Raw genomic sequence first — 57,671 nt, 5'->3', positions numbered from 1 at the left:
AGATAAATATGGATAGTATTGATTTGTGTCGCGCAGTGGGAATTTTATTGGATAACGCGATTGAGGCGGTCATGGACACTAAAGATCCGACGATTCGTGTTGCAATTATTCAGAAAAAAGATGCTATTGTACTTATTTTTGCTAATAATTTACCAGAGAATTCTCCGCCTGTCCATCAATTCTTTGATGAAGGTTTTTCGACGAAGGGTGAGAATCGCGGACTTGGTTTGTCAACTTTGAAAAAGACGTTGAAGAAATATCCGAATGTATCTCTAGACACGAAAGTAACGCAACACGGGTTCGTGCAGGAACTTGAAATCGGCTAACTTGGAGAGGGTGAGGAGATGATTGAGGTTTTTATCTGTGAGGATGAAGATAACCAAAGAGCAGAAATTGTGAAATATGTCGAAAGCTACATTATGATTGAAGAATTTGACATGCAACTTGCTTTGGCCACAGGTGATCCTGAAGAACTATTATCTTACGTGCAATTGAGTGGCGAGGGTATGGGACTTTACTTTTTAGATGTAGACTTGAAACATGCGCATTTGGATGGTTTATCTTTAGCGCAACAAATTCGAGAATACGATCCTAGAGGGTTTATCGTTTTTATCACAACACACGCGGAACTGAGTTACCTCACTTTTACATACAAAGTAGAAGCGATGGATTATATTATCAAGGACGATTTCGACAAAGTGCGTAATCGAATTTTTGATTGTTTAAAAAGCGTTGAAGAAAGAGTGAGCCGGGAACGCAAAGATGTCGGGAAGTTTTTTACGTTTCGTTCTGGTGAAAAAGTGGTGCATGAGTTGTATGACGACATTTTATTTTTGGAAACAACGGGAAATGCGCGTCGTGTTACGTTGCACGGGAAGGAACGGCAACTCGAATTTTATGGTAGCTTGAAAGAATTGGATGAGCAGTTTGATGAGGATTATTTTTTCAGAACGCATAAGTCGTTTATTGTGAATCTGGATAGAATAAAAGTAGTTGATTTTAAAACGCGGACTATTACGATGGTAAATGGTGCGGAATGTCTGGTTTCTATGCGTAAAGTGAAGGAATTGAAAGAACGGATTAGCCAGCGTAAGGAAAGTGAACATAAATAAAACTCCCGTATTGTCTCTTAAGTGCAGAGATGGTACGGGAGTTTGTCGCTTATTTCAAGCCAGCTTTATTTACTACGATATCATCAATTAGGCCGTATTCTTTTGCTTCAGCAGCCGTCATGAAGTTGTCACGATCTGTGTCACGAGCGATGACTTCAATTGGTTGGCCAGTGCGTTCTGCCATAATCGTGTTCATACGTTCTTTAATTTTTAGAATGTGGCGAGCAGCGATTTCGATTTCAGTCGCTTGACCTTGCGCACCGCCAAGTGGTTGGTGAATCATGATTTCTGCGTTTGGAAGCGCGAAACGTTTGCCTTCCGCACCAGCTGTTAATAAGAAAGATCCCATAGAAGCAGCCATACCCATTGCAATCGTTTGAACGTCCGCTTTCACAAAGTTCATTGTGTCATAAATCGCCATACCCGCGGAAATACTTCCACCTGGTGAATTGATGTAAAGGAAAATATCTTTCTCTGGATCTTGCGCATCAAGGAATAGCAATTGCGACACGATAGAATTCGCTACGTTATCGTCGATTGCACTACCTAACATAATGATGCGGTCCTTAAGTAAGCGGGAATAGATGTCATAAGCACGTTCCCCACGACTTGTTTGCTCGATTACTGTTGGAATTAAATTCATAATTAAAACGCCTCCTGTTTACCTAATTTCATTGAAAAAAGCCTAACTCTTTAGCTTTTTGTTGCCTACTTGATGCTTCTATATTACACGAATGGTCAAACAAGGTCAAACGAAAGGCTCGCACAAAAATTGCCTGTAAGATAAAGCTTGTATAATTGGGCTTTTTCCGCTATAATTATTGTTTGTGAGTGTCAATTAACTCGCCCTCGTGGTGCAAAGGATAGCACGTGAGATTCCGGTTCTTAAAATGGGGGTTCGATTCCCTCCGAGGGCATAAATGAGTAAATGAAGAAGTCGTTAAACTGTGGGTAACTTGTTGGTATGGCAAGGGTTACGAGTATTTTAACGACTTTTTGTTTTGCGTAGTATTGCGAGGATTTTTCAATCTTTTGTGGCAGATATTTTTCTTGAGAAGTAGATTTTTTTATATTCAATTCTAGTCTATTCGCTCCAATGCTATCGAATGTCCCTTGTTGCACATGCGAAAAATTATGAGCTTATATTTAGTAGTAATAGGATTGAGCCTAAAAATTATTGATTGGAAATTTATCAATTAGAGTTAGCAAATTATGACTATGTCAATTTAAGAAAATTGAATCTACTAAGCGAAAATAAAGGAAATGATCTTAATTGATGAAATAACTCAAATGAACACTGAAGAAGAGAAGATGTTGTCGGAGTATTGGGTGGCTTTTCCTAAATGCACCAATATGGATTAATATTTCTTTTATTGAGCTAGAACAAGTAGCAGTTTTTAACCTAGACACTAGTTTAAGATTTAGAAAACCAATATTGTTGAGAAATAGCAAGGGTGGAGATATACCGTTTAAAGTGATTTGTTAATTTTGTTTGAGCTTATCAATAGTTTGATAGATTTAGAGAAGTCGCTTAATTTTCCTATCATTATAAGTGAATAACATCTTTTTTTGAGAAAACGGTTATACATTTTTGAAAGCTATTTTCTTGGTGATATAAAAATGTAATGATTGGAGGTGGAAAGATGAACAAGAAAATGTTGCTATTGGGGATAGTAGTTATGATTACAATATTTGGATATTTTATCTATAAAGTTAGTTTTAGTAATTCAAATTACAAATGGTCAGGTCATAATCATGAATGGGAGGCTAAATATGAGATATCAAGAAATTCTGCAAAAAATATGTACTCGGGCACATTAAACTGGATTGGCGATGTGGACAAAGAAAAAACTTTGTTCATATACCATATTGATACTTTTTTTGATGGGAAAAAGGTTGATTTATCCGAAATAAACAGTGATTATCATAAGGATCTTCCTTTTGCCGAATTTCACCAAAACGTAGAGAAAGATACTAAGATAAAGATAATTATTTTTGGGGAAATAGGCGAGAAGGGTTTCACTGAAGAGTTATCATTAAGTAGGGGGGAGTAAGAGACCATGAAAAAATTTTTGATAGGAATTATGCTCATGTTTGCACTAATGATGTTGATACCGATTAACACACATGCCAGTAACTCTAATACAGACATGGATATAACTATTAGAGAGATTGAAGAGAGTTTGTTGACATACTTTGATGACCGTGGGTTGGATTATGAGATTGGTTCCGCAGAAATGAGTGATTATTTATATAAACAGTTGAGTGAAGGGGCTGATAGAGAATTAATGGAGCTTGATAATTATGAGGATGTTTTAGCGTATGCAACAGAATATATATACCAAGAGACTTCTGGTGAATCAATAGAGGATATGCAAGAAACAACACTGCGTGATATTAAAGATGATGTGGATAAAGAATTACATACGCAGAGTGTGTATTTCGAAAAACTTTCTCCAATGTTACTAAAAGCATCTAGTTATAATAGGACTGCTGCTGTTAATTACGCCTTGAAATATGCGCTAAATAATAATAAGTCGTACAAATATTATGGTGGTAGCGGTGGAGATTGTACTAATTTTGTTTCTCAAGCAATCTATGCTGGTGGAATACGTGGCACAAGCACTGGATATCCCTTGTATAAAACTTGGTCTAGCACATTAACACAGAAAGGACGATCAGACAGTCCAGCATGGATTAATGCTAATGAGTTTAGATTATATTGGCAGATGAAAAAATCTAATGTAACGGCATATTCCACAAAAGCAGATTTATCAAAGAGAGCTAATTTGGGTGATGTCATTAATTATTCAAATAAAAAAAACTGGACGCTCTTGGCACAACTGCATAGTGACTGGTAAATCCGGTAGTACACTTTATATTTCGCAACATAGCATAGGTAGAAAAAATAATAATTGGAATAATATCTCTGTGGATACCAAGGTTAACAAATTAAGTTTGATTAAGTTCTGATAAATGTCATATTTCTTAAAAGCAACCATCCAAAACCACTTATCTGGCGTGATGATTGCTTTTTTGCTATGATAAATTGCGAAAGAGGTGAGGTCATGAAATTAGGCTATGCATGTATTAATATGTCGATGCCATCGAAATTCAAATCGTGTCGGCTGAAAACAGTGGAGGAACAGGGGCTTGAAAAGGTCAAGGAGATTGCTGTACATAATTTAGCGGAAGTCATTCGCGTCCTAGAGTGGAATATCGCACATGACATTTACTTTTTCCGGATGTCGAGTGATCTGATTCCTTTTGCGTCGCATCCGATTATGACGTGGGAGTGGCAACGGGATGCGGACATTTTGGCGTTAACTGCTGAAATTAGTCGGTTGCGGGAGCTTCACGATATGCGGTTGTCGATGCATCCAGGGCAATACACGATTATTAATTCGCCGCGCGAGGATGTTGTGGAGAAGGCGATTGCAGAGCTGACGTATCATCAGCAACTTCTGGATTTAGTCGGAGGCACAGACATGATTTTGCATATTGGTGGTGCTTACGGGGACAAAAAATCTGCAAGTGAGCGCTTTATTTATGCATATAACGGCTTATCAGAGGATATTAAGCGGCTTTTACGGCTTGAAAATGACGACAAGACATATACGGCGATGGATGTGTTGGGAATTGCCAAGGCAACAGGCGCAACCGTTTGCTTTGATATTCATCATCATAATTGTAATCATGAACCGAATGCGGACGTGACGCAAATTGTGACGGATGTCTTCAAAACGTGGGAAATGACACCAAAAATGCACATTAGTTCTGGAAAAACTGGGCCAACAGATCGGTCGCATCACGATTTGATTCACGAAGCTGATTTTCAGTATTTAATGGGCTTACTTGCTGGTCGGGATGCGGATATTATGTTTGAGGCAAAGCAAAAGGAGAAATCGGTTTTGATCTTGCGAGAGGCAATGAAATGATAGTTTACGTATGGAGAAAGTCGTGATAAAATAAGGTGAATTGAATATTGGAGGTGGTAGCGATGAAGAAAAGAACCCGTGCAGAGGAACTAGTTTTTACGCGTAATAAAATTTTGACAACAGCTCGAGATCTTTTCATGGAGAAGGGCTATCGTTCGGTTTCTACTCGTGACATTGCGGCCAAGTGCCAGATGACACAACCCGCTCTATATCACCATTTCAAAGATAAGGAAACGCTATATATTGAGGTTGTTCGGCAGTTGACAATTGAAATTCAAGCCGACATGATACCTATCGAAAAAACAGACAGTGCACCACAAGTACAGCTAAAAGCGATGCTAACAATGCTTATTGAAAAGCATCCTACTAACATTTTAATGATGATTCATGATATACTGAATGAATTGAGCCCGGAGAACCAATTTCTTATGTTTCAACTGTGGCAAACAAGTTATTTAGACCCGTTTAATCGTCTATTTAAAGCAATCTCTGACAAGGGAATGCTTCGAGAGGGTATTACAAGTGAAGCAGCAGCGCGCTATTGTTTGTCAACGATTAGTCCGATTTTTGCTTCGAGTAGCCCTTTTCGCAAAGGTTCTATGGCTAATCGGTTAGACGAGTTAATCGATTTTATGATGTTTGGTATTTGTAAAAAAGAGGTATAATTTAAGTGTCTCTTTTTTTAAATAAATATTTATCAAGTGATAAGTGAAAAAATAGGGGGAATTAAAATGAGTCACTCGGTTTTTAGTAAAATTGCCAATGCAGTTGGCGGAAAGAAAGGCCGGTTTATAACACTGGCTGTATGGATTTTGTTAGTCATTGCTTTACAATTATTTTTACCAAAAGCTGCGGATTATAAAGATGATGCGGCGCCTGATCTTGCGGCATCGGAGCCTTCTGTTGTAGCGCAAAAAGTGATGGATGAACAGTTTCCATCTGGTGAAGGCACGCCAGCTTTGATTACGTGGTATCGTAGCACTGGACTTACGAACGCTGATTTAGCACAGATTCAGCAATTTTCGAAGGAGTTAGAACAGAATCCGATAAAGCATCAAAAAACAGCAGTTCCTTATGATAAAATGCCGCTTCCAGTGTTGAAAAAACAAGTCTCTGAGGACGGAACAACCTTTATTCAGACAGTATTAATGGATTCATCGGCAACTTCCGATCAATTAAAAGACAGTTTTACGGAGCTGGAAAAAACGGCAAATATGACTTTTTCAGACAAGCCATTTAAACAAGATGTTGCAAGTAAAGACACACTGGTAGCGCGGACAACGGGGCCAGCAGGGATTAGTGTGGATGCTACTGAATTATTCAGTGACGCGGACGTATCGTTGCTCATTGGAACTGTATTACTTGTTTTGGTTTTCTTATTAGTTATTTATCGCTCGCCAATATTAGCACTTATCCCACTTATTGCAGTCGGTTTCGCGTATTTGGCAGTGACGCCGATTCTAGGATTACTCGGTCAAGAAGGCATTATCACATACGGGTCACAAGGACTCTCAATCATGACCGTACTTTTGTTTGGTGCCGGAACGGATTACTGCTTGTTCCTCATTGCGAGATTCCGAAGCCAACTTCACCATGACGAAAATCGCTATACTGCTTTCAAAAAAGCTTTTGGAAACACTGCTGGGGCAATCGCTTTGAGCGGCTTCACCGTGATGGCAGCACTTCTCATTCTACTTGTCGCCAAATACGGTTCGATTCATAATTTTGCGGTACCATTTAGTTTATCTATTTTAATCATGATGATTTCATCCTTAACACTAGTGCCAGCCTTACTTGGCATCTTCGGGCGCATTTCCTTCTGGCCGTTTGTACCAAGAACGGAAGCTATGGCCAAAGAGCATGCCGCTAAAAAAGGAAAAAAGGTCAAGATTCATCGCGAAAACCGATTTTGGCACCGTGTTGGTGAAATTTCAGCGAACCATCCAATTAAGACATTTGTCATCACGCTCCTTATTTTAGGTGGATGTGCCTTGTTCGCAACACAAGTCAAATACACGTATGACACACTATCCACTTTTCCAAAAGATATGCCGTCGCGTGAAGGTTTTACACTAATTAGCGACCACTTCGGCGCCGGGCAATTAGCGCCAATGAGCCTTATCGTCAAAACAAACGGTGAGAAAACAGCGATGCGCGAAAATCTGCAAAAAACAGATGGTATCGAAACTGTCTCGGTAGGTATTCCAAGCGCGAAAAATCCGGATTACACCATGTACACCATCCAGCTCGCAGATAATCCATATAGCAACGAAGCGATGGATCTTATTCCAGACATCCGAGACACTGCGCAAACGACTATGTCCGATGCAGGCTTGTCCAAAAATAATGTTTGGATTGCTGGACAAACAGCGACGCAATACGATTCGCGTGCTGTAACAAAAGAGGACGAAGCCTTAATTATCCCGCTTGTCATCGGTCTAATCGCCTTGCTACTGCTCGCGTACTTGCGTTCCGTTACAGCAATGATCTATCTCGTGGCAACCGTGCTACTGTCCTTCTTTAGCGCACTCGGGTTAGGCTGGATTATTATTCACTACATCATGGGTGCCGAAGCAATCGCAGGTCTGATTCCGATTTATGCATTCGTGTTCATCGTCGCACTCGGCGAAGACTACAACATTTTCATGATCTCAAGCATTTGGAAAAAAAGTCGCGAGCTTCCACTGCACGAAGCAATCGCAGAAGGAGTCGGACAAACTGGTGGCGTCATCACATCCGCAGGTCTTATCCTAGCAGGAACATTCGCCGTCCTAACGACACTGCCGATTCAGTTGCTTGTCCAATTTGGTCTTATCACAGCAATCGGCGTTCTACTCGACACGTTCATTGTCCGCCCATTCCTTGTTCCAGCCATTACTATGCTATGTGGCAAATGGGCGTTTTGGCCAGGAAAAGGGCATAATCAAGAGCATAAATAAAAAAAGGCTTGTATCCCCATAAAAAAAGTATATAATGGAGATATTGAAAAACGGAGGTGGGCATAATGATGAACATCGTGGATATGCACTGCGACGCACTTTACAAGCTACAAGCAGGCGTTGGAAAAGTTACATTTCAAGATTCTGAGGAGCTAGATGTGAACTTCGAAAAAATGATTGCTGGCGGTGTGAAAATGCAGGCCTTCGCTATTTTTTTAGATCCAACAACACCGGTAGAACAGAAATGGAAAAAAGCCATCGAGCAAGTCAATATTTATAAACAACATATTCTGCACCGCAATGGTGTAATCAAGCCACTTCGCCAATGGTCAGACGTTGCGCTCGTTCCAGAAGAGAAAATCGCGGCATTCCTAACATTGGAAAGTGTCGAGCCAATTGGTACAGACTTACGAAAACTAGACCAAATGCTCGATTACGGCGTACTATCTGTTGGCTTAACTTGGAATAATGCCAACTTAGCAGCAGATGGCATCGAAGAATCACGCGGAGCAGGATTGACCGACTTTGGAAAAGCAATCGTTGCAAAACTCAATGATCGTAAAGTTTTTACCGACGTATCGCATTTAAGTGAAAAAGCGTTTTGGGACGTAATGGAACTGGCGGATTATCCGATTGCAAGCCATTCTAATGCCAAAGCAGTTTGCCCGCATCATCGCAATTTATCGGACGAACAAATCAAGGCGCTACTTGAAAAAGACGCAATGATCCACCTTGTTTTTTATCCATTGTTTACGAAGGAGACGGCAGACACTGTTTATATAGAAGATTTAATCGATCATATCAAACACATTTGCGACCTTGGCGGTGTAAAAAACATCGGTTTCGGCTCTGATTTCGACGGCATTCCTTATCATATAGAAGGTTTGGAAGATTGTTCGAAATACCCAACCCTAATCACCGAATTACGAAAACACTTCACAGAACAAGAAATCAAAGGCTTTTGCTACGATAATTTTGTTAATCACTTACCTAAATAAAAATGGGCACTTCTCTGAATTTTGGAGAGGTGCTTTAATTTGGGTCTTTTGAACTTGGGGTGTCGTGTTATAATAGAAGGGACGAGTACGTAAAACTAGGAGGAGTAATCCATGAGATTAGAGTCTAATTTTGTCCAAAAGCAGCAGCAGACGCAATCGATGAAGCTCGCGATGACACAGCAATTATCGCAATCCATCGCAATGTTGCAGTTTAATATGGAAGATTTGACGGCTTTTTTAGAAGAGAAGGCGCTTGAGAATCCTCTTATTGAAATTGTTCCAGGCGTGGACATGGCTCCTGATTACACAACGATACGTAAAAATAATAACGCGACAGGGACGGACGCCACGGATTGGTTGGAGCAAATCGCGGATACAACAATGACGCTGGCCGACGCTTTGAAAGAGCAAATGCAGTTTTTAGATATGACCAGTCAGCAGAAGCTGATTTTATTGTTCTTAATTGAAAGCCTAGATGACAATGGCTATTTGCAGACTGATGTGGATGTCGTTGCTTCGGCGCTCCTTTCCTCAGAAGGCGATGTGCTGGAAATGCTAGAAGTATTGCAAGGCTTTGAACCAGCTGGTGTGGGCGCTAGAGACGCGAAGGAATGTATTTTATTACAAATAGAACGGAAAGAAGACGCCCCGCTTCATGCTTACGACGTGATTCGCGATTACTTCGAAGACTTTGCGAATAAACGCTGGAAAAGAATAGCGGACGATTTAAACATGAATGTGCTTGCGATTCAAGATATTGCTGATTTTGTCGTCACACTAAATCCAAAACCAGGCGCAGAATTCGAATCAGACCGCGTACAATATGTCGTGCCAGATTTGATTTTGCATCAGGTGGGCAATGAATTACAAGTATCGGTTGCCAAGCAATTTTTGCCTCGAATGCAATTTCAAGAAGCCTATTTTCAAATGATGCAGGCGACGCAAGAAAAAGATGTAGCCGCATTTTTGAAAGACAAAGCCGGCGAATTCGACTGGCTCAAAAAGGGCTTAGAACAGCGAGAAAGTACGATTGGGCGCGTTGGTGAAGCGATTGTACGCCATCAGAAGGATTTCTTCTTACACGAAGGCAAGCATTTGCAACCGCTGACGCTAAAAGAAATTGCCGAAGAAATCGACGTCCACGAATCCACAGTAAGCCGCGCGGTAAACGGCAAGTACATGGAAACGGCGCACGGCGTCTACGAACTGAAATATTTCTTCTCATCCAGTCTCACCAAGAAAGCAACCGAAGAATCGGACGCAGGCGATGTCTCCAGCCAAAGCATCAAGAACCTCATTCAGCAATTTGTCAGCAACGAAAATAAATTAAAACCACTTTCCGATCAAAAAATCGTAGAAATGCTAGACGAACAAGATATCCAAGTTTCTAGGCGCGCAATTGCGAAATATCGCGGGGAACTAAATATCCCATCATCATCAAAAAGGAAACGTTTCGCTTAACCTCTTGACTACAACGCAAGAGGTTAAGCTTGTGTTTTTATTGTTCATGTTTTAACGCACTCATTCCGTGGAACTAGTAGAGTGGCCTGTTTGATAGTGTTAAAAAATCATGAATTTTTCTTTAAATTACTGCTTAACACTTGAATTTCCAAGCAATCACTGGTAGAATACTTGTTGTAGGGTAATGAAATAACTGCTTGTGTTACGGCAAGTGCTTTACGGAAGAGACGGGTTAGTTTAGAAACGATAAGATGGCTGAATGGCCACAATAGTTACTAGCAAAGACTTAGATCTCTTGTTTTTTTAGTTTTATCGGGACATCTTATGACTAAGCGGGTCAAGAAGAGTCCAAGAAGGTTAGGAGACTTTGAAATGTCAGATATCATTAACATTCAAAAGAAATTGTTACCCGACATGCTTCTAGTTATGCAGAAGCGCTATCAAATTCTACGCTCTATCTATTTTGCGGAGCCAGTTGGCAGACGAACATTAGCTCAAATGCTTGGGATGAGTGAACGAGTGCTACGCGGTGAAGTGGAATTTTTGAAAGCGCAGGGGTTGATTGGCATTGCTCCTTCTGGAATGACAGTTACGAAGGACGGCCTGGTTGTATTTCGTGAATTGGAATCCGTAATGAATCAACTAACAGGAATACATACAATGGAAGACCGACTACGCGAGAAGCTGAAAATCAAAGCGTGTTTTGTCGTTCAAGGTGATAGCGATGTGACACCGTGGGTCCAAGAAGAAATGGGACGCGTGGCATTGGCACAACTCGATATATCATTAACGGAAAACAAGAATATTATTGCAGTAATGGGCGGTTCAACAATGGCAACGCTGGCCGAAATGATGACTCCCGATTTTGCAGCAGGGCGTGAATTGCTCTTTGTTCCAGGGCGAGGCGGACTTGGTGAGGACCTGAATAATCAGGCGAACACGATTTGCGATCGCATGGCAACAAAGACGAATAGTAAGCACCGCATGTTTTACGTACCAGAGCAGCTTGGTGAAGAAGCGTATCAATCACTTCTGAAAGAACCAGCTATTCAAGAAGGACTGCGACTCGTTCAATCGGCGAATGCCATTTTGCACGGGATTGGTGATGCGATGACAATGGCAGAACGCCGTCACACCAACGCCGAAACCATGCAGAAAATCACAGACAGACAAGCTGTAGGTGAAGCATTTGGCTACTATTTCAACGAACAAGGAGAAGTCGTCTATAAAGTCCCGACATTTGGTTTACAATTTGAAGACCTACCGAAGATTCCAAACATCATCGCGCTTGCAGGAGGCACTTCAAAAGCCAAAGCAATCAAATCGTATATGAAAACCGCTCCGGCACATACGATTTTAGTAACAGACGAGGGAGCCGCAACGATGCTTTTAAAAGGGGAAAACACCCTTTTGAAATAAAAAAATTTCATTATTTTCAAGGAGGAAATTGACTTATGACAGTTAAAGTTGGTATTAATGGTTTTGGACGTATCGGACGTCTAGCATTCCGTCGTATTCAAAATGTGGAAGGTATTGAAGTTGTTGCAATCAATGACTTAACAGACGCTAAAATGTTAGCTCACCTGTTGAAATATGATACTACTCAAGGTCGTTTCGATGGCGATGTTGAAGTACATGATGGTTATTTCAACGTGAACGGCAAAGAAGTTAAAGTTTTAGCTAACCGTAACCCTGAAGAATTACCATGGGGCGAACTAGGTGTAGATATCGTTCTTGAGTGTACTGGTTTCTTCACTGCGAAAGAAAAAGCAGAACTACACATCAAAGCTGGTGCTAAAAAAAGTTGTTATCTCAGCTCCTGCATCTGGCGACATGAAAACAATCGTATACAACGTAAACCATGATACTTTAGACGGAACTGAAACAGTTATTTCTGGTGCTTCATGTACTACTAACTGCTTAGCTCCAATGGCTAAAGTTTTAGAAGACAAATTTGGTATTGAACAAGGTCTTATGACTACAATCCACGCTTACACAGGTGACCAAATGACTCTTGACGGTCCTCACCCAGGTGGAGACTTCCGTCGTGCGCGCGCTGCTGCAGAAAACATCGTTCCTAACACTACTGGTGCTGCTAAAGCTATCGGTCTTGTATTGCCAACACTTGTTGGTAAATTAGACGGTGCTGCTCAACGTGTTCCAGTTGCAACTGGTTCATTAACTGAATTAGTAACTGTTCTTAAAAAAGACGTTACTGTTGAAGAAGTGAACGCTGCAATGGAAGCTGCAAGCGATAAAGATACTTTCGGTTACACAAATGATCCAATCGTTTCTTCTGATATCCAAGGAATCACTTTCGGTTCTTTATTCGACGAAACTCAAACAAAAGTTCTTTCTGTTGGTGGCAAACAATTAGTTAAAACTGTTGCTTGGTACGACAATGAAATGAGCTACACTGCACAATTAGTTCGTACACTTGAATATTTTGCTAAAATTGCTAAATAAGATTGCAAAGAACTAAATAATAAACAAATAAGCGGGGACAGGTTTTTTGTTTCCGCTTTTTATTTGAAAGCTATGGAGGAATTTTATTATGGCTAAAAAAGTTGTGACTGACTTAGACTTAAATGACAAAAAAGTTCTAGTACGCGTTGACTTTAACGTTCCGATGAAAGACGGTAAAATTACCAACGATAACCGCATCGTGGCGGCATTACCAACCATCCAATATATCCTTGAACAAAACGGTAAAGCAATTCTTTTCTCTCACTTAGGTAAAGTGAAGACAGAAGAAGACAAAGCAGACAAATCATTACGTCCAGTTGCTGAACGTTTGAGCGAATTATTAGGTAAAGAAGTAAAATTCGTACCTGTAACTCGTGGTCCAGAACTTGAAGGCGCGATTAACGAAATGAAAGACGGCGACGTTATTTTATTCGAAAACACGCGTTTTGAAGACATCGACGGCAAGAAAGAAAGCAAAAACGATCCTGAACTAGGTAAATACTGGGCTTCTTTAGGTGATGTTTTTGTAAATGATGCATTCGGAACAGCCCATCGTGCGCATGCTTCTAACGTTGGAATCGCTTCTAACCTAGAATCAGCAGCAGGCTTTCTAATGGAAAAAGAAATTAAATTCATCGGCGGCGTTGTCGATAACCCAGAACGTCCACTTGTTGCTATCCTTGGTGGAGCAAAAGTATCCGACAAAATCGGTGTTATCGAAAACCTAATCGAAAAAGCAGACAAATTACTAATCGGCGGCGGAATGGCATACACATTCTTCAAAGCACAAGGTAAAGAAGTCGGCATTTCTCTTTTAGAAAAAGACAAAATCGATCTTGCGAAGAGCTTACTTGAAAAAGCAGGCGACAAATTAGTACTTCCAATCGACAATGTTGTTTCTCATGAATTCAGTAATGATGCACCATTCCACACAGTTGATTCGAACCACATCCCAGCTGACGAAGAAGGCTTGGACATCGGACCTGCAACAGTGGAACTTTTCACAAAAGAATTGCAAGGCGCGAAAACGGTTGTTTGGAACGGTCCTATGGGCGTGTTCGAAATGAGCAACTTTGCAAAAGGCACTATCGGTGTTTGTGAAGCAATCGCAAACCTTGACGGCGCAACTACAATCATTGGCGGTGGCGATAGTGCTGCAGCAGCGATGGACCTTGGTTACGCTGACAAATTCACACACATCTCAACTGGTGGCGGAGCTTCATTAGAATACCTAGAAGGCAAGAAACTTCCAGGCGTTGAATCTATTAGCGACAAATAATCCATAGAGCGAAAATAGGAAGGGTGAAGAAAAAAATGCGTAAACCTATCATTGCAGGAAACTGGAAAATGAACAAAACAGCTGCAAAAGCTGCACAATTTGCTGAGGACGTAAAATCTAAGGTTCCAAGTAAAGACGCTGTTGATTCTGTAATCGCAGCACCAGCTTTATTTTTAAAAGAACTAGTTCACTTAACAGAAGGAACAAATCTTAAAATTGCAGCACAAAATACTTATTTCGAAGACGAAGGTGCTTTCACTGGTGAAATTAGCCCGTTCGCGGTTGCGGATTTAGGCGTTTCTTACGTTGTTATCGGTCACTCTGAACGTCGTGAGTATTTCCACGAAACAGATGAAGACATTAACAAAAAAGCACACGCAATTTTCAAACACGGCATGACACCAATCATTTGCTGTGGTGAAACGCTAGAACAACGCGAAGCTGGCCAAACAAACGAATGGGTTAGCGGCCAAATCCGTGCAGCACTTAAAGGCTTGACAGAAGAGCAAGTTTCTAAAGCAGTTATCGCTTATGAGCCAATCTGGGCTATCGGGACTGGTAAATCTTCTACAAGTAAAGATGCTAACGACACATGTGCTGTTGTTCGTCAAACCGTTGCAGAAGTTGTTTCTAAAGAAGCAGCAGACGCAGTTCGTATTCAATACGGCGGCAGTGTCAAACCTGAAAATATTGCTGAATACATGGCAGAATCCGACATTGATGGAGCTTTAGTTGGTGGCGCAAGCCTTGAGCCAGCGTCTTTCTTGGCCCTATTGGAGGCAGTGAAATAAATGACGAAATCACCTGTAGCTATTATCATTCTTGACGGCTTCGGTTTACGTAACGAAACGGTTGGGAATGCAGTAGCATTAGCTAATAAACCGAACTTTGATCGCTACTGGGCAGAGTTTCCGCATGGTCAACTGAAAGCAGCTGGTCTTGACGTAGGTCTTCCAGAAGGTCAAATGGGTAACTCAGAAGTTGGTCATACGAATATCGGCGCTGGACGCATTGTTTACCAAAGTTTAACGCGTATTGATAAAGCCATCAAAGAAGGCGAATTCGCAGAAAATGAAGCGCTAAACAACGCGTTCACGCACACAAAAACAAATAACTCCGATCTTCACCTGTTCGGTTTGCTATCAGACGGTGGCGTGCACAGTCACATCAACCATCTTGTCGCATTACTTGAAACAGCGAAGAACAAAGGTGTCAAAAACGTTTACATCCATGCTTTCCTTGATGGACGCGACGTGGCACCACAATCGGCTGTAGGCTATCTTGAGACGCTACAAAAAGCAATCGCTGACTTGAACTACGGCGCAATTGCAACTGTTTCAGGACGCTTCTACGCAATGGACCGCGACAAACGCTGGGAACGCGTAGAAAAAGCTTACAACGCAATCGTGAAAGGCGAAGGCGCACAGTTTGAAGATCCGATTAAATTGGTCGAAGCTTCTTACGCAGATGGCAAAAACGACGAGTTTGTTGTTCCAGCCATCATTGCTAAAGACGGCAAACCAGTAGCAACGGTAAAAGATAACGACGCTGTTATTTTCTTCAACTTCCGTCCTGACCGCGCGATTCAACTTTCAAATGCCTTCACGGATACAGAATGGGAACATTTTGACCGTGGTGACAAACATCCGAAAAATGTGAAATTCGTTACGATGACGCTTTATAACCCAAGCATTATTGCTGAAGTTGCTTTCGCGCCAATCGAAATGAAAAACGTTATCGGAGAAGTTTTATCAAACGAAGGATTATCTCAATTGCGTATTGCTGAAACCGAGAAGTATCCGCACGTTACCTTCTTTATGAACGGTGGGCGTAACGAAGAATTCCCTGGTGAAAGCCGCATTTTAATCAATTCCCCGAAAGTCGAAACATATGACTTGCAACCTGAAATGAGTGCTTATGAAGTAACAGACGCGCTAGTTGAAGATATCAAAAACGATAAACACGATGCGATTATCTTAAACTTTGCAAATCCTGATATGGTAGGTCACTCTGGTATGGTTGAACCAACAATCAAAGCGATTGAAGCTGTAGACGAAAACCTTGGACGCGTTGTTGATCTTATTTTAGAAAAAGGCGGTTCTGCGATTATTTTCGCTGATCACGGTAACTCGGAAACGATGACAACACCAGAAGGCAAACCACACACAGCGCATACAACCGTACCAGTTCCAGTCATTGTTACGAAAAAAGGCGTTACATTACGCGAAGGCGGTCGCTTAGCCGATGTAGCCCCAACAATGCTTGATCTTTTAGGTGTGAAACAGCCAGCCGAAATGACAGGCGAAAGTTTAATTCAAAAATAACATGGTCCTGCTTTGCGTTTTTGCGAAAACAAGGCTAAAATAAGAAGGTAAGCAACCGGTAATTCGGTCACTTCCTTACAAAAATTCATTTTTAGAGGAGAGTTATAATTATGTCAATTATTACTGAAGTATATGCACGCGAAGTTCTTGATTCCCGTGGTAACCCAACAATCGAAGTGGAAGTTTACACAGAAACAGGCGCATTTGGTCGCGCATTAGTTCCAAGTGGCGCATCTACTGGTGAATACGAAGCAGTAGAATTACGCGATGGCGATTCAAGCCGTTACCTAGGTAAAGGTGTTTTGAAAGCTGTTGAAAATGTAAATGACATTATTGCAGACAAAATTATCGGCTTTGACGTAACAGACCAAATCGGTTTAGATCAAGCAATGATCGAGCTTGACGGAACTGAAAACAAAGGTAAATTAGGCGCTAACGCAATTCTAGGTGTATCTTTGGCAGCGGCACGTGCAGCAGCAGAAGAATTAGGCTTAGAGTTATACGAATACATTGGCGGAGTTAACGCTAAAGTATTGCCAGTACCAATGATGAACATCGTTAACGGCGGCGAACATGCTGACAATAACGTAGACATTCAAGAATTCATGGTTATGCCAGTAGGAGCTAAAACTTTCTCTGAAGCATTACGTATGGGTGCTGAAATTCTACACAACCTTAAATCAGTTCTTAAAGGCAAAGGTCTAAATACTGGTGTTGGTGATGAAGGTGGATTCGCTCCTGACCTTAAATCTAACGAAGAAGCGTTAGAAACAATCATCGAAGCAATCAAAAAAGCTGGTTACACTCCAGGCGAACAAGTTAAGTTGGCAATGGATGCTGCATCTTCTGAGTTCTATAACCGCGAAACTGGTAATTATGAACTTAAAGGTGAAGGCGTAACTCGTACTTCTGAAGAAATGGTTGCTTGGTACGAAGAGCTAGTAAACAAATACCCAATCATCTCTATTGAAGATGGTTTAGACGAAAACGACTGGAAAGGTCACAAACTATTGACAGAACGCATTGGCGACCGCGTACAATTAGTTGGTGATGACTTGTTCGTTACAAACACGAAGAAACTTAAAGAAGGAATTGACAATGGCATCGCTAACTCAATCCTAATCAAAGTTAACCAAATCGGTACGCTTACTGAAACATTAGACGCTATCGAAATGGCTAAACGCGCTGGTTACACAGCAGTTGTTTCCCACCGTTCTGGTGAAACAGAAGACAGCACAATCGCTGACATCGCTGTTGCAACAAACGCTGGCCAAATCAAAACAGGTGCTCCAACTCGTACAGACCGTGTTGCTAAATACAACCAATTGCTACGTATTGAAGATAACCTAGGTAACTTAGCTCAATACCACGGCGACGATACTTTCTACAACTTGAAAAAATAATTGTTGCTTGTAATGACACCCCGGAGTTTTCTGGGGTGTTTTTTTGCGTTCAGGAAGCCAACATCGTCATTTTCTGCTATAATGACTTTACGCAAAGGTCGGGTGGTAGCGATGAAAGTATATGTGAATGGAATAGAACTCTCGTATCATATTTATGGCAATGGTGAACCGCTTGTTTTGTTGCATGGCAATGGGCAGAGTCATGGTGCGCTGAAACGCCAAATCGACTTTTTTCGCAAAAGATACCAGGTGATTGCCGTAGATTCACGTGGTCATGGCAAGTCCGAGCTTGGGTTTCGACCGCTTGATTTTAAAGTGATGGCGCTAGACATTCTATGTTTATTAGATTTTTTTAAAAATTGATACGTATCGCATTATCGGGTATAGTGATGGTGGGATTATTGCGCTAGAAATGGCGATATATCAACCGAAGCGGCAGAAACAGATGGTCGTGATTGGAACGAACTATGATGCACGCCAAATTAAATGGTGGGCTAATGTTTTTAGTGTCGCTGGTTATTTCTTTGCTTCACTTTTGACACCGCTTAGTTTCTTTTTTAGGCGGATTAAGGCGCAGATGGGATTGATGATTTTTTATCCGCATATTAAAGAAGAGGAGCTGGCGAATATTTCGGCTCCAATGTTGGCGATTATTGGAGAATATGATGTGGTTTCCAAAGCCGACACGAAAAAAATGGTCGATTTGGTACAGCGCGGGGAGATGGCTGTGATTCATAATGGTACGCATTTTTTGATTCGGCAGAAACCGCGAGAATTGCACGATATTATTGCCTCCTTTTTTGACAAAGATGTGACATAAACATAGGGAGAAAGTAGTGAAAATGTGTTTTTCTTTGGATTGCGTGAAAATAACATTGACACCCAAACCGTTCCGCGTTATCATATGTCTATTGTATAAATTACTGACCCCAAAAACAGAGATTGTGAAACGTGCTGAAGCCTTTTATAGCAAGGGTTTTCAGTGGCTGAATCAAAAGCTGGTAATTTGTACGTTAATGGCGTACAATGAGGGCAAGTTAAGGAAGATGGAGGAGTGCAATTAATCATGAGTACGGATCGTAGCTTTCTTATAAAAGCAGGCAGTCGTGCTGTTCTATTACTGCATGGATTTGCAGGAACGACAGAGGATGTTAGAGAATTAGGGGAGTATCTAGCAGAGAACGGTTATACGGTATATGCGCCAAATTATCGCGGTCATGGCGAAGAACCAGCTATTTTTCTAAAAACCACACCAGATATGTGGTACGAAGATGCAACGGCTGGCTATAAGTATTTACAAGACCAAGGATATCATGAAATTGCAATCGTGGGTGCCGCAATGGGTGGCGTTTTTGCGCTGAAAATGGCAGAAACATTCGCGCCTAAGGCTATTGCTCCATTATGTGCGAACGTGAACCGTAAGATGCGATACATTCCAGTAGAGAATTATTTATTAAAGAGTATGAGAAAAGATGGCATTGCAGAGCAAGACGCTCAAGTAATGCTTACTAATTATGCGCCCGAAATCGATAAGATGGCAGATGCCCGCTCGGAATTCTACAAAACAGTAGCAAGTGAGATTGAGCGCATTGAAGTGCCGACGATGATTGGCCAAGGTTGTCGAGATGAAGAAATTGCAGCAGATGATGCGAATTATATTTTCAAAAATATTCATTCTGATGACAAACAGCTTTGCTTCTACGCTGGATCAGGACATGATATTACGAACGATTGTGAGAAAGACATTTTAGGTGAAGACTTAGTGTATTTCTTAGATGATTTGATGTGGCTAGAGCAAGAAGTAATGTAGAAATAATAGGGAGACGCCTGATGTAGGTGTTTCTCTTTTTTATTGTGATAAAGCAAAATCGCCCACATATTTACGTTGAGTAGGGCGATTTTGTTACTTTATGTTCCAGACTAGGCCTTTTTATCTTATTTTGCTAAGAGGTAATCATTGTTGCTGTACATTCGTTTTGCTACATATAAGAAAATCAGGGCGAATATAAGGTTAGAAGCAATTGTGGCCAATAAATGCGTCCAAATGAATTGGTCGTAAATCATTTCGCGTAGCAAGAAAGAGATGTTTGCCAGTGGAATGAAGAACATGGTTGTTGTTGTTTGGCTCAGGCTCACGAACATGGTCACGAAAGCTGGAACTATAGCCAACATCATGAGCGGGCTTTGATAGCTATTGGCTTCTTTCATCGATTTTGCAAAAATGGCTGTGATGGCTTGAAGACTGACGATGAGAGCTGCAAAGGAAGCCATTGCAAGGAGTGCCACGAAAAACAGTCCGAATGGGTTACTCATGGCGTCAAGTGCTTTCCGCAAATGCTCGGTTCCGAAAAAAATGACAAGTAATGTGGCGGCAAGAGCAACGGTTGCTGTGAATAGGCTGACGGTCATTGCGACAGACCATTTACCAAACAATAAAGTTGAGCGTTTCACTGGTGTAACAAGCAGAGCGTCGATGATTTTCTTATCTTTTTCGCCTGCAAAAAGTTCAGAAACGACTGGGTAAGCGCCAATTGTTACGCCGAGGCAAAGCAACATTGGCAGGACGATAGTTAACATCATTCGCGAAATGTCGGTTTCTTCTGTGCTACTAGATAAGGGCTTGATTTGGACTTGTATTGCGTTTAATGTTTGAATAGGAACGTTGGCTTTCTCTAAGCGGTTGGAAACAATGCTTTTATCGAGTGCACCGAGTTGTGTACTAATGTCGGTAACGGCTGCACTGGCGTTTTTATCGGATGAGTCGCTGTAAATAATAACCGATGTCGCGTCGCCTTTTTTTAGTTTGCTAAGTGCGTCTTGTTCGGCTTCCATGGCGATAAGCGCGTCTCCAGATGAAGCGGTTTGCTTAGGGCTGCTGACTTTTTGGAATGTTATATCTTTGTCTTGCTGTTCTAAAGCGTGTAAGAGTTCGGGATCTGCGGATTTGTTAACGGCTACGGTGATGCTGTTGTCAGGATTGTGACTCATCATGTTTTCATAAAATAAGATGAGCCCGACAAAGATGAGCATTGGTAGGAAAACAACGAGTAGAAAAGTTCTTTTATCACGCATGATTTCGAGCATTTCTTTTTTATAAATGTGTCCGAATTGGCTTTTTTTAAGCATACATATCACCTCGCACGATGTTTGACATGAAGATATAATTTAAATCGTTCGTACCTTCTCTGGCGTACAGAGCTTCCGCGGTTCCGGCATAGAGAAGCTGTCCTTGGTGCATCAAAATGAGATCGTTCGATAAGCTTTCTACTTCGTCCATGATATGACTGGAAAAGATAATTGTTTTTCCTTCTTGCTGTAGCTGCCGCGTGAAATCACGGAACACATTGGCGCTCGTAATGTCTAAACCAGTCGTCGGCTCGTCAAAAAGGATTACCGAGGGATCATGAATAACGGCTCTAGCAATTGCCACTTTTTGACGCATACCACGGGAAAAACCGCCAACAGTTCGGTCGAGTTCTTTGCGCATGCCAAAGCGGAGAGCGAGGTCATCAATTCGCTTTTTCAATGTGTGTTTAGGTAAACCGTAAAGGCCTCCAAAATATAATAAATTTTCACGTGCTGTTAGACGGTCATAAAGCCCAGTTTCACCGCCGAATAGGACGCCGATATGGCTTTTTACTTCTTCGGCTTGTATTTTATTGTCATAACCAGCAACGGTTATTTTTCCTTCATCCTGGGTCACCAATGTCGCGATGCTACGCAAAATAGTCGTTTTCCCAGCGCCGTTTTCACCTACTAAACCTACAATACGGCCTTTATCAACATGGAATGAGACGTGATCAACTGCGGTTGTCGATTTTTTGCGATCGCGGAATTTTTTGGTGACGTTTTGTACTTCAATCATGTGTGTTCCTCCTTTTGCTTTTCTTGATGTCTTTATCATAGCGCAAAATGGTGAAAATAGAAGGAGTTTGTCGTTAAGGGGGGGAATTTCGTCGCGAAAAGGGTGTTTTTCGTTTAGAGTTTGTTTATAATGGATGAATAAGGGGTGAAAAAGATGCTAACTGTTGGAATTGTTGACGATAATCCGTTAGATTTAGATAAACTAGAGTTAATTGTCGGTAAAGTGGCAACCGTGGAATTACAACTAAAGGCGAACAATGCGGAAGAAGTCTATGCGTTCATTCAGGAAACGCCAGTGGACCTGCTTATTACAGATATTGAAATGCCAGGAATGTCAGGCTATCAGCTAGCAGATTTTATTCACCTAAATAACATGAACACAAGCGTGATTTTTGTTACTGCCAAAAGCGGCTATGCTGTGCATGCTTTCGAGCTTAATGTGCATGATTATATTTTGAAGCCTTACAATCAGGAACGACTAGTCCAAAGCATCGAACGTTTTACCGATAAAAAAGAGGCTGGTAAAATTACGGGGCGGCTTTTCATTCGTTCTGGCGGCGATTTGGTCATTATTCCGAAAGATGAAATTATTTTTTTGGAACGGACGGGGCGTACGACGACCATACATACGACAAAAGATGTTTTTGAGTCGTATCAATCACTCGGCGAATTAGAAGGAGACATCCGCGAAAGCATGTTCATCCGCTCGCATCGCTCGTTTCTCATTAATTTACAATATGTCAAGCGCTTCACCGAATACTCGAAAAAATCATTTGAAGTCGTGTTCGAAGGCACCTCACAAAAAGCCCTTGTCACGAAAGAAAAACTGAAATATTTACAAGAAAACTATTTTTAAGAAGGAGCTAACTCGATGCGATTGATTTTGACTGTTCTGATTTTAGCATATACTATCGCGTGTTTGTATTTGGAGGCGCATGCCATTTTACAAGTGGTATCTGTAGTCCTTGGCGTGGCTGCGTTAGCTATTGCTATGAGAATTCGCACGGTGAATCTTTGGCTGGCGGGCATTGCGGTCATCGGCTTACTACTTGCACTGATTTACGACGCGAGTTTGGCAGGTTGGGCGCTCCTTTTTTTGTTCCTCGTTGCGCAATATCAATTAGGACAGCTCGAACAAACCAATCAGCAGCTGACCAGCAAAAGTGACCATTTACAAAACTTCGTGGCTCTCCTTCAAAAAGAGCGCCATAAAAATTATGCGAGTCGTACAAACGATGCTGCATTCCAACTTGCCAAAAATGAACGACCGGATATCGCGGCATGGCTGGTCACAACAGATCAGCAATTGAAGCTAGCGAACCTAACATTCAAAACGGACTTGCAAAGCGCAATATCTGACCTACCATTCCAAGAAGATGAGCTACTTGCATTGTTAACCGCTATCATGGCCAACGCCAAACAAGCAGCCTCCCAAGTTGACAATGGCTGGATTTCACTACGCCTCCAACTGCAAAGCGGCCTTTTCTTATTTGAAATCAGCAATGCCTCCAACATGCCTAATCAAGCGGTTATGGATAATCTATTCGCAAGACCGAAATCCACAAGTGGCACCGCGGCCATTAAATATTACATAACAAAAGCACACGGCATTATTGACTACCGCTTCGACCAAACCCAATTTAAACTACGATTAAAGATTCCTGCGATAAAGAAATGAGGAAAACCAATGGATAAACCAAAACAACAGCTCAGTATTGAAGTGGCGCGGCTTTACTATCAATCCGACTACAGCCAACAAGAAATCGCCAGCCAACTCGGTATTTCCCGCCCAACCGTTTCACGACTTTTACAATTTGCTAAAGAGAGCGGTTTTGTGGAAATTAAGGTGAATGATCCGTTCGCTGATTTAAATGCACTCGAAACTGCGCTAAAAGCCAAGTACAATCTGAGGGAAGCCCATGTTGTCTTTTCACCAACGACGGAATACCCGGCAATAACCGACTACTTGAGCAAAAAAGCGGCAGAATACCTTGAAGAAACAGTAACAAATGGTGATATCCTTGGTGTCAGCTGGGGAACAACGATGTACGAAATTGCCAAAAAAATGAGCCCACAAAACGTACGCGGCGTCGAAGTCATCCAATTAAAAGGTGGCATCAGCCATTCTAAAGTTAATACGTACGCCTCTGAAACGATTTCCCTATTCGCCGAAAACTTCCAAACAATGCCGCGCCATTTACCACTTCCTGTTATTTTCGACAACGCGACGGTGAAGCAAATGGTGGAGCAAGATCGGCACATTCACCACATCATCGAAATGGGCAAACAAGCTAATATCGCTGTGTTTACAGTAGGAACGGTCCGCGATGAAGCTTTACTTTTCCGACTCGGTTATTTTGCCGAAGAAGAAAAAACTTTGCTAAAAGAAAACGGTGTTGGCGACATCTGCTCTCGTTTTTATGACAAAGACGGCAATATTTGCAGTACCGAAATAGACGCCCGCACAATTGGTATTGAACTAGATTCACTTAAACAAAAAGAACATTCGATTCTAGTAGCTGGTGGTGCAAGAAAGGTTGCAGCAATTCACGGCGCCTTGCAAGGAGAATACGCCAATGTTCTCATCACAGACCAATTCACTGCAAAAGAGTTGACACAATCTTGAACACAATTTCATACATCTCTTTACAAATGTTCAATTATATATTATGATAAACTCAAATAAACGAAAAGCGAGGAGATTTAATCATGACAAATATCGCCCAAATGATTGACCACACAGCTTTAAAACCAGAAACAACAAAGGAAATGATTCTAAAATTAACAGCAGAAGCCAAGCAATTTGGTTTTGCATCCGTCTGTGTAAACCCTACATGGATTGAGCTAGCACACGAACAATTGGCAGGAACAGACGTGGATGTATGTACTGTTATCGGCTTCCCACTAGGCGCTAACACGAGTGATACAAAAGCATTTGAAGCAACAGATGCTATCCAAAAAGGCGCAACAGAAGTAGATATGGTAATTAATATCGGCGCTCTAAAAGACAAAAACGACGCACTTGTTGAAGCGGACATTAAGGCCGTTGTCGATGCAGCAAAAGGCAAAGCATTGGTAAAAGTAATTATCGAAACATGTCTTCTAACAGACGAAGAAAAAGAACGTGCCTGTCGTCTTGCCGTAGCTGCAGGAACAGACTTCGTTAAAACATCAACAGGATTCTCAACAGGAGGCGCAACAGCAGAAGACATCGCTTTAATGCGTCGCACAGTTGGCCCAGACATCGGCGTGAAGGCATCTGGTGGAATCCGCACAAAAGAAGATGTTGATAAAATGGTTGAAGCAGGCGCAACACGTATCGGTGCCAGCGCTGGCGTATCGATTGTTTCAGGAAATGAAGCAAATCCGAAAGATAACTATTAACAAAATCATCGAAATGTGGCATGATGGAGGAGAAGTAATTTTTCCTGTGAAAAGAGGCGAGCCACATTGGGTGCAACAATTCGAGATATTGCAGAAAAAACCGGTGTTTCGATTACAACGATTTCCCAGATTCTAAATGGAAAAGGAAGCCGTTTTAGCGAAGCGACGCGAAATAAAGTGTTCCAAACCGCAAAAGAATTAGCCTATAAACCGAACTTTTTTGCGAAAAATATGGTGACTAATCGGACGAATACAATTGGTATGATTGTTCCTGAAGTGACGGATCCATTTTTTTCGCAGATGGTGAAAGGTGCAGAGGACTATTTGAATGCGCATGATTATATGATTTTGTTATGTAATTCTTCGCAAGACAGTACGCGTGAGGATTTATACGTGGAGGAGCTTTTGCATCGGGCTGTGGACGGTTTGATTATTGCAAGTCCGAATATTTTGGCGTCAAACGTGTTCACACAATTGGAAGCAATGCGTAAACCATACATTTTGTTAGACCGCAAACGGCATCATCGTGAAGAAGGCAATATTTATATTGACGATTATGAAGGCGGATACATGGCGACCGAACACCTTGTATCACTCGGCCACCGTAAAATTGGCATTATCAGTTCAGATGATTCTTTTTACTCTGTAGAAGAACGTTTGCAAGGGTATCAGGCATGTTTGAAAAAGCATCATCTGACAATATCGTCGGATTGGATTATGGAAGGCGATCAGACAATGACTGGTGGCTACAACGCTACAAAAAAAATTGCTCGAAACTACAGATATCACTGCATTATTCGTTACAAATGACCAAATGGCAGTCGGGGCTTATCGCGCCGCACTGGAACTCGGTATTTCTATCCCAGATGACCTCTCTATCGTTGGTTTTGATGACATCGAACTTGCAGAATATATGGCACCAACACTCACTACCGTTCGCCAACCAATCTATGCCATAGGTCAAACTGCTGCCGACTATTTATTGAAAGCCATCCAAAATCCAAATGAAAAAATCGCAAATAAAAAAAATGCCTTTAGAGCTAATCGTCCGAGAAAGTGCTCGGAAATTGGCAAATAAAGCAACATATAAATGAAACAAGGATGCTACCAAGTGAAGTCTCATGAAACATTTGGTAGCTAAGCATAGAGGAAAACACTTTTCTTCTTAGGAATTACATGCTATACTTACTTCGGTAAACCGTTTTACTTTTTTAGAATTACAATGTAAACGTTTGCTAAAGGTGTGTCACGTTTAGTAAACCGTTTTACTATCATTCAAATATTGGGGGATTACACAATGAAATATCTTATCGGAATTGTTGGTTTAATCGTTGTTCTTGGAATTGCTTGGCTTGCGAGTAATGATCGTAGGAAAGTTAAAGTTAAGCCGATTATAATTATGATTGTACTGCAATTTATTTTAGGATTTATTTTGCTGAATACAAGTGTTGGAAATTGGCTTATTGGTGGTATTGCTGATGGGTTTGGCAAATTACTAGACTATGCAGCAGAAGGGGTTAATTTTGTATTTGGTGGTATTGTAAACCCAGGACAGATGACGTTCTTCTTAAGTGTTTTACTACCAATCGTCTTTATTTCCGCGCTTATCGGGATTTTACAACACTGGCGAATTTTGCCGTTTATTATTAAATATATCGGTTTAGCATTGAGTAAAGTGAACGGAATGGGGAAATTAGAATCATATAATGCCGTTGCTTCTGCGATTCTTGGCCAGTCCGAAGTTTTTATCTCTGTGAAAAAAGAACTTGGCTTGTTGCCGAAACATCGCTTGTATACGCTTTGTGCTTCTGCTATGTCAACTGTTTCGATGAGCATTGTCGGGTCATATATGGTACTCTTAAAACCAGAGTATGTCGTAACAGCCCTTGTTTTAAACCTATTCGGCGGGTTCATTATTGCATCCGTCATTAATCCATATGAAGTCACAGAGCAAGAAGATATTTTAGAAGTCAAAGAAGAAGCGAAGCAAAGCTTTTTCGAAGTATTGGGCGAATACATCATGGACGGTTTCAAAGTGGCTGTCACTGTTGCAGCTATGCTGATTGGTTTTGTAGCTATTATCGCGATGATTAATGCGATTTTCAGTGGTATTTTTGGACTTTCCTTCCAAGAATTACTTGGTTATGTTTTTGCACCATTCGCATTTCTTGTCGGTGTTCCGTGGGATGAAGCTGTTAAAGCCGGAAGCATTATGGCTACAAAAATGGTATCCAATGAATTCGTAGCGATGAACGATTTAGCATCAGGGAACTTCCATTTCTCAGGAAGAACAACCGCTATTGTCTCTGTATTCCTTGTATCCTTTGCGAACTTCTCATCCATCGGCATTATCGCTGGAGCAGTCAAAAGCTTAAATGATAAACAAGGCGTTGTCGTTGCTCGTTTTGGCTTGAAGCTATTATTCGGTGCTACATTAGTTAGTTTCTTAACTGCCACAATCGTTGGCTTAATCTATTAAGGAGGTTTTTAAAAAATGGTATTTAAAAGAATTCACGTTGTAGTTATGGACTCGGTAGGTATTGGGGGAAGCGCCAGACGCAGCGCAATTTGATGATTTTGACGTTGATACATTAGGGCATATCGCTCGCGAAAAAGGTGGATTGAAACTGCCCAATATGGCGATGCTAGGTTTATCGAACATCCGTGAAATCGAAGGCGTACCAGTCGCTGACAAACCACAAGCTTATTATACAAAAATGCAAGAAGCATCCGCTGGAAAAGATACGATGACAGGGCATTGGGAAATCATGGGGTTATACATTGACACACCATTCCGCGTTTTCCCTGATGGTTTCCCAGACGAACTCATTCAAAAAATTGAAGACTTCTCTGGACGTAAAGTAATCGGTAACAAACCAGCCAGCGGTACTGAAATCATGGAAGAGCTTGGCGAAGAACAATTGGAAACAGGCGCGTTGATTGTTTACACATCTGCTGATTCTGTTTTACAAATCGCAGCAAACGAAGAAATTATTCCATTAGAAGAACTATACCGCATTTGCGAATATTGCCGTGACATCACACGTGACGAACCATATATGCTTGGTCGTATCATCGCGCGACCTTTTGTCGGCAAATCAAAAGAAACGTTCGAACGCACATCCAATCGTCACGACTACGCACTAAAACCATTTGACAAAACAGTCATGGACCACTTAAAAGACGGCGGACTAGACTCTATCGCTATCGGCAAAATTTCCGATATTTTTGATGGAGAAGGCGTAACAAGAGCTATTCGTACAAAATCAAACATGGATGGCATGGACAAATTCATTGATTTACTAACAGAAGACTTCCACGGCATGAGTTTCTTAAATCTCGTAGACTTCGACGCCCTATTCGGCCACCGTCGCGATCCAATTGGTTATGGCAATGCCTTAGAAGAATTCGACGCACGCTTGCCAGAAGTTTTTGCAAATATGAAAGAAGACGATTTGCTACTAATTACAGCAGATCACGGAAACGACCCAACATACCGCGGCACCGACCACACACGCGAATACGTGCCACTTTTAGCTTATTCGAAACAATTCAAAGGCGGCGGCAAAGAAATCGATCTGCGTAAAACATTCTCAGACTTAGGCGCAACAGTCGCAGCGAATTTTAACGTGAAAATGCCTGAATACGGCGAAAGCTTCCTAAACGACTTAAAATAAAAAAGGATTGGTGAACTAAAAATGAGAATGGTAGACGTAATTTCAAAAAAGCGTGACGGTAAAGAACTAACAACCGAGGAAATTCAATTCGTTGTAGATGGCTACACGGAAGGCAAGATTCCTGATTATCAAGTCAGCGCCTTAGCAATGGCAATCTTTTTTCAAGATATGACGGATCGTGAGCGTGCAGATTTAACGATGGCAATGGTGAATTCTGGCGAAACAATTGACTTGTCCGCAATCGAGGGCATTAAGGTCGATAAACACTCAACAGGAGGCGTCGGCGATACAACAACGCTCGTATTAGCACCACTTGTTGCGGCGCTTGACGTTCCCGTTGCTAAAATGTCAGGACGCGGATTAGGCCACACTGGCGGAACAATCGACAAACTAGAAGCAATTGAAGGTTTCCACGTCGAAATCACGAAAGATCAATTTATCGACCTTGTAAACCGCGACAAAGTAGCCGTTATCGGACAATCAGGCAACTTAACGCCAGCCGATAAAAAACTATATGCCTTGCGTGACGTAACAGGAACGGTCAACTCGATTCCACTGATTGCAAGTTCGATTATGAGTAAGAAAATCGCAGCGGGCGCAGATGCTATCGTCCTAGACGTAAAAACGGGTGCCGGTGCATTCATGAAAACTGACGAGGATGCAGAGAACTTGGCACACGCGATGGTACGTATCGGAAATAACGTTGGTCGCCAAACAATGGCTGTCATTTCAGATATGTCCCAACCACTAGGTTTTGCCATTGGGAATGCTTTAGAAGTGCAAGAAGCCATTGATACATTAAAAGGCGAAGGGCCGGAAGACTTAACAGAATTAGTTTTAATTTTGGGCAGTCAAATGGTTGTTCTTGCGAAAAAAGCGAAAGACTTGGATGAAGCGCGCGACATGTTGAAAGAAGTCATGGCAAATGGAAAAGCTTTAGCGAAATTCAAAGACTTCCTGAACAATCAGGGCGGCGACGGCTCCATCGTGGATGATCCAAGCAAATTACCACAAGCCAAATTCAAAATCGACGTTCCAGCCAAAGAAAGTGGCGTTGTATCTGAAATCGTGGCAGACGAAATCGGAATCGCTGCAATGCTTCTAGGCGCTGGTCGTGCGACGAAAGAAGACGAAATCGATCTTGCTGTTGGCATTATGCTACGCAAAAAAGTAGGCGATAAAGTCGAAGCAGGTGAACCACTTGTAACGATTTATGCGAACAAAGAAGACGTGAAAGCTGTCGAAGAAAAAATCTATGCTAATATCAAAATAAGAGATCACGCTGACGCACCAAAATTAATCCATACTATTATTACTGAATAAAATAAGAAAGAGGAAGTGTTTGGGATTGTGTTACCCATTCGCTTCCTCGTTTGTTTATACAATATAAAAAATAATACAATCATCACTCTGCGCCACTTTGTTGAAGAAAGCCCGCAAAGCATGGAAATTAAGCAATAAATCTTTATCGAATTGTTCTTTTTTTGTGCGCCAATTTATCCCGTATAGCCCACTTTTTTTCAATTCTTTAAAGTTATACATGGCAGTGAATTGCTCTTCTGATATGCTAAACAAGGCGTCTTTTGCCATGCGAACTTGTTCTGGATAAATAAAATGTACTGTCGCCAAAGCATCTCGAATATAATTCTCTGCTCGAAGCGGTACGATATATCCCCAAGGCGCAGCCCCATTATGTTTCTTCCCACAAAAAATGTAATGAAGAACCTCCCAATATTCATCTAACGATAACAACATGGGCATTGTGAAAACGGATTCATCCCCTGCTTTAATTTCCCGCATTCCTGGTTCGTCAATGTAATAATAGTAACCATGTCTCTTCATCTCTTTATTTCTCCTTCCTAGTAAAACTTCACTGCGATAAAGTATATTATGCGTAATTTTAGTTGATTTGTCAACGAAATGCTTAATAGTGTAATTTTGTAGTTGATAGTGGTATTATTAAGAACAAATGTTTCTGTTTATAAAATTAGGGTAACAAATAAAATGCTTAATTATGAAAGGGAAGTGACCCATGATACGCTTTGAAAAAGTAACGAAACAATATCAAAACGGCGAACATGCAGTCAATAATGTAGACTTGAATATTAAAGACGGCGAATTTTTTGTTTTTATCGGTCCTAGTGGCTGTGGAAAAACAACCACTTTAAAGATGATTAACCGTCTTATTCCGTTGACTACAGGAACTATTTATATTGACGAAAAACGTATTAGCGACTATAACATTCACGAACTGCGCTGGAACATTGGCTACGTACTACAGCAAATTGCGCTTTTTCCGCATATGACGATTGAGGAGAACATCGCGATTGTGCCAGAATTAAAGAAATGGGATAAAGATAAGATTCATCAGCGAATTACCGAATTGCTAGATAGCGTTGGTTTAGATGCAGAAAGTTATCGTAATCGTAAGCCTGCGGAGCTTTCTGGTGGGGAGCAGCAACGCGTTGGTGTAGTTCGTGCCCTAGCAGCTGATCCCGAAATTATCTTGATGGATGAACCATTTAGCGCGCTTGACCCAATCAGCCGCCAGAAACTGCAACAAGACATGATTGTATTACAACGTAAAATTAAGAAAACCATCGTTTTTGTTACGCATGATATGCAAGAAGCCATGATGCTAGGCGACCGAATTTGTATCATGAAGGACGGCGAAGTGGTACAATGCGACACGCCAAACGAAATTTTAAAAAACCCAGCCAACGAATTTGTGCAAAACTTCTTAGAATCTGGTAACGTGAACAAACACGTTCTATCTTCTAAGTTCATCGTGCGCGATATGATAGACCAAGGTTATTTTGACGCGCAGAAAGTTGATGGCGAAGCAGATTTTGCAGAAACAGTTGCCGTCGAAGTCTTGTTACAACAATTATCTAGTCAAACGGTAGTATCGGTAGAACGAGATGGTAAAGCGGTGGGGCTGATTACACAACAGCACATTATTCAATTTTTGGCGAACCAGCTAGCAAGGGAAGGTGAACGCGTATGAGCAAGCTAATCGACACGTTTCAGGTGCGACAAGACGCTTTATGGGCTGCATTAGTCCAGCATATTGAATTATCCTTCGTGTCCTTATTTATCGCTGTATTCATCGCTGTGCCACTTGGGATTTATTTAACCAACCATAAACGCGCTGCAGAACCAATTATTCAAGTCACAGCGATTTTACAAACGATTCCGTCACTGGCGTTACTTGGTTTGTTAATTCCGCTTGTTGGGATTGGAACTTTTCCAGCCATTATTGCGCTTGTCATCTATGCATTGCTGCCAATTTTGCGAAATACATATACAGGGATTAAAGAAATTGATCCAGTATTAATTGAAGCAGCACAAGCCATGGGGATGAACCGTTGGAAACAATTGTACAAAGTGCAATTACCGCTCGCTATGCCAGTTATTATGGCCGGGATTCGTACAGCTATGGTATTAATCATTGGAACGGCAACACTCGCAGCCTTAATCGGAGCCGGCGGACTTGGGGACTTAATTTTGCTAGGAATCGATCGTAACGATAATAGTCTTATCTTGCTCGGAGCCATTCCAGCAGCACTACTCGCAATCTTATTCGACGTTATTTTGCGCTACATGGAAAAAGCGTCGTTCAAACGCACATTAATCACGATTACAGGGGCGCTAGTTATAACTGCGAGCGTCATCATCGTCCCATACTTTACCCAGCCTCAAAAAGAACTAGTCATCGCCGGGAAGCTCGGTTCAGAACCTGAAATTTTAATCAATATGTACAAACAACTCATCGAAAACGACACTGATCTAAAAGTAACCGTCAAACCGAACTTAGGAAAGACTAGCTTCGTATTTAACGCGTTAAAATCAGGTGATGTAGATATTTATCCAGAGTTTACTGGAACCGTCTTAGAAACCTTCTTAAAAGTCCCTGCTAAGAGCCACGATCCAAAAGAAGTATACGAACAAGCCCGCGCAGGTCTTGCAAAAGAAGATAACATGACGTTCCTAAAACCAATGAAATACAACAACACATACGCCGTCGCAGTTTCCAATGAATTTTCCAAAGCGTACAATCTTGAAACGATTTCGGACCTACAATCTGTACAAAACGCTGTCAAAGCAGGATTTACACTGGAATTCACCGACCGTGACGATGGTTATAAAGGGTTGCAGAAGCTCTACAAACTGAATTTCGATTCACTGAAAACAATGGAGCCCAAATTGCGCTACACCGCTTTGAAAGCAGGTGACATCAACACATTGGATGCCTACTCCACAGATAGCGAAATTGCGCAGTATAAGTTAAAAGTATTAAAAGACGATAAACAATTATTCCCACCATATCAAGGTGCACCGCTAATGCTAACATCAACCATCAAGAAATACCCAGAAATAAAGGCACCACTTGAGAAATTAGCCAATAAAATCACTGACCAAGAGATGAGTGAAATGAACTACGAAGTCAACGTCAAAGGCAAATCCGCCGAAGAAGTTGCCAAATCGTATTTACAAAAAGAAGGACTAATTAAATAACATAAAAATAAGCTAGGACGGTGTTTATAAACACTACCTAGCTTATTTTTAATACTAATATCCGGTTTCTACTGAAGCGTTCACAATATACATCAAGTCGTTCTTATCCGCTTTGTCAGCAAGGAAAATACCGCTCGTTGTTAGCATTCCGCCCGCCATAATTTCTACAGTCACGGTGCCATAAGGAATAATCGCCTTAATCGCATCATGATCTAGTAACTCAGCATCACAAGGCAAGGCCAACTTCACATTAACTACCATATTGTTCAAGTCGCCATCCGGAAGAAAAGCCTCGATACCTGGCATCGAATTCGTAAAAATCGCATGGCGAACTGCTCGAACAGCTGCTTTCGTAATATCTTGACCATGCACATCCACACCGAATCCTGTTTGAATAAATACAATCTTCTCCATCCAATCACACTCCTATTTAAAAAATGCGAAGCCTGGTCGTTCTTTTGCATACTGCTCTAATACGTTCATCCAAATCTTGCCTTCTGGATCATCGCCAGCCGACAATGCAGCAGCCATCTGACGTCGCTGTGCCTCCCCAAGCTCAGCTTCAATCATTTGTCCAGCTTCCGTCAAAAAGACGCATCGCACCCGTTTATCCAATTCAGAAGGTTCAATCGTGATGTATCCCTTTTCCTTCAGCTCTAACAATGGCTGATGTAACGCTTGCTTCGAAACTTCCAGCAAAGTCAGCAACTCATTCATTTTAATGCCTGGAGAACGCGCCACAAAAAAATAAAAATTCGATGATGCGTCCGCGTAATACCATACTTACCAATGAGTCTGTCTGCCGTTTCCACAAACGTCTTGTACGCGAAATAAAATAGAGCGATCTGCTGATTTAATCGATCCTCTTTATCCATAAACTATCCCCTTTTACAAAAGATAAATTTAGTATAGCACAAATTATGAAAAGTAGGAATGTGTGATAAAAAATCATCATAAGGGTATGAATTAACCCATTCACGGGTATAGTTTCATAAAGGAGTGATGAAACATGGGAAATAAATATACACGAATCTTAGTCGCGCTGGACGGTTCCAAGCAAGCCGAAATCGCCTTTTTAAAAGCAGTAGAACTAGCCAAAGCAACTGGTGCCAAACTTGGTATCGCAAGTATCGTTGATGTTCGCTCATTCTCACCGAACCTATCTTATGACGGCGTACTCGAACAATTGGCTACCGAAGAAGCAACCGCCAGACTCGCAGAATACAAAGAACTAGCCGAAAAAGCTGAGGTCGCAAGCGTAACCACTTTCTTAGAATCTGGCAATCCAAAAACATTACTAGCCCGCGACATTCCAGATGAATTCGGCGCCAACGTACTTATTTGCGGAGCAACAGGCCTTAATCGTATTGAAAAAATCGTTCTCGGAAGCGTCTCAGCCTACGTTTTACAACATGCCATATGTGACGTATTAGTAGTTCGCGAAAAATAAGAAGAGAGGTGGATATCACAAGTAAATCGGCGACAAGCGTTCGCATTGTTGAGGCTATTCGAAAAAACGGAGTTACAGCCTCAATATGCCTACGACTTTACAAGTAGGCATTCCATCAGGATTCAGACGGCGAGTTCCAAGCTGTTCTGTTACACTAACGTTACGCTTAACTTCTCGCATGGTCGGGGATACGACTCCCTCCCTTCCGACTGTTCGAAGTACTGGGTTACAGTCCCAATATAAGCGTGAACAACTTGAACGGTCATTCCTTTCCAAAACCCCTGAATTCAAACGCTTTCGCTCGATTTGTGTAAAGCCGAGTCTATCTCTTACCCGTTATAATTGGTAAGATAGTCTTCGGCTTTATTTGGTATTCCTTAGAGACTCTATTTATTAATGTGTGATCTCTAAGTTTTTCATTTTTTCTGGTTCGTGTTTGTAGCGGAATGTGAATTGGAAAACGATAGCTAGAACAAGCGTGTAAGCTGCGAAAATTAGCCAGATCATTGTCCAATCCTTCACGCCATCCACTGTAAAGTAATCGACAACCATACCACTCAGAATTGCGCCCACATAGGCACCGACTCCGTTTACCATCGTCATAAATAAGCCTTGCGCACTTGCCCGAATATCTTTGCTCACTTCTTGCTCCACAAAAATCGCGCCAGAAATGTTGAAAAAATCAAAAGCACAGCCATAAACAATCATAGATAACAGCAATAATACGGTACCAAACGGCGTCGGATCACCGAAAGCGAATAATCCAAAACGCAATGTCCAAGCAATCATACTCACCAACATGACTGTTTTAATACCATATCGCTTCAAAAAGAATGGGATAGCCAGAATAAACACAACCTCGGCCATTTGCGAAACCGATAATAAAATTGATGGATACTTCACAACTAAACTATCCGCGAACATAGGATTCAAGCCAAAGTCATGTAAGAATGGGTTACCAAACGTATTCGTAATTTGCAAGACCGCACCAAGCAACATTGCAAACAAGAAAAACACTGCCATTTTTGGCTTTTTTAAAAAGAACGAAGGCATCGAGTCCAAGCATACTAACCCAGCCTTGATTTTTCTTTTTGTTTGCAGTTGGAATGGAGGGCATCGTTAGGGAATAAAGCGCTAACAATAAAGAGGCACCAGCGGCAATATAAAGCTGTACGTTGCTAAGCTCGAATTGGCCAAGACTGATTGTCCACATTGCGATAATAAAACCAACCGTACCAAAAACACGAATTGGCGGGAAATTAGTAACCGTATCAAGATTTGCTTTTTCCAAACAGAAATAAGAAACTGTATTAGAAAGCGCTAGCGTCGGCATAAAGAACATTGCGTTCACCAACATCACCCAAAACATCACTGTCGGGTCACTCACAGACGCCGCATAAAATAGAGCACCAGCACAAATCAAGTGACACGCCGTATACAAATAATTCGCTTTAATCCACTTATCCGCAATAATCCCCATCAATGTCGGCATAATCACCGCGGCAATTCCTTTCGAACTATAAACAATCCCAACCTCCACGCCCGAAAAACCGAGCGTGTTTAACATATATGAGCCGAGAGTGATGAGCCAGCTCCCCCAAATGAAATACTGTAAAAACGACATAAAACGAAGACGCGTTTTAATCCCCATGATGTTTCTCCCTCCAAAATTATACAAACTTATTTTTATTTTGATAAAAAGTAGTTAATCAGAAACGTTCAATAATTTCCGCAACAAGTTTTAAGAAAGTAGCTTTTACACGTTCGGCAGTTTCGATAACTTCGTCGTGGCTTAGTGGTTGGTCAAGAATGCCGCAAGCCATATTCGTTAAGCAAGAGATACCAACAGTTTCAATCCCAGAATGGCGGGCAATTAGAGCTTCTGGAACGGTAGACATTCCAACTGCATCAGCACCAAAACCGCGAATCATTCGAATCTCCGCAGGCGTTTCATATGTCGGACCAGTCCACCAAGCGTAAACACCTTCACGCAAAGTTACATTTTGTGCTTTAGCAACGTCTTTCACGATGCCGCGCAAACGCTTACTATAAACTTCCGAAACATCTAAGAAACGTACGCCAAGTTCGGGATTGTTCGGCCCCATCAATGGATTGTTAGCCGTCAAGTTAATATGATCGGTAATCAACATTAAATCACCAGGATTAAAGTCGACATTCACCGCGCCACAAGCATTCGTAATAATTAATTTCTCTACACCAAGGGCTCTCATAACACGAACAGGGAAAGTAACTTCATCAAGCGGAAAGCCTTCATAATAATGGAACCGGCCTTTCATTGCAACGATTTGTTTGCCGCCAATTGTACCGATAACAAGTTCATTCGCATGTCCAACAGCACCCGATTTTGCAAAATGAGGAATGTCGTTATAAGGGATATGAATCGCATCCTCAATCGTATCCGCAAATGGCCCAAGCCCAGAACCTAAAATAATACCGATAGTAGGTTTGACCGCCGTTAATGACTCAATATACGTTAATGCCTCGTTAATGTGTTTTATTTCATGCATGTTAATATCCTCCTTGTAATAAATAATTGATTTGTAAAACGCTTTCATAAGTAATTTTAGCATGAATAAATCCGAAAGTAAATAACTTTTTTTTCGTTTTGGTAAAAAGAGTTTGAAATTGCTTTTTTGGCGGGCATTTGATACATTTTTACTATACAAGAGGGGGTTATGGCGATGGTCAGCAATATGTTGGAGTCGTTCCGAACTACACAAAATTCGAAAATTAAGAAGCTAAAAACATTATATAATCTGATTCGCAAACAAGAAGGTATCACCGTTGAGGAGCTACTTGCGCAAACCGGTATGAAGCCGGCAACGTGTGCGCGCTTACTTGATGAATTAAGTAGAAATCGTCTTATTAACAGTAATCAGCTTGGCGTTTCGACGGGAGGACGCAAGCCGATTTTATATCGAATTAATCCAGAGCAAGCCTACTTAATTGGCATAGAAGTGACGGATATTTATTCAACAATTGTTTTATCCGATTTGAATTTAAAAGAAATAGGCCATAAAAAAATCCAGATGGGTGAAGAAAAATCGATTTATAAACGATTAGATATGTTTGTCGAACAAATATTGGATTTGCTGCAGGAACACGATAAATCAGTGGCCGATATTTTAGGCGTGGGAATTTCGGTGGATGACCTTTTTGATCAGGTGAATGATACGGAAGTACGGCGGGAGGATATTGAAAGCTACTTGAAGACGCAGATTCCGACATATATCATGGTTGGCAGTGGAGTAAACTTCGCAGCGTTGGCCGAGTATCGCTTGCATTACTCGCAAACGAGTGAACGCTTTTTATTTACGACTGGCGACATGGAAATACGGAGCGCGAAAATCGAGTCGGGCGTGATGAATTCAGATCAAGGCGGTATGACAAACGCATTTGGACATACAATCATTGATACGAATGGTTCCCGTTGCTATTGTGGCTCATATGGTTGCCTGCACACATACAGCTCACTTCCAGCAATTAAAGCCGAAATCCAGCAAAAACTAAAACGTGGCGAACCATCTTTACTATCCGAGCTAACCGATAATCCTGATACGCTGGACTATTTCACGATTTTCCAAGCATTAGAACAAGGCGATGCGATGTGCGAAGTTATTTTAAAAAATGCGGCGTATTACTACGGCATCGCGTTATCGAATTTAATTTTGACAACACAACCAGATACCGTCGTTTGCGGCGGTACGCTTGTCCCGAAAGCAACTTTTTTTTGAAAATGTGAAACGTACTGTGGAGGATAGGTTGCAAGCATTCCCAAAAATAAAGACGACGATTTATCCAGCGAAAGAATCGTATGAAATTGTGGCCCAAGGTGCTGGTGGAATGGTTTTAGAGCGATTTTTGAGCGAATGAAAAAACTAGACGGGAGATTTTCCTGCCTAGTCTTTTGCTAGTGATACTTCGTTTTTATCACCTGGATATTCGTATAGAAACCAGACGATTTTTTTCTGGATATCGGGATTAGCGAATAGCGTTCGGTGATCGTATTCTTCGCCTTTATAGTAGCTTTCTAAGTATGCTTTTGCCTCGTTTTTGAAAATCAGACGAGAGCCAAATGCACTTAAGACGGGGACAATGTCATCGGAGAAACTGCCGTCGTCAATATTGCTAGCTATCGAAAGGACGAGTAAATCTGGATTAATTTTGGAACGGTTTTTTTCATATTTTTGCAAGAGCGGGGTTGCTTTTGGAACGTCAGTGAATGATAAATCGCCTTTATTGTCGTCGGGATCTAAGTCATTGTACGGTGAACCAATGGCTACAAGGCGTTCTAAAGTCGGCGCTGTTTTGGCATATTTCTGTATATAGGTCGACAACACGAGGCCACCATTAGAATGACCAACACCATCAAACGCGACGAATTTATACTTCTTCTGCAAGTCTTCCATCGCTAGTCTTAGCCAAACCGCTTGCTGTGTAATGCTTGCATCAACACTATCTGCAAAACCTATTTGAACAATCGGATGTAGCGCTTTTTTAGTAAAAGTTCCGTGATAAGTTAGCGCACCATCTGTTCCAATATGAAGCTTAATACGCTCGTTGGACGTGTGATAATCATCTATAAGAACATCGCTAAAACCGTCAAATGTATCTGTACTTCCGCCAGTTCCATGAACAAGAATAAGCGCGGTTTGCGAAGAGAGATTAGGCAAGTTTTTCATGTCTTGCTCTGTAATTTTGTTCGTACTGCAACCATTAAGCAAGAAGGTGAGTAGAACAATGATTATGGCGGTTTTTTTCACGGGCGATAAGTCCTTTCTTGATACGTACTATGTAAAGTCTAGCATAGAAGAGGCCACGCTACAACTAAATATTTGGCATGCTATTGTGATTTTTTCCATTATGTGGTATTATCGAAATTGAAGCGCCAGCCTTTAACTCATCTATATATAAGGGAGAAAAATAATGGAAAGAAAAGATAATTTAGATTTGCTAAGATGTATTTCAATTTTAATGGTTATTATGATTCATGTGTCTGCGCTATACTTAATTGCTAATGCACCAAAGATGAATACGAATTTTGATATTGCTAATTTCTACGATTCCATATCAAGAACGGCGGTTCCGTTATTTGTTCTTCTAAGTGGTTATTTTACATTACGAAAAAGAAAAAAAATTGGTGACATATTTCAAAAAAATTACACTAGGTCTTATTGTACCAACGATTATTTGGATGATTTTATATGAGTTTTTTGAATGTATGGAGCACGGTGGCTGGGGTGGCTTTATTGTTTTCATAAGTAATGGTGGTTTATGGGGGGCATTTAATAATTTGTTTTTCCATGATTTAGGAAGGCATTTATGGTTTATGCCGATGTTTATTGGTTTGCAGATTCTTGCACCAATATTAATAGCGATACGAATCAGAATGGGAGAGATTGTTTTTTTTTATTACTAGGCGTGTTTCTTTTTTGGCATTTGGTATTTTAGAGGCGTTATTGTCATTTAGCGGAACGGATATGATTATCGCGAATCTCTTTAATACTTTTGTATATATAGGTTACTTTATTATTGGATATAGCTTGCCTAACACTATTTTTCTAAGGATGAAGAGAGTTATTTGGTTTGGCCTTTTTGTAGTGAGTTCTGTCACAATTTATTTATGCACGGGGTGGGCGGTAGGACATCGGAACACCATTAATTTTAAGCCATTGTATTTCTATGATTATTTATCTATCCTTGTGGTAATTGCCGCGATTTCTTTATTTATGTTATTTATGAAGATTGATGTAAGAAACAGAGTATTGCAGAATGTATCACGATCTATAACACCACATATTTTCTTTATTTATTTTGTGCATCTGATTGTGTTGCGTTATGTTACCAAATTCTTTGCTGAGATGATTCCAGTGGAAAATCACTTAGCCTGGGCGATTCCAGTGATGAGTATTATTATCTTTCTTATTTCATACTTGATTGCTGTTCTATTTGGTGGTATAAAAGGATTATTTATCAGAAAGAAACCATCTGAGTTTAAGTTACCGGAATCTCCGGCTGGTGGAATATAAAAAAGAGTTTGAGCGCCATCAATCTGGATGAATGCTCAAACTCTTTCTTATTTCACTGTCACATAAATCGTTTTTTCAGTAGTTAAGCCATAGAAATTCGAAGCGGTGTACGTTATGAAATATTTTCCGGGTAAATTTGTATTTAAATCACTGGCCTTCACATGAAGGAAAATCCGGATGTCACCTGCAAGCTCATCAAAAGCCGACACATTTTTTATGAAATCAAAATCAGTACCGCGCGTAATAGTCGTATCTTGTGCTTCGATAATTGGCTTAGCAACGACATTTACTTCAACTCGGCGTTCTTTCCAACGACCATCTGGGGCAATAGCGCGGTAGGTCACGTGGTAAGTTCCAACTTTGCTTGTATCGACATCGTTTTCGGTTACTAGAATCGAAGGGGTTAAATCGATATGGTTATCATCGTCGTAAGCAGTTAACGAAATTGGTGGCATCATCGGATCGAAAAAGGTGTTTTTCTCAACGAAATAGCGATGGGCATGCAAAGAAATCCCTTTGATGCGGTCGCTTCCGGAAATTAATAATTCGGATTTTTGAGGAATTGTTTTTGCTTTGACATTGCGATGCGCGAGGCTAGTTGGAAGTAATAGTAGGACGGCGGATGTAACGAGGGCTGTTGTGGTTAATTTTTTATACATGTTTGTTTTCACTCCTAGTAATCTTATAATAGTATTATACAGTGAGACTGGATGAAAAGGTGTTAAATAGTGCACATGAATACGTACTATTTGTGTATTTTTTGTCACAAATAAAAGAGGCCAAACAGTAAAATGCTAGGCCTCTTTTAGCATACTTATTTATTTTTGAAGAAAAGTGGTAAATGTTCTTTGTGTGCTTCTAGTAATTCGTCAAGCAAGACACGTGCATCGGTATCACTTGGTACTAGAGGGTTTACGGTTAGTGCTAGCAATGCTTTATCGTAGTCGCCAGTCACTGCTGCTTCGGCTGTTAGGCGTTCTACTGTTTTGATTTGTTGGATGATGCCATTGATTGCAACAGGAAGGTGACCGCTTGCTAGTGGAATGGGACCTTGACGTGTAATCACGCAGTTTGTTTCAATCGCAGAATCTGGATCGATGTCCAAAATGGCACCGTTGTTTCGTGTATTTACAATTTGAATATCGCGTTTATCATTGTAAATCGAGTTAATCAAGTTACAAGCAGCTTCACTATAATAAGCACCGCCACGCTGTTCCAATTGTTTTGGTTTTTCCGCTAAATCAACATCTTTGTACAGCTCGAAAAGTTCTGCTTCTACGCGTTTTACGACTTCTGCACGTGTACCGTGTTTTTCGTAGGCAGCTTGTTGATCTTCCAGTTGTGTACGTGTTTGCCAGTAGTAGCGCAAGTAGTCGATTGGAATCATGTTTAAAGTACGTAAGAACGTTGCGTCCCAACCAGTGGCATTAATGTTTTTCAAAGTAGAACCAGATTCGCCTTCTGTCATTTTTGTAACGACTTCAGCAGTTACATCTTCGCCATCTTTATAAACTGTTTTTGCAAAAACCATATGATTTAAGCCGACAAATTCTACGTAAATTTCGCTGTGGTCAACGCCTAGAATATCCGCAATATTTTTCTCGATGCCAATTGGGCCGTTACATAAGCCGACAACTTTTTTGATATTGCTGTAACGAAGAACGGCTTCTGTTACCATTCCAGCAGGGTTCGCGAAGTTGATTAACCATGCTTTAGGGCATAGACGCTCCATATCTTTACAAATGTCTAAAATAACGGGAATTGTGCGGAAACCTTTAAACATACCACCAGGGCCGTTTGTTTCTTGTCCGACAACACCATGAGAATTCGGAATACGTTCGTCTTTCACACGCGCATCTAATTGACCAACGCGTAATTGTGTTGTAACGAAATCAGCATCTTTTAGCGCTTCTTCACGATCCATTGTTAAATGAATCTCGATATCCGCACCAGCTTTTTCAACCATGCGTTTCGCTAAGTTACCAACGATTTCTAATTTCTCTTTACCGGCAGGAACGTCTACAAGCCAGATTTCACGGACGGGTAATTCATTTTGACGTTTGATAAAACCTTCAATTAATTCGGGAGTATAGCTTGAGCCGCCACCAATTGTAGCGATTTTGATACCTTTAGACATCAATATTTCCTCCAATAGAATAGATTTGAACTCACGACAAGTTCACAATTTGCTTTACGCTTTCTTCCTCCATAGTATAGGACGAAAATGAAAAAATAGCTACGATTTAATGATTATTTGGTAAGGATTTTTGAAGATGGAATTTGTTACTTTTGTGTAACGGGTTGTCACATGTGTGTTAAACATGATAAAATATCGGTATAAAGCTGGATTAGGAGGCATTGTTATATGCTTTTTTTAGACAAAACAATCGAACTAAACGATACAGAAATGACAATTTACCACTATGTAGTTGGCAATTTGGACACGGTCATTTATATGCGGATACGAGATTTAGCCGATGCAACACATGTTAGCACAACGACGATTTTAAGATTTTGTCGGAAGTTTGGGTGTAACGGTTTTTCTGAGTTTCGTGTGAAGTTGCAAATGTATGCGCAGAATCGGACGAAAATAAGTGTGGACATGTCGGATGAGACAACGTATATTGATTTTCTAAAACGCACAGCTCAACCTGAATTCAAGGCCAATATTGCTCAATCTGCGAAAATTTTACGCGATGCGGAGTTAGTTTTATTTGTTGGCATCGGGGCATCCGGAATTATCGCTGAATATGGCGCGCTCTATTTCTCCTCTTTGTTCACGTTGGCGCTACACATCGAAGATCCGCTGAACCACCCATTTTACCACTTGTCTAGCAAAATATCCGACAAAATCTGTCTCATCGCGATCTCCGTGTCAGGCGAAAATGAAGATCTCATTAAATACATTCACCAACTAAAAACCCAGAAATGCAAAATTATCACCATCACCAACAGCGCAAAATCAACAATGGCAAAACTGTCCGATGCTAACATCCCATACTACATCAACAAAGAAATGTACCAAGAAGCCGACATCACATCCCAACTCCCAGCCGTTTATACAATCGAATGCATTGCTCGCGAAATCAGAACCCAGATAGACCGCGAAGAAAAATAGGGAAAACCATGAGAAAAATGCCTTGCGCACTGTGTTAGAATAGATGTATACCATTTTTTAGGGGGACTGAATCATGATAACAGAAGAACAAAAACAAATCGTAAAATCAACGGCGCCACTTTTGAAAGAACATGGGAAAGAAATTACATCTATCTTTTACAAAAAAATGTTCGCAGCACATCCGGAGTTATTAAATTATTTCAACATGACTAACCAAGAAATCGGCACACAACCACTGGCACTAGCCAACACGGTCTATTTAGCAGCCGAAAATATCGAGCGATTAGAAGTTCTCCTACCACAAGTCAAAACAATCGCGCATAAACATAGAAGTCTGACAATTAAAGCAGAGCACTATCCAATCGTTGGCGAATATTTACTAAAAGGAATCGCAGAATATCTCGGTGATGCAGCCACACCAGAAATCCTAGATGCATGGGGCGCAGCTTATGGTATCATCGCTGACATTTTCATCGAAGTAGAACAAGAAATGTACGATGCACTCGGTGATACGCGAAACCAAGATTTTATACCGTTCAAAATTACCGATAAACAAGATGTCACGCCAAATATCTTCACTTTGAATTTGATGCGTGATGATGGTGGTGAACTGCTTGATTTTAGCCCTGGCCAATACATATCCCTACGTGTAAAAATGGACCAGCTTTTCCATAATCGCCAGTACAGCCTAACAAAAGCGTTCAATAATAAATACTATCAAGTCGCAATCAAACGCGAAAATGAACATGAACCAGCAGGCGTTGTTTCCAATCATATTTATGAAAACTTTCAAATCGGTGATACAATTCTTGCAACTTTACCAGCAGGCGATTTCACGCTAAACACTACGAATAATCAGCACACATTCATCGCAGGAGGAATCGGGATCACGCCAATAGCAGCAATGGTTGACAGCTTCACCAAACCAGAGGGACTAGAACTCATTCATTGCGTGCGCTCCGAAGAATACGCCGCCTTCTCCAAAGACTTTCAAACACAACTTGGCGGCCACTACCACCAATTCGCTGGCAAAAAACTAACAAAAGCAGACATCGAAAAACTTGTTCCATCAGGCTCTGCCATTTATTTATGCGGACCAGTGCCTTTCATGCAAGAAGTCGAAGCATTACTACTAGAACTAGGTCACGAGCAAAAAAACATCCACTTCGAAGCTTTCCAACCAGCACTCAGCCTAATAAAATAAACTGAAATACCTGCTTAGCTATCCCGTTGAGCAGGTATTTTTTGTTTATAAATCATTAAATTTATTTTTTTCTAAATACTTAGTGAAATGTTGCCGCATAAGAAGTATAATAGAACCTATCAATTAAAAAAGGAGCTGAAGAATTTGAAAGCAATTTTAACAGTAATAGGTAAAGATAAAGTGGGCATTATATCTGGCGTGACCGGTGAACTAAGCGCGCTTGAAATCAACATTCTCGACGTATCCCAAACCATTATGGACGGATATTTCACAATGATGATGATGCTAGATATCACAACGACCCAACCATTCGACGAAATAAAAAGCCACCTTGCAAAAAAAGGCGAAGAATTAGGCGTTAAAATCAGCATCCAACGCGAAGAAATTTTCAATTCAATGCATAAATTATAAGAGGAGGTGCCGCTCATATGGAAACAAAGCAAATATTAGAAACAATCCGCATGATTGAAGAAGAAAAGCTGGATATCCGAACGATTACAATGGGAATCTCACTGCTCGATTGCATAGACAGCGACGGGGAAAAAGCGCGCGCAAACATCTACAAAAAAATCACTACATACGCCGCAAAATTAGTCGAAACCGGCGAACAAATCGAATCCGAATACGGCATTCCAATTATCAATAAACGTATTTCCGTCACACCAATTGCCATCATTGCCGGCGCATCAGACGACAAAGATTACGTTGCGTTCGCCAAAACATTGGATGAAGCAGCACGAACAGTGGGTGTCAATTTTATCGGTGGTTTTTCAGCACTAGTCGAAAAAGGGTACACAAAAGGCGACAAAATACTGATTCAGTCGATCCCAGAAGCATTAGCACAAACAGAGCATGTATGTTCATCTGTTAACATTGGCTCCACACGCACAGGAATAAACATGGATGCCGTTCGCGACATGGGCGAAGTCATCAAACAAACCGCAGAACTAACAGCAGACACACAAGGATTAGGTTGCGCAAAATTAGTCGTTTTTGCTAACGCAGTAGAAGATAATCCCTTCATGGCAGGCGCTTTCCATGGCGTTGGCGAGGCCGATTGCGTTATCAATGTAGGCGTCAGCGGCCCAGGTGTCGTAAAACGCGCCATCGAAAAAGTAAAAGGAGAGAGCTTCGATAAAGTCGCCGAAATGGTCAAACAAACCGCCTTCAAAATTACACGCATGGGTGAACTAGTAGGACAAGTTGCGTCCGAACGACTCGGCGTCCCATTCGGTATCGTCGACCTCTCCTTAGCACCAACACCAGCCGTTGGAGATTCCGTGGCACACATACTAGAAGAAATGGGCTTAGAAATGGTCGGTACCCACGGCACAACCGCAGCACTAGCGCTCCTAAATGACGCAGTGAAAAAAGGCGGCGTCATGGCATGCGGACACGTCGGCGGACTAAGTGGCGCCTTCATCCCAGTCTCCGAAGACATCGGCATGATCGAAGCCGTCAACGCAGGCGCACTCAATCTCGAAAAACTAGAAGCAATGACCGCCATCTGTTCCGTAGGACTAGACATGATTGCGATACCAGGCGACACGCCAGCAACGACAATCGCCGCAATGATCGCCGACGAAGCAGCGATTGGTGTCATCAACAACAAAACAACCGCTGTTCGCATCATCCCAGCCAAAGGCACAAAAGTAGGCGACACGGTCGAATTCGGCGGACTACTAGGAACAGCCCCCGTCATGAAAATCAACCAAAACTCATCCGCAGATTTCATCGCACGCGGCGGCCGAATCCCAGCCCCAATCCATTCCTTCAAGAACTAATCACAAGAGCGAGGACGCGCATCAACCATCCTCGCTCTATTTTTACCAAGCAAATACATTGCACCCTGATTTACAATGGTTCATAATAGAACTACTCTAAAATGAACTAAAAAAAGAAAAGAGGTGCACCATGCCATCCCTACAGCAAACTGGCGATATCATCAAAGCCATCGTCAGCATTAACAACGCCCTCAGCCAAATCACCAAACAACACGAATCCGAACTTGGCGTCACATTCCACCAACTAGCAATCATCAACACAATTCAATTCCACCAAGGCGGCACGCTAAAACAAGTCATCGACCAACTATCCCTATCCAAAAGCACCGCCAGCACCCAAGTCGACCAGCTCGTAACAAAAGGCTACATCAAGCGCGAATTTTCCAAGAAAGACCGTCGCGAAACAAGTCTTACACTCACCAATAAAGGCATCGAACTTGCCCAACAAAGCATCGAGATCCTCCCATTTTATCAAACCACCCAAGAACAACTCGCAACCCAATCCTCAGAAACCATCGAAGCTATCACAGAAACATTAACCCAAGTACTAACCCAACTACAACATCTAAAAGGAGAGAAAAAATGATTCCCATCCTAACGCCCATTTTTATCGTAATCGTTGCCCTCATGCACTTTTACATTATGTATTTCGAAATGTTCGCCTTTACAAAACCAAGAACACTCAAAACCTTTAACATCACAAAAGAAAAAGCTGAGAACGCCAAAGAACTCGCAGCCAATCAAGGCCTATACAATGGCTTCCTAGCAGCCGGCCTCGTCTGGAGTGTCCTTTACCCCGCCCCCCCAAATTGGCTTACAAATCGCACTTTTCTTCTTAAGTTGTGTCGTCATCGCAGCATTATACGGCGCCGCTACAGTGTCCAAGCGAATTTTCTTCGCACAAGGCATCCCAGCAATCATCGCACTCATACTAACGATTATTTCTATATAGATGAAAACGACGCGACACACAAGTTACGTCGTTTTTCGTTCTACAAGTGTAAATTCCAAATGCTGTAAGGGCTCATTCTTATCATCTAACCGATTCGAAATAATCCGAAACGCATTTTCCGCCTGCAAATCAATCGGATAATGAATCGTCGTCATATCAAACAAGCGCGCCACATTATTCGTATCATCAAACCCGACAACCGCAACATCCTCAGGAATCCGAATCCCAATTCGCCGCGCCTCCGCAATAAACCCAGAAGCCAAATAATCCGTCGGGCACAAAATCGCATCTGCCTTCACATCTTGCGCCAACCACCAGTGCGCAATCTCCTCGCCATGCGTAATCCGTCCCTTATTATAAAAATGCTCCATCTCATTCGGATTAAGCTCATACTTCTCACAAAAATCAGCAAAAGCCCGCATCCGCCCACGCGTATTTTTCCCCGACATTCGCCCGTAAATATTCACAATTCGGCGATATCCTTGCGCGTACAAATGCTCCAATCCCAACATATACCCATCATACTGATCCATAAAAACCGAAGCCACTTTCTGCAACTCCACCCGTTCCCACGTCACAATCGGCCCATATTTCGCATATTTCTCAATCACATCCCAAGGACTGAGCCGCAAAACAAACACAAGCGCATCCAACTGCTTATGACGCAACATCTCAAGCGCCTCCAGTTCCCGCTCCTTACTCCCATTCGTCACGAAAACCGTCACATTATATCCATCCTCCTGCGCCGCCATTGAAAAACTCCGCAGAAAAACCCCCATCGAATTATCAAAAGTCAAAGCCACGATACCAAGCATCATTGTTTTGCCCTTTTTCAAAGAAACCGCGTTACGATTCGGTGCATAATCGAGCTGATCTACAATTTCCTGCACCCGCGCCCGCGTTTCATCACTCACATAACCGCGTCCACTCACAACCCGCGAAACCGTCGCCGCAGAAACCCCAGCCAGTTTTGCAATATCTTGAATATTTGCCATCGAAACCATCACCTCTTCCTTAATTAGTATACCGCAAAAACCAAAATAAAAAAGTTTTGAATTAATCCTTGACCTGTAATGCATTACATAGAATACAATAAAGAAGAGCAAGAGAAACCGCTTTATAAAATTTCTTGGAGGTATGTATACATGAGTAAAGGCGTAAAAATCGTTACCATTGGTGGAGGATCAAGCTACACTCCAGAACTAGTAGAAGGGTTCATTAAACGTTTTGACGAATTACCAATCAGAGAATTATGGCTAGTAGACATCGAAGCAGGCCGTGAAAAATTAGAAATCGTTGGCGCAATGGCGAAACGTATGGTAAAAGCAGCAGGTATTGACTGCGAAGTACATTTAACACTTGATCGTCGCGAAGCATTAAAAGACGCTGATTTCGTAACAACACAATTCCGCGTAGGTCTTCTTGACGCACGTATTAAAGACGAAAGCATTCCGTTAAGCCACGGCATTATTGGACAAGAAACAAACGGTGCAGGCGGTATGTTCAAAGCCTTCCGTACAATTCCAGTTATTCTAGGAATCGTAGAAGATATGAAAGAACTATGCCCGAACGCTTGGCTTATCAACTTTACAAACCCAGCTGGAATGGTAACCGAAGCCGTTCTTCGCTACGGAAAATGGGACAAAGTTATCGGTCTATGTAACGTTCCAATCGGCGCAATCAAGAGCGCATCAGACGTCCTGAAAAAACCAGAAGAAGATTTATTTTTCAAATTCGCTGGAATCAACCACTTACACTGGCACCGCATTTTTGACAAAGACGGCACAGAACTAACAGAACAAGTTATCGATGGCCTTTACGCACCAGATGCAAACCCAGAAAAAGTAGTAGAAAACATCAAAAACATGCGCTTCCTATATGAACAAGTTCGCAATCTAAAAATGCTACCATGTCCATATCACCGCTATTACTACATGACTGACAATATGCTTGAAGAAGAACTAGAAGCCTTCAAAACAGAAGGAAGCCGTGGCCAAGTTGTAAAACGTTTAGAAGAAAGCTTATTCGAGCTTTACAAAGATCCAAACCTAGACCACAAACCAGAAGAATTAGCAAAACGCGGCGGAGCACATTACAGCGACGCAGCATGCGAAATCATCAACTCCATCTACAATAACAAAGGCACAATGATGGTCGTTTCCACACGTAATAACGGAGCGATTGACGATGTTCCTTATGATAGCGCCATTGAAATCACAAGTGTTATCCGCGCTCACGGTGCAGAACCAGTCAACTTCGGAAAGTTCCCGCCAGCACAACGCGGCTTGCTACAAGTGATGAAAGCAATGGAAGAGTTAACAATTGAAGCAGCGGTAACTGGCAATTACGACACAGCCTTACAAGCCTTCACGTTAAATCCATTAGTTCCAAGTGGCGATATCGCGCAAACAGTCCTTGATGAATTATTAGAAGCACACAAAGAACACCTACCACAATTCTTCACAAAAGTAGAAGCATAAAATATCTTAAGCACGCAGGGATGAAATCTGTGTGCTTTTTTTGCAACAAAATTTCGTACAAAATAGCGAGTTTGTGAAATTAAATTCCTGAATATAATAAATCGAAAAAAATAAAAGTCTATACATAGCAAGTGTGTACAGCTTTTTTTTGCGTTTACACAAGTTTCATTTATGTGTGTAAACGTTTTACTTTCACAAGGGAAGCTTGTTGTATGAAGCGCTTCCACGTTTTTTTAATGTATTTGAAAGTTGGCACGCTTTTTGCATTATAGTTAAGTGAATCCATAAAACCTTAATTTGAAAACGGGAGGAGGAAATCCCTAGCACTTCAAAGGTCGAATGGAGGTTGTTCGCATTCAAATACTTTAGAAGCTGACATAAATCAGATAATCCCAAGTTTTACGAACGAATCAAAAAAGGGTATAAGTTCACGGGATTGTTCGACGAATGCCGATAAACCATAATAAGCTTCAAAATAGGGAGGATAATTATGAACGGACTAACTAATTTTTTAGAAAAGTATTTCGTACCAGTTGCAGCTAAAATCGGCTCGCAAAAACATTTAGTCGCGCTTCGTGATGCATTCATTTCAACGATGCCTATCACAATGGCCGGCTCAATCGCAGTTCTTTTGAACGCATTTTTTAGAGATTTTCCAACGTCATGGGGTTGGACGGGCTTTGTTGAAGCCATGCAACCACTAATCGGAGTGAATGGATATGTTTGGGCGGCGACACTTGCAATCGTTTCCTTAGTATTCTCAGTGTCACTAGGTTACAACTTATCGAAGGTCTATGAAGTTGACCGCTTAGCGGGTGCACTTGTTTCACTTGCAGCATTCGTTATGAACTTGTCACAAACAGTAGCAGTAGATCCAATCAAAAATGCAATTTTAGCAGCTCATCCAAAAGCAGACGTTTCAATGATTCAACCAGTTTGGGGATTCCTTGACCTTAATCAAGTGAACGGTACTGGCTTGTTTACAGCAATGTTATTCGGTTTTATTTCTACTATTATTTATGCCAAATTAATGCGCGCTAACATTACAATCAAAATGCCTGATTCAGTGCCGCCAGCAGTAAGTAAAGCATTTGCCGCTATCATTCCTGCACTAGTTGCACTTTATATCTGTGCGATCATCGACTGGTCGTTCGTTAAAATCACTGGCTTTGATGTTATCACTTGGATTTCTAAAACAATTCAAGAGCCATTACTTGCCTTGTCACAAGGTTACGGTGCGGTATTATTAGTAACATTCTTAGTTCAATTACTATGGTTCTTCGGTATTCATGGACCAAACGTACTTGCTCCAGTGCTAGAATCACTTTGGGGTACAGCACAACTTAACAACATTAACGAAGCTGCAAAAGGTGTTGCAGGTTCAGACCTTCCATACCAATGGGTTCGTGGTTCATTCGACGCTTACGTATGGATGGGTGGTTCAGGTGGTACATTGGTACTTATCATTGCACTACTTATGTTCTCGAAACGAGCGGATTCCCGAACAGTTGCGAAACTGTCACTCGGGCCTGGTATATTCAACATCAATGAACCGATCATGTTCGGTCTACCGATCGTGCTTAACTCTATCTATCTAATTCCATTTATCATTGCACCAATGGTTATGGTTACAATCGCTTACTTTGCAACAGCATGGGGTCTCGTAGCCCCAGTCAAAATTGCAGTAGTTTGGGTAATGCCACCGCTTCTAAACTCATTCCTGGCAACCGGGGGAGACTGGATGGCACCCGTCATATCCTTAATAAACATGATTATAGCCTTCTTAATCTGGGTACCTTTCGTTATTACAGCAAACAAGGTAGGTATACCAGAAGAGGAAATGAAAGCTTAAATTGCTCAAGCGGAACGACAGACGCTCAGCCTTGTCGTCTCCGCTCGAGTTCGGTAGCACAGAATAGGTTTTATAGACTTATCTCGTGCTTCCAATTTTAGTCCGGTGCTATTCTTAGCGATAGGCCGGGCCATTATGTGCATCTGTGTTTAGATGATATTCTTTACACTCCACACGCCAAACAAGTATAATAAAGGTAATATTGAAGGAGGTAATGAAAATGATCGTAATTAGTAGTCCTATGAAACGTGATTTTTTTGTAGAAACATTGGAGAAATATAATGAAAATGGTGTCACTTTTAAAAAGGTAGACGAAAAAGGGATTAAATTATATTTCGAAACAACAGCTGAAGATGAAGAAGCTGCTGCAAGAATTGCAAAAGACGTTATGAAAGCAACGGATATTGGCGCTGTTCTTTACTTTCAGGTTACTGTGGAGTAGATGATGAGAAGTGCAGCAAACGGACTATTTATAATGAGCCTTGGCTTAATCATCATCGTATTCAGCCCGACATTAGGCGGTACATCAACGAATTTGCCAATGATGCTTACTGGTGTTTTAGTAGTTATTTTAGGCGCGCTAATGGTATTTTTGAAGAAGAAAAAAGATAAGAAATCCTAAAGGGAGATGGCAATATGAACGTTTCCAAAAAGCTATACATCTCGCAAAAAGAGTGTTTTCATACAATCGCTAAGTCAGTTATCTACGACGTGAAACAAGCGACAGGAAAAAATCTACCTATGCAAAAACTACAAGGGCTGAAGTATCGCCGGAAAATGTCCAACGGTGCCACAGTTGAAACAAAGATTACAGAATTTCAATTTCCAAATGTATATCAATTCGAAACAACAAGTCGCGTGAACTTACATCGGACAACTTATACAGTTACCGAAATTAGCGACCATGTTTGCGAAGTCACATACAAAGAAGAGATTGAAGCTGAGAAGTGGATGCAGAAAATGAACAATATGTTGGTAGGTACCATTTTCGCGTTTTTGAGGAAAAAAAGGGTAACACGTTTGTTGAAAGCCATGGAAGCGTCCGTGATTACAGCAAGCAAATAAAAGGGGTCATTAGGCGGTATTACCCCAATAATTGTGGTATCCCAAGTGCCATCAATAAGAAATATCGCTTTTTGATATAGAGTAAGAGCAGTGAGGCATGTCTCACTGCTCTTACTCGTTCCTATTGGATTCTTTATATCACTGTAGTATAATATCTTAGAAGAAGTACGAGAAAATTCAGAGCTATTGCTTATAGAGGAGAATTTTATTATGACTGCACCAAAAAAAAGAAAGCAACTCAAGCATCCATATCTAGTGAGGTCGCTTCGAACGCTAGGCTTTGGACTTATACTATCCGTTTTTTTACATATCTTACTCGACGCCTCATTGAGTGGTTTTAATATATCTGACACATTTGAAATGATTAAAACCTATCCAATCCCATTTTTGCTGGGCATTTTAGTATTGTTACTCGTTTATTTATTCTTAATTTCACTTATTGGTAACCTATGGGCCAGTACGACAATACTCGTAGGAACCTCCATCGTTGTCGCATTTGCAAACAATCAGAAGTTTTTAGAACGAGGCGAACCGCTCTACCCGCAAGAATTTGAAATGATTACCCAATGGCGTTTCATGCTTTCCATGCTCTCTACCTGGCTTGTCATTCTATTATTCATTGGAATCGCCGTAATTATTGCTATTGCATGGGTTTTAGATCGTTATTCACGTAAAGTATCCGCTAAATATTATGGTCGCGACTTTAAATATTGGGACCGCAAAACACTTATAATTCGCGCAGTCGGACTCGTGTTCAGCGGCGTTCTACTGTTCTCTTTAACTAATTTTCAAAGCTCAGATAACTGGCTCCGCAAAGCTTACAATATTGATGCTCAATGGAAAGACGTGGACCCAAAAGAAAGCTACCAACAATATGGTTTCGTTGGTGGCCTTATCTACAGCGCAACAGCAAACATTATGGACAAACCAGCGGGCTACAGTGAAGCAAAAATGAAGCAGATTACTGAGAAATATGATAAAATCGCCGATGAAATTAATCAAAAACGTCAAAATAAACCAATGGACGATGTCAATATTGTTTATGTTATGAGTGAAAGTTTTAGCGATCCAAATCGGCTAAACGGTGTTGCAACATCCTCAGACCCGATTCCAGAAACCCGCAAAATCATGGAGAAATACCCATCAGGTTATAGCCTTTCACAAGGATACGGAGGAGGCACCGCAAACATTGAATTTGAAGCACTAACAGGGCTTTCCATGTATAACATTAATCCACAAATTACATCACCTTACCAAATGTTCCTATATCAAAAAGAAAAGTTCCCATCATTAGTCAGCTCACTCGAACAAAATAACTATAAAACTATCGCGATTCACCCATTCAAGCCATCATTTTACCGCCGAACAGACGTATACAACGCGTTACAGTTCGACAAATTCATCAGCCGGGACGAGATGGTGCATACAAAGAAATTGGATGATAGCGAATATATATCTGACGCATCAGCCTACCAAGAAACACTGGACCAACTAAAAGCAAGCGACAAATCAATGTTTATACACCTTGTCACCATGCAAAATCACATGACTTACTGGGATAAATACACAAATACCATTGCAGTAGAAGGCGTTCCCGAAGAAAACAAACAAACTGTTCAAACTTATCTACAAGGCATTAAGTACTCCGACGATGCACTAAAAGACTTCATCACCCAGCTAAAACATTTAAACAAGAAAACAATGGTTGTTTTTTGGGGAGATCATCTGCCAAGCGTTTTCCCAGAAGAAATCGTCAATCAGAACACAGAACGAACGATGCACGAAACACCAATGTTCATGTACGCCAATTTTGACTTACCGAAAAAAGACTACGGCACCATCAGCCCAATCTATTTTGCACCAAAAATGCTAGAACTAACAAACAGTAAAGTATCGCCTTACTATGCATTGCTAACCGAAATGAGTCAACAAGTCCAAGGCTTGGAAAAGAATGTATTAATTGACAATCACAACAAAACAATCATCGAAGACCAATTGTCCACCAAAGCCAAAGAGTACTTAGCAGACTACAAAATGGTGCAATACGACCTCATAAGCGGTAAAAGCTACGCAAAAACAAGCATGTTTAAGGATAGGTAAGGGGAGTGTTTTGAAATGAACGCAACATACAAACAAATCGTCGAAGCCTACTTCACCGGCTGGATTTCTCGAAATAAACATCAAATGATTATAAAACGAAGAAAAAGACCAGTTTGATGCTGTGAGTATCATTGCTTTCAAAAACAATAAAATCAATTCCGTAGAAGAATTCGAAACCTCCGCAAAACATGAATATCCATACTAATAGGAAGTGCGATTACAGATTATCGCATTTCCTTTTATGTACGCAAAAAAAAGAGTACTCATAAATGAGCACTCTTTTCTAAGTCAGCTAAAATTACGCTTTTTCAACGTTAGCAGCTTGAGGTCCACGTTGACCTTCTTCTACGTCAAAAGTAACTTTTTGACCTTCGTCTAAAGATTTGAAGCCTTCACCTTGGATAGCGCTGAAATGTACGAATACATCGTCACCGTTTTCGCGTTCGATAAAGCCAAAACCTTTTTCACCGTTAAACCATTTTACTGTACCTGTTTCCATATCAAAATTCCTCCTCGTGCACACTGGCACATAATATTACTATTCCTGCTTAGCGGTACGAAGTGGAAAGTTATTCACTAATCATTTCTTCACCAACAAAAATAAGTCTAGTTAAATATACCATGGTTTTTCAAATAAAGCAAACAAATAACCTTTTTCCCTCCAAAAAAGATCTTTAGACAGTTGCAGCAGGTTATGAGTATCAGCTAAATGTCGCATTTTCTCTAAACTCTGATTCACAAACCTCCCTATGAGTGTGTTTCAGTTAACCATAATATAAGTGCAACCTTAAATTTTCAAAGGTAAAAAGACGATAACCTTCATTATATGCAAAAACCTCGCGAAAGAATGGCGAATTATGCTATACTTTAGAAAGCGCTTAATGTTTTTGGAGTAACAATAATTGGGAGGCCACAGAAATGCTTAATGAACAACAAATCACTAAATTACTTGAACGCATCATTGACCCAGTCTTAGAAGCAACATTATTAGAAACAGACGGGATAATAGAAGTTAGTGCAACAGAAGCAGGCACAACACTAGAAATTGCACTAGCAGATCCAGAACAACAAACAGAAGAATTCACTACGAACATCACGGACCTACTAAGCCAATTCGGACACGAAGAAATCCACTTAGAACTAAGCTACCTCCCAACATCAAAAGTTGAAAAAATAATAGAGGGAAGAAACAACATCCTATCCCCAGAAAGCAAAACACAATTTATCGCAATAGCCAGTGGCAAAGGCGGTGTCGGCAAATCGACCATCGCAGCCAACCTAGCAGTATCACTAAGACGCCTAGGAAAAAAAGTCGGTTTACTAGACGCAGACATATATGGCTTCAGCCTTCCAGTTCTACTAGGCACATCCGAAAGCCCAACAACCAAAGACGAGAAAATCATTCCAGTCACTACATATGGTATCCAACTAGTCTCCATGGAATCTTTCGTTGACGAAGGCGAACCAGTTATTTGGCGTGGCCCGATGTTAGGAAAAATGATAAAGATGTTCCTAGAAGACGTTAAATGGGACGCTCCGGACTACTTAATCATTGACCTTCCACCAGGGACTGGCGATGTAGCTCTAGACATCCACACACTATTACCATCCTGCAACGAAATCATCGTAACTACACCACATCACGCAGCAGCCACCGTAGCATCCCGAGCTGGCATCATGGCACAAAAAAATAACCACCATATTTTAGGCGTTATAGAGAATTTATCCTACTATTTATCCGAATCAGGCGAAAAAATATATTTATTCGGACAAGGAGGCGGAGAAAAAGTAGCCCGGACTCTAAAAACAGAACTATTAATAACCTTCCCAATTGAGCAACCCGAACAAAACAAGAATGGCTATTTATCAGGCATATACGAAGAAAACACACCGCTAGGTAAACATTTCCTAACCCTAGCAAAAAAAATAAATCAAACATTTATAATAAAAATATGCAAAAAAGTATTGACGAATAGATAAATAGTTGGTATATTTATAAACGTTGCTGATGCACATGATGCAAACCGCAACATATTAAGATTGCTCTTTGAAAACTGAACAAAAAACAAAGATAAAGCCAAGAAAACAGCAATGTTTTCAGGTAAGAATCGCAGGGCGGAAATAGAAAGCTATTTCCAAACAAACAACTAGTAAAATTATTTGCTAGCGAAGTCAATTTGACGCAAGGATCTTATTCACGGTGTTGAATAAGTATTCAAACGAACTTTTAAAGAGAGTTTGATCCTGGCTCAG

51 protein-coding genes, 1 tRNA gene and 7 pseudogenes (1 of these 59 running past the window's edge) are annotated in these 57,671 nt (G+C 41.1%); 46 read left to right on the top strand and 13 right to left on the bottom strand.

The window, feature by feature from the left end; genetic code table 11:
* Both PRIP_RS07755 and PRIP_RS07750 read left to right on the top strand, forming a co-directional pair.
* Positions 1–326, top strand: the end of a protein-coding gene (locus PRIP_RS07755; RefSeq protein WP_036100673.1) for a sensor histidine kinase. 967 nt of this gene lie to the left of the window's left edge; the window shows 326 of its 1,293 coding nt (coding positions 968–1,293); the start codon falls outside the window, past its left edge; the stop codon is at positions 324–326.
* 18 nt (positions 327–344) lie between these two features.
* Complete coding sequence (locus tag PRIP_RS07750) at positions 345–1,112, top strand: LytR/AlgR family response regulator transcription factor (protein ID WP_036100671.1); 768 nt, start codon at positions 345–347, stop codon at positions 1,110–1,112.
* Positions 1,113–1,161: 49 nt separating this feature from the next.
* On the opposite strand, the gene clpP is transcribed toward PRIP_RS07750, so the two are convergent.
* On the bottom strand, positions 1,162–1,755 hold the full coding sequence (clpP, locus tag PRIP_RS07745; protein ID WP_036087474.1) for an ATP-dependent Clp endopeptidase proteolytic subunit ClpP: 594 nt from the start codon (positions 1,753–1,755) through the stop codon (positions 1,162–1,164).
* A 202-nt stretch (positions 1,756–1,957) separates the two neighbouring features.
* Between clpP and PRIP_RS07740 the strand changes: the two genes are divergently transcribed.
* The 16 genes and pseudogenes from PRIP_RS07740 (at position 1,958) to PRIP_RS07660 (ending at position 19,730) form a co-directional block, all read left to right on the top strand.
* Positions 1,958–2,029 (top strand) — tRNA-Arg (locus tag PRIP_RS07740).
* Positions 2,030–2,755: 726 nt separating this feature from the next.
* Entirely contained in the window at positions 2,756–3,166 is a 411-nt protein-coding gene (locus PRIP_RS07735; RefSeq protein ID WP_036100669.1) for a DUF4944 domain-containing protein, read from the top strand.
* Between the two features lie 6 nt (positions 3,167–3,172).
* A complete protein-coding gene (locus PRIP_RS07730) occupies positions 3,173–3,973 on the top strand; it encodes an amidase domain-containing protein (protein ID WP_036100667.1) in 801 nt (266 codons plus the stop codon).
* A gap of 207 nt (positions 3,974–4,180) precedes the next feature.
* Complete coding sequence (gene uvsE, locus PRIP_RS07725; protein ID WP_036100666.1) at positions 4,181–5,050, top strand: UV DNA damage repair endonuclease UvsE; 870 nt, start codon at positions 4,181–4,183, stop codon at positions 5,048–5,050.
* Between the two features lie 62 nt (positions 5,051–5,112).
* Entirely contained in the window at positions 5,113–5,715 is a 603-nt protein-coding gene (locus PRIP_RS07720) for a TetR/AcrR family transcriptional regulator (protein ID WP_036100664.1), read from the top strand.
* A 66-nt stretch (positions 5,716–5,781) separates the two neighbouring features.
* Positions 5,782–7,989 (top strand): MMPL family transporter, encoded by a 2,208-nt coding sequence (locus PRIP_RS07715; RefSeq protein WP_036100662.1) that lies wholly within the window; start codon positions 5,782–5,784, stop codon positions 7,987–7,989.
* Positions 7,990–8,057: 68 nt separating this feature from the next.
* Positions 8,058–8,987 (top strand): dipeptidase, encoded by a 930-nt coding sequence (locus tag PRIP_RS07710; protein ID WP_036100703.1) that lies wholly within the window; start codon positions 8,058–8,060, stop codon positions 8,985–8,987.
* A gap of 111 nt (positions 8,988–9,098) precedes the next feature.
* Positions 9,099–10,448 (top strand): RNA polymerase factor sigma-54, encoded by a 1,350-nt coding sequence (rpoN, locus tag PRIP_RS07705; protein WP_036100660.1) that lies wholly within the window; start codon positions 9,099–9,101, stop codon positions 10,446–10,448.
* A gap of 372 nt (positions 10,449–10,820) precedes the next feature.
* The gene (locus PRIP_RS07700) at positions 10,821–11,867 is read left to right on the top strand and encodes a sugar-binding transcriptional regulator (RefSeq protein WP_036100658.1); all 1,047 of its coding nucleotides are present in this window, start codon (positions 10,821–10,823) and stop codon (positions 11,865–11,867) included.
* A gap of 35 nt (positions 11,868–11,902) precedes the next feature.
* Positions 11,903–12,914 (top strand): annotated as a pseudogene (gene gap, locus PRIP_RS07695) (type I glyceraldehyde-3-phosphate dehydrogenase).
* An 88-nt stretch (positions 12,915–13,002) separates the two neighbouring features.
* Complete coding sequence (locus PRIP_RS07690; protein WP_036087490.1) at positions 13,003–14,193, top strand: phosphoglycerate kinase; 1,191 nt, start codon at positions 13,003–13,005, stop codon at positions 14,191–14,193.
* 35 nt (positions 14,194–14,228) lie between these two features.
* Positions 14,229–14,984: a triose-phosphate isomerase gene (tpiA, locus tag PRIP_RS07685; RefSeq protein ID WP_036100655.1), complete on the top strand. Its 756-nt coding sequence runs from the start codon at positions 14,229–14,231 to the stop codon at positions 14,982–14,984.
* The gene (gene gpmI, locus PRIP_RS07680) at positions 14,985–16,517 is read left to right on the top strand and encodes a 2,3-bisphosphoglycerate-independent phosphoglycerate mutase (protein ID WP_036100653.1); all 1,533 of its coding nucleotides are present in this window, start codon (positions 14,985–14,987) and stop codon (positions 16,515–16,517) included.
* 110 nt (positions 16,518–16,627) lie between these two features.
* Positions 16,628–17,920, top strand: a complete 1,293-nt coding sequence (gene eno / locus PRIP_RS07675; RefSeq protein ID WP_036100651.1) for a phosphopyruvate hydratase — start codon at positions 16,628–16,630, stop codon at positions 17,918–17,920.
* 111 nt (positions 17,921–18,031) lie between these two features.
* Positions 18,032–18,740: pseudogene (locus tag PRIP_RS18090) on the top strand (alpha/beta fold hydrolase).
* Positions 18,741–18,986: 246 nt separating this feature from the next.
* Positions 18,987–19,730 carry an alpha/beta hydrolase gene (locus tag PRIP_RS07660; protein WP_036100648.1) on the top strand — a complete coding sequence of 248 codons (744 nt, stop codon included), beginning with the start codon at positions 18,987–18,989 and terminating at the stop codon, positions 19,728–19,730.
* Between the two features lie 125 nt (positions 19,731–19,855).
* Here PRIP_RS07660 and PRIP_RS07655 read toward each other — a convergent pair whose 3' ends face one another.
* Together PRIP_RS07655 and PRIP_RS07650 are read right to left on the bottom strand one after the other, a co-directional pair.
* The gene (locus PRIP_RS07655) at positions 19,856–21,046 is read right to left on the bottom strand and encodes an ABC transporter permease (RefSeq protein WP_036100647.1); all 1,191 of its coding nucleotides are present in this window, start codon (positions 21,044–21,046) and stop codon (positions 19,856–19,858) included.
* On the bottom strand, positions 21,039–21,785 hold the full coding sequence (locus PRIP_RS07650; protein WP_036100645.1) for an ABC transporter ATP-binding protein: 747 nt from the start codon (positions 21,783–21,785) through the stop codon (positions 21,039–21,041). Before PRIP_RS07650 ends, PRIP_RS07655 begins: the two co-directional genes overlap by 8 nt.
* A gap of 153 nt (positions 21,786–21,938) precedes the next feature.
* On the opposite strand from PRIP_RS07650, the gene PRIP_RS07645 reads away from it, so the two are divergent.
* The 8 genes and pseudogenes from PRIP_RS07645 to PRIP_RS07605 all read left to right on the top strand — a co-directional run bounded on the left by PRIP_RS07645 (position 21,939) and on the right by PRIP_RS07605 (position 30,168).
* Positions 21,939–22,640 carry a LytR/AlgR family response regulator transcription factor gene (locus PRIP_RS07645; RefSeq protein ID WP_036100643.1) on the top strand — a complete coding sequence of 234 codons (702 nt, stop codon included), beginning with the start codon at positions 21,939–21,941 and terminating at the stop codon, positions 22,638–22,640.
* Between the two features lie 15 nt (positions 22,641–22,655).
* Positions 22,656–23,462, top strand: a complete 807-nt coding sequence (locus PRIP_RS07640) for an ATP-binding protein (RefSeq protein ID WP_036100641.1) — start codon at positions 22,656–22,658, stop codon at positions 23,460–23,462.
* A 9-nt stretch (positions 23,463–23,471) separates the two neighbouring features.
* The gene (locus PRIP_RS07635; RefSeq protein WP_036100639.1) at positions 23,472–24,410 is read left to right on the top strand and encodes a sugar-binding transcriptional regulator; all 939 of its coding nucleotides are present in this window, start codon (positions 23,472–23,474) and stop codon (positions 24,408–24,410) included.
* Between the two features lie 83 nt (positions 24,411–24,493).
* A complete protein-coding gene (deoC, locus tag PRIP_RS07630) occupies positions 24,494–25,168 on the top strand; it encodes a deoxyribose-phosphate aldolase (RefSeq protein ID WP_036100638.1) in 675 nt (224 codons plus the stop codon).
* 66 nt (positions 25,169–25,234) lie between these two features.
* A pseudogene (locus PRIP_RS07625) lies at positions 25,235–26,262 on the top strand (LacI family DNA-binding transcriptional regulator).
* 203 nt (positions 26,263–26,465) lie between these two features.
* Entirely contained in the window at positions 26,466–27,647 is a 1,182-nt protein-coding gene (locus PRIP_RS07615) for a NupC/NupG family nucleoside CNT transporter (RefSeq protein WP_036100634.1), read from the top strand.
* A gap of 15 nt (positions 27,648–27,662) precedes the next feature.
* Positions 27,663–28,845, top strand: a pseudogene (gene deoB, locus PRIP_RS07610) (phosphopentomutase).
* A 21-nt stretch (positions 28,846–28,866) separates the two neighbouring features.
* Positions 28,867–30,168 (top strand): pyrimidine-nucleoside phosphorylase, encoded by a 1,302-nt coding sequence (locus tag PRIP_RS07605; protein ID WP_036100632.1) that lies wholly within the window; start codon positions 28,867–28,869, stop codon positions 30,166–30,168.
* Between the two features lie 54 nt (positions 30,169–30,222).
* Here PRIP_RS07605 and PRIP_RS07600 read toward each other — a convergent pair whose 3' ends face one another.
* Positions 30,223–30,687: a DUF1877 family protein gene (locus PRIP_RS07600; protein WP_036100630.1), complete on the bottom strand. Its 465-nt coding sequence runs from the start codon at positions 30,685–30,687 to the stop codon at positions 30,223–30,225.
* 190 nt (positions 30,688–30,877) lie between these two features.
* Here PRIP_RS07600 and PRIP_RS07595 point away from each other — a divergent pair, with 190 nt between their 5' ends.
* On the top strand, positions 30,878–31,852 hold the full coding sequence (locus PRIP_RS07595; RefSeq protein ID WP_036100628.1) for an ABC transporter ATP-binding protein: 975 nt from the start codon (positions 30,878–30,880) through the stop codon (positions 31,850–31,852).
* Positions 31,849–33,363, top strand: a complete 1,515-nt coding sequence (locus PRIP_RS07590; RefSeq protein ID WP_036100627.1) for an ABC transporter permease/substrate-binding protein — start codon at positions 31,849–31,851, stop codon at positions 33,361–33,363. Before PRIP_RS07595 ends, PRIP_RS07590 begins: the two co-directional genes overlap by 4 nt.
* 54 nt (positions 33,364–33,417) lie before the next feature.
* Here the strand turns inward: PRIP_RS07590 and PRIP_RS07585 are convergent, their stop codons facing one another.
* Together PRIP_RS07585 and PRIP_RS18085 are read right to left on the bottom strand one after the other, a co-directional pair.
* Positions 33,418–33,777, bottom strand: coding sequence for a Lin0512 family protein (locus PRIP_RS07585; protein ID WP_036100625.1), 360 nt, complete (start codon positions 33,775–33,777; stop codon positions 33,418–33,420).
* A gap of 12 nt (positions 33,778–33,789) precedes the next feature.
* Positions 33,790–34,238 (bottom strand): annotated as a pseudogene (locus PRIP_RS18085) (MarR family winged helix-turn-helix transcriptional regulator).
* A gap of 134 nt (positions 34,239–34,372) precedes the next feature.
* Between PRIP_RS18085 and PRIP_RS07575 the strand changes: the two are divergent.
* A complete protein-coding gene (locus tag PRIP_RS07575; RefSeq protein WP_036100624.1) occupies positions 34,373–34,813 on the top strand; it encodes a universal stress protein in 441 nt (146 codons plus the stop codon).
* A 393-nt stretch (positions 34,814–35,206) separates the two neighbouring features.
* Here the strand turns inward: PRIP_RS07575 and PRIP_RS07570 are convergent.
* Both PRIP_RS07570 and PRIP_RS07565 read right to left on the bottom strand, forming a co-directional pair.
* Positions 35,207–36,437, bottom strand: a pseudogene (locus tag PRIP_RS07570) (nucleoside permease).
* 85 nt (positions 36,438–36,522) lie between these two features.
* Positions 36,523–37,341, bottom strand: coding sequence for a purine-nucleoside phosphorylase (locus PRIP_RS07565; RefSeq protein WP_036100622.1), 819 nt, complete (start codon positions 37,339–37,341; stop codon positions 36,523–36,525).
* 174 nt (positions 37,342–37,515) lie between these two features.
* On the opposite strand from PRIP_RS07565, the gene PRIP_RS07560 reads away from it, so the two are divergent.
* Positions 37,516–38,568, top strand: coding sequence for an ROK family protein (locus PRIP_RS07560; RefSeq protein WP_206538194.1), 1,053 nt, complete (start codon positions 37,516–37,518; stop codon positions 38,566–38,568).
* 165 nt (positions 38,569–38,733) lie between these two features.
* Here PRIP_RS07560 and PRIP_RS07555 read toward each other — a convergent pair whose 3' ends face one another.
* Positions 38,734–39,597 (bottom strand): alpha/beta hydrolase, encoded by an 864-nt coding sequence (locus PRIP_RS07555; RefSeq protein WP_036100621.1) that lies wholly within the window; start codon positions 39,595–39,597, stop codon positions 38,734–38,736.
* A gap of 163 nt (positions 39,598–39,760) precedes the next feature.
* On the opposite strand from PRIP_RS07555, the gene PRIP_RS18220 reads away from it, so the two are divergent.
* The 3 genes from PRIP_RS18220 to PRIP_RS07545 are packed head-to-tail and all read left to right on the top strand — an operon-like array spanning position 39,761 to position 40,863.
* Positions 39,761–40,042 carry an acyltransferase family protein gene (locus PRIP_RS18220; protein WP_077912946.1) on the top strand — a complete coding sequence of 94 codons (282 nt, stop codon included), beginning with the start codon at positions 39,761–39,763 and terminating at the stop codon, positions 40,040–40,042.
* A complete protein-coding gene (locus tag PRIP_RS17300; protein WP_173400777.1) occupies positions 39,975–40,253 on the top strand; it encodes a hypothetical protein in 279 nt (92 codons plus the stop codon). The genes PRIP_RS18220 and PRIP_RS17300 overlap by 68 nt, the downstream gene beginning before the upstream one ends.
* Positions 40,254–40,266: 13 nt before the next feature.
* Positions 40,267–40,863 (top strand): hypothetical protein, encoded by a 597-nt coding sequence (locus PRIP_RS07545; RefSeq protein WP_149023786.1) that lies wholly within the window; start codon positions 40,267–40,269, stop codon positions 40,861–40,863.
* 47 nt (positions 40,864–40,910) lie between these two features.
* Here the strand turns inward: PRIP_RS07545 and PRIP_RS07540 are convergent, their stop codons facing one another.
* Together PRIP_RS07540 and PRIP_RS07535 are read right to left on the bottom strand one after the other, a co-directional pair.
* The gene (locus PRIP_RS07540; protein WP_036100616.1) at positions 40,911–41,522 is read right to left on the bottom strand and encodes an immunoglobulin-like domain-containing protein; all 612 of its coding nucleotides are present in this window, start codon (positions 41,520–41,522) and stop codon (positions 40,911–40,913) included.
* 155 nt (positions 41,523–41,677) lie between these two features.
* On the bottom strand, positions 41,678–43,000 hold the full coding sequence (locus PRIP_RS07535; RefSeq protein WP_036100615.1) for a 6-phospho-beta-glucosidase: 1,323 nt from the start codon (positions 42,998–43,000) through the stop codon (positions 41,678–41,680).
* Positions 43,001–43,228: 228 nt separating this feature from the next.
* On the opposite strand from PRIP_RS07535, the gene PRIP_RS07530 reads away from it, so the two are divergent.
* The 6 genes and pseudogenes from PRIP_RS07530 to PRIP_RS16705 all read left to right on the top strand — a co-directional run bounded on the left by PRIP_RS07530 (position 43,229) and on the right by PRIP_RS16705 (position 47,921).
* A complete protein-coding gene (locus tag PRIP_RS07530; protein WP_036087535.1) occupies positions 43,229–43,981 on the top strand; it encodes a MurR/RpiR family transcriptional regulator in 753 nt (250 codons plus the stop codon).
* A gap of 73 nt (positions 43,982–44,054) precedes the next feature.
* Positions 44,055–45,185 carry a globin domain-containing protein gene (locus PRIP_RS07525; protein ID WP_036100612.1) on the top strand — a complete coding sequence of 377 codons (1,131 nt, stop codon included), beginning with the start codon at positions 44,055–44,057 and terminating at the stop codon, positions 45,183–45,185.
* A 144-nt stretch (positions 45,186–45,329) separates the two neighbouring features.
* Positions 45,330–45,596: an ACT domain-containing protein gene (locus PRIP_RS07520; protein ID WP_036100610.1), complete on the top strand. Its 267-nt coding sequence runs from the start codon at positions 45,330–45,332 to the stop codon at positions 45,594–45,596.
* 17 nt (positions 45,597–45,613) lie between these two features.
* Positions 45,614–46,969: a PFL family protein gene (locus tag PRIP_RS07515; protein ID WP_036100609.1), complete on the top strand. Its 1,356-nt coding sequence runs from the start codon at positions 45,614–45,616 to the stop codon at positions 46,967–46,969.
* 130 nt (positions 46,970–47,099) lie between these two features.
* Positions 47,100–47,555 carry a MarR family winged helix-turn-helix transcriptional regulator gene (locus PRIP_RS07510; protein ID WP_036100607.1) on the top strand — a complete coding sequence of 152 codons (456 nt, stop codon included), beginning with the start codon at positions 47,100–47,102 and terminating at the stop codon, positions 47,553–47,555.
* Positions 47,552–47,921 (top strand): annotated as a pseudogene (locus PRIP_RS16705) (DUF1304 domain-containing protein). The gene PRIP_RS07510 and the pseudogene PRIP_RS16705 overlap by 4 nt, the downstream one beginning before the upstream one ends.
* Positions 47,922–47,944: 23 nt before the next feature.
* On the opposite strand, the gene PRIP_RS07505 reads toward PRIP_RS16705, so the two are convergent.
* Complete coding sequence (locus PRIP_RS07505) at positions 47,945–48,916, bottom strand: LacI family DNA-binding transcriptional regulator (protein ID WP_036100606.1); 972 nt, start codon at positions 48,914–48,916, stop codon at positions 47,945–47,947.
* 150 nt (positions 48,917–49,066) lie between these two features.
* Here PRIP_RS07505 and PRIP_RS07500 point away from each other — a divergent pair, with 150 nt between their 5' ends.
* The 6 genes from PRIP_RS07500 (at position 49,067) to PRIP_RS07475 (ending at position 55,418) form a co-directional block, all read left to right on the top strand.
* The gene (locus PRIP_RS07500) at positions 49,067–50,401 is read left to right on the top strand and encodes a 6-phospho-beta-glucosidase (RefSeq protein ID WP_036087545.1); all 1,335 of its coding nucleotides are present in this window, start codon (positions 49,067–49,069) and stop codon (positions 50,399–50,401) included.
* Positions 50,402–50,891: 490 nt separating this feature from the next.
* Entirely contained in the window at positions 50,892–52,253 is a 1,362-nt protein-coding gene (locus PRIP_RS07495) for a PTS sugar transporter subunit IIC (RefSeq protein ID WP_036100604.1), read from the top strand.
* 220 nt (positions 52,254–52,473) lie between these two features.
* A complete protein-coding gene (locus tag PRIP_RS07490; RefSeq protein ID WP_036100603.1) occupies positions 52,474–52,695 on the top strand; it encodes a hypothetical protein in 222 nt (73 codons plus the stop codon).
* On the top strand, positions 52,696–52,875 hold the full coding sequence (locus tag PRIP_RS07485; protein WP_036100601.1) for an LPXTG cell wall anchor domain-containing protein: 180 nt from the start codon (positions 52,696–52,698) through the stop codon (positions 52,873–52,875).
* Positions 52,876–52,889: 14 nt separating this feature from the next.
* The gene (locus PRIP_RS07480) at positions 52,890–53,318 is read left to right on the top strand and encodes a DUF3284 domain-containing protein (RefSeq protein ID WP_036100600.1); all 429 of its coding nucleotides are present in this window, start codon (positions 52,890–52,892) and stop codon (positions 53,316–53,318) included.
* A 210-nt stretch (positions 53,319–53,528) separates the two neighbouring features.
* A complete protein-coding gene (locus tag PRIP_RS07475; protein ID WP_052008804.1) occupies positions 53,529–55,418 on the top strand; it encodes an LTA synthase family protein in 1,890 nt (629 codons plus the stop codon).
* Between the two features lie 298 nt (positions 55,419–55,716).
* On the opposite strand, the gene PRIP_RS07470 is transcribed toward PRIP_RS07475, so the two are convergent.
* The gene (locus PRIP_RS07470; RefSeq protein ID WP_036061193.1) at positions 55,717–55,917 is read right to left on the bottom strand and encodes a cold-shock protein; all 201 of its coding nucleotides are present in this window, start codon (positions 55,915–55,917) and stop codon (positions 55,717–55,719) included.
* 419 nt (positions 55,918–56,336) lie between these two features.
* On the opposite strand from PRIP_RS07470, the gene PRIP_RS07465 reads away from it, so the two are divergent.
* Positions 56,337–57,398 carry an Mrp/NBP35 family ATP-binding protein gene (locus tag PRIP_RS07465; protein ID WP_036100599.1) on the top strand — a complete coding sequence of 354 codons (1,062 nt, stop codon included), beginning with the start codon at positions 56,337–56,339 and terminating at the stop codon, positions 57,396–57,398.
* The last annotated feature ends 273 nt before the right edge of the window (positions 57,399–57,671 follow it).

Origin of the sequence: Paenilisteria riparia FSL S10-1204 (assembly GCF_000525995.1) — a bacterium.
In the GTDB taxonomy this organism is placed as follows: domain Bacteria; phylum Bacillota; class Bacilli; order Lactobacillales; family Listeriaceae; genus Listeria_A; species Listeria_A riparia.
This window is presented reverse-complemented; position numbering and strand designations above follow the sequence as displayed.

Coding starts and splice junctions, on each gene's coding strand:
- PRIP_RS07750 (WP_036100671.1), top strand. CDS start 345: ATGATTGAGGTTTTTATCTGTGAGGATGAAGATAACCAAAGAGCAGAA.
- clpP (WP_036087474.1), bottom strand. CDS start 1,755: ATGAATTTAATTCCAACAGTAATCGAGCAAACAAGTCGTGGGGAACGT.
- PRIP_RS07735 (WP_036100669.1), top strand. CDS start 2,756: ATGAACAAGAAAATGTTGCTATTGGGGATAGTAGTTATGATTACAATA.
- PRIP_RS07730 (WP_036100667.1), top strand. CDS start 3,173: ATGAAAAAATTTTTGATAGGAATTATGCTCATGTTTGCACTAATGATG.
- uvsE (WP_036100666.1), top strand. CDS start 4,181: ATGAAATTAGGCTATGCATGTATTAATATGTCGATGCCATCGAAATTC.
- PRIP_RS07720 (WP_036100664.1), top strand. CDS start 5,113: ATGAAGAAAAGAACCCGTGCAGAGGAACTAGTTTTTACGCGTAATAAA.
- PRIP_RS07715 (WP_036100662.1), top strand. CDS start 5,782: ATGAGTCACTCGGTTTTTAGTAAAATTGCCAATGCAGTTGGCGGAAAG.
- PRIP_RS07710 (WP_036100703.1), top strand. CDS start 8,058: ATGAACATCGTGGATATGCACTGCGACGCACTTTACAAGCTACAAGCA.
- rpoN (WP_036100660.1), top strand. CDS start 9,099: ATGAGATTAGAGTCTAATTTTGTCCAAAAGCAGCAGCAGACGCAATCG.
- PRIP_RS07700 (WP_036100658.1), top strand. CDS start 10,821: ATGTCAGATATCATTAACATTCAAAAGAAATTGTTACCCGACATGCTT.
- PRIP_RS07690 (WP_036087490.1), top strand. CDS start 13,003: ATGGCTAAAAAAGTTGTGACTGACTTAGACTTAAATGACAAAAAAGTT.
- tpiA (WP_036100655.1), top strand. CDS start 14,229: ATGCGTAAACCTATCATTGCAGGAAACTGGAAAATGAACAAAACAGCT.
- gpmI (WP_036100653.1), top strand. CDS start 14,985: ATGACGAAATCACCTGTAGCTATTATCATTCTTGACGGCTTCGGTTTA.
- eno (WP_036100651.1), top strand. CDS start 16,628: ATGTCAATTATTACTGAAGTATATGCACGCGAAGTTCTTGATTCCCGT.
- PRIP_RS07660 (WP_036100648.1), top strand. CDS start 18,987: ATGAGTACGGATCGTAGCTTTCTTATAAAAGCAGGCAGTCGTGCTGTT.
- PRIP_RS07655 (WP_036100647.1), bottom strand. CDS start 21,046: ATGCTTAAAAAAAGCCAATTCGGACACATTTATAAAAAAGAAATGCTC.
- PRIP_RS07650 (WP_036100645.1), bottom strand. CDS start 21,785: ATGATTGAAGTACAAAACGTCACCAAAAAATTCCGCGATCGCAAAAAA.
- PRIP_RS07645 (WP_036100643.1), top strand. CDS start 21,939: ATGCTAACTGTTGGAATTGTTGACGATAATCCGTTAGATTTAGATAAA.
- PRIP_RS07640 (WP_036100641.1), top strand. CDS start 22,656: ATGCGATTGATTTTGACTGTTCTGATTTTAGCATATACTATCGCGTGT.
- PRIP_RS07635 (WP_036100639.1), top strand. CDS start 23,472: ATGGATAAACCAAAACAACAGCTCAGTATTGAAGTGGCGCGGCTTTAC.
- deoC (WP_036100638.1), top strand. CDS start 24,494: ATGACAAATATCGCCCAAATGATTGACCACACAGCTTTAAAACCAGAA.
- PRIP_RS07615 (WP_036100634.1), top strand. CDS start 26,466: ATGAAATATCTTATCGGAATTGTTGGTTTAATCGTTGTTCTTGGAATT.
- PRIP_RS07605 (WP_036100632.1), top strand. CDS start 28,867: ATGAGAATGGTAGACGTAATTTCAAAAAAGCGTGACGGTAAAGAACTA.
- PRIP_RS07600 (WP_036100630.1), bottom strand. CDS start 30,687: ATGAAGAGACATGGTTACTATTATTACATTGACGAACCAGGAATGCGG.
- PRIP_RS07595 (WP_036100628.1), top strand. CDS start 30,878: ATGATACGCTTTGAAAAAGTAACGAAACAATATCAAAACGGCGAACAT.
- PRIP_RS07590 (WP_036100627.1), top strand. CDS start 31,849: ATGAGCAAGCTAATCGACACGTTTCAGGTGCGACAAGACGCTTTATGG.
- PRIP_RS07585 (WP_036100625.1), bottom strand. CDS start 33,777: ATGGAGAAGATTGTATTTATTCAAACAGGATTCGGTGTGGATGTGCAT.
- PRIP_RS07575 (WP_036100624.1), top strand. CDS start 34,373: ATGGGAAATAAATATACACGAATCTTAGTCGCGCTGGACGGTTCCAAG.
- PRIP_RS07565 (WP_036100622.1), bottom strand. CDS start 37,341: ATGCATGAAATAAAACACATTAACGAGGCATTAACGTATATTGAGTCA.
- PRIP_RS07560 (WP_206538194.1), top strand. CDS start 37,516: ATGGTCAGCAATATGTTGGAGTCGTTCCGAACTACACAAAATTCGAAA.
- PRIP_RS18220 (WP_077912946.1), top strand. CDS start 39,761: ATGGAAAGAAAAGATAATTTAGATTTGCTAAGATGTATTTCAATTTTA.
- PRIP_RS07540 (WP_036100616.1), bottom strand. CDS start 41,522: ATGTATAAAAAATTAACCACAACAGCCCTCGTTACATCCGCCGTCCTA.
- PRIP_RS07535 (WP_036100615.1), bottom strand. CDS start 43,000: ATGTCTAAAGGTATCAAAATCGCTACAATTGGTGGCGGCTCAAGCTAT.
- PRIP_RS07530 (WP_036087535.1), top strand. CDS start 43,229: ATGCTTTTTTTAGACAAAACAATCGAACTAAACGATACAGAAATGACA.
- PRIP_RS07525 (WP_036100612.1), top strand. CDS start 44,055: ATGATAACAGAAGAACAAAAACAAATCGTAAAATCAACGGCGCCACTT.
- PRIP_RS07515 (WP_036100609.1), top strand. CDS start 45,614: ATGGAAACAAAGCAAATATTAGAAACAATCCGCATGATTGAAGAAGAA.
- PRIP_RS07510 (WP_036100607.1), top strand. CDS start 47,100: ATGCCATCCCTACAGCAAACTGGCGATATCATCAAAGCCATCGTCAGC.
- PRIP_RS07505 (WP_036100606.1), bottom strand. CDS start 48,916: ATGGCAAATATTCAAGATATTGCAAAACTGGCTGGGGTTTCTGCGGCG.
- PRIP_RS07500 (WP_036087545.1), top strand. CDS start 49,067: ATGAGTAAAGGCGTAAAAATCGTTACCATTGGTGGAGGATCAAGCTAC.
- PRIP_RS07495 (WP_036100604.1), top strand. CDS start 50,892: ATGAACGGACTAACTAATTTTTTAGAAAAGTATTTCGTACCAGTTGCA.
- PRIP_RS07490 (WP_036100603.1), top strand. CDS start 52,474: ATGATCGTAATTAGTAGTCCTATGAAACGTGATTTTTTTGTAGAAACA.
- PRIP_RS07485 (WP_036100601.1), top strand. CDS start 52,696: ATGATGAGAAGTGCAGCAAACGGACTATTTATAATGAGCCTTGGCTTA.
- PRIP_RS07480 (WP_036100600.1), top strand. CDS start 52,890: ATGAACGTTTCCAAAAAGCTATACATCTCGCAAAAAGAGTGTTTTCAT.
- PRIP_RS07475 (WP_052008804.1), top strand. CDS start 53,529: ATGACTGCACCAAAAAAAAGAAAGCAACTCAAGCATCCATATCTAGTG.
- PRIP_RS07470 (WP_036061193.1), bottom strand. CDS start 55,917: ATGGAAACAGGTACAGTAAAATGGTTTAACGGTGAAAAAGGTTTTGGC.
- PRIP_RS07465 (WP_036100599.1), top strand. CDS start 56,337: ATGCTTAATGAACAACAAATCACTAAATTACTTGAACGCATCATTGAC.